Here is a 57,016-nt window from a genome sequence, read left to right as displayed (position 1 = left end):
CTGCGCCACCGTCGCCGCGCCGGCGTAGGTGAAGGACGACCGCACTCCCGAGGTGATCATGTCGAGCAGGTCCTCCAGGCCCGGGCGCAGCGGGTCCAGGTAGATGCGCGACGACGAGATGCCCTCCGCGAAGAGCTCCTTGCGGGCCAGCTCGTACGGGTCGAGGCGTCCGAAGCGCTCATGCACGGCCTTGGTCGAGGCCATGCCCCACGACTCCTTGAAGGCGCGGCCGGCCTCATCGACCTGAAGCTCGCCGGGCGCCTCGATGGTGCCCGCGAACCACGAGCCGATCATGACGGATGCCGCGCCCGCCGCGAGCGCCAGCGCGACGTCGCGGGGGTAGCGCACACCGCCGTCGGCCCACACGTGCGCGCCCAACATGCGGGCGGCCTCGGCCGTCTCGAGGACCGCCGAGAACTGCGGGCGGCCGACGGCGGTCATCATCCGCGTCGTGCACATGGCACCCGGGCCCACCCCGACCTTCAGGATCGTGGCGCCGGCGGTCACGAGGTCGTGGACGCCCTCGGCGGTGACGATGTTCCCCGCCGCGATCGGCAGGCCGAGGTCGAGGTCGGCGACGGTGCGCAGCGCCTGCAGCATCCCCTCCTGATGGCCGTGGGCGGTGTCGAGCACGAGGACGTCGACGCCGGCGCCGGCCAGGGCTCGCGCCTTGGCCGCGACGTCTCCGTTGATGCCGACCGCCGCAGCGACGATCAGGCGGCCGGAGGCGTCCACGGCCGGGCGGTAGAGCGTCGAGCGCAGGGCGCTGCGGCGCGAGAGCGTGCCGACGAGGTGTCCGTGGTGCAGGACCGCCACCAGCTCGGCGTCCGCGGCGACGATCACGTCGAACGCGTGGCGGGCGCTCTCGATGTCATCGGCGTCGACGGACGCGGCGCGCCCGCGCGCGAGGTCGCCGAGACGCGCATCGGGCAGCGCGGTGCCCAGGCGCGCCGCCGGCACGATGCCGAGGACGTCGTCGGCGTCGATCCGGCCGGCCGCGACCTCTGCCACCACGATGCCGTGCCCGTCGGTGGGCGGGAGCAGCCGCGCGGCGTCGGCGACGGTCGCGTCCGGCGGGAGGACCAGCGGCGTGTCCCAGGTGACGGGCTGCGCCTTGACCCAGCGGATCGCGGCGTCCAGCTCCTGCAGCGGCATGTCCTGCGGGAGCACGCCGAGTCCGCCCCGCCGCGCGAGCGTGGCGGCCAGGCGCGCGCCGGTGACGGAGTTCATGTTGGACGAGACGAGCGGGATCGTCGCGGTCGTCCCGTCGTGGGGGGCGAGGTCGACGTCGAGCCTGCTGGCGACGGCGGACCGGCGCGGGACGAGGAAGACGTCGGAATAGGTCAGGTCGACGTCGGGGGCTTCGCCGTAGAACTCCATGACCGCCAAGGGTAGTGACACTTCCTGTGCGGGTAATCGTGCGCATTCTTTCGGCTTCCGCACGGGCGGGGACCGGGACCGCCCCCGCGGACTGGGCTAGGCTTAACCCCACGCGTGCGCCGGCTCTGAGCCCCACGCGTATCCCAGAACTTCACCGATGAAAGCAGGCGATTCAGCGTGTCGAGCCAGGTGACGGGCGTCGGGGTTTCGAACGAGGGTGAGTTCGGAGCCAACGAGTGGCTCGTCGAGGAGCTGTACGAACAGTTCAAGATCGACCGGAACTCCGTCGACAAGGCATGGTGGCCCGTTCTCGAGGCCTACCACCCCGCCGACGGCGCGGCACCGACGGCCCCCGCTGCGGCGCCGGCCGCACCCGCGCAGGCCGCGGCGGCCACGGCACCCGCGGCCGCTGCTGCTCCGGCACCCGCGGCACCGGCGCCTGCCGCCGCTCCCGCGGCGCCGCAGCCGGCGGCGGAGCCCCGCCCGGTGACGGCGCCCATCCCCGTCATCGGCAACCAGCCGGTGGCGCGCACGACGGCGAGGCCCGCCGCCCCGCAGCCGATTCCGGCGCAGGCGCCCAAGGCGCAGCCGTCGTCGGCGGACGGCGAGGCCGAGGCCGACGTCGTCACGGCGCTGAAGGGCCTGCCCAAGACGCTTGCGGCGAACATGGACGAGTCGCTCACGGTGCCCACGGCCACCAGCGTGCGCACCGTCCCGGCGAAGCTGATGATCGACAACCGCATCGTCATCAACAACCACATGGCCCGCACGCGCGGCGGCAAGGTGAGCTTCACCCACCTCATCGGCTGGGCGATCATCCAGACGCTCAAGGAGTTCCCGAGCCAGAACGTCTTCTACGCCGAAGTCGACGGCAAGCCCTCCGTGGTGGCGCCGGCGCACATCAACCTCGGCATCGCGATCGACCTCCCCCGTCCCGACGGCAGCCGTGCCCTGCTCGTGCCCAGCATCAAGCGCGCCGAGCAGCTCTCGTTCAACGAGTACCTGACCACGTACGAGGACCTGGTCGGCCGTGCTCGCGGCAACAAGCTGACCGCGGCCGACTTCCAGGGGACGACGATCTCGCTGACCAACCCCGGCGGCATCGGCACGGTCCACTCCGTGCCGCGCCTGATGAAGGGTCAGGGCTGCATCGTGGGCGCCGGCGCCCTCGAGTACCCCGCCGAGTTCCAGGGCGCGAGCGACAAGACGCTCAACGAGCTCGCGATCGGCAAGACGATCACGCTCACGAGCACCTACGACCACCGCGTGATCCAGGGCGCCGGGTCGGGCGAGTTCCTCAAGAAGGTGCACGAGCTGCTCATCGGGCAGCGCGGCTTCTACGAGGACATCTTCTCGGCGCTGCGCATCCCCTATGCGCCGATCCACTGGGCGCCCGACATAAACGTCGACCTCGCCGAGCGCGTCGACAAGCAGGCGCGCGTCCAGGAGCTCATCAACTCCTTCCGCGTGCGCGGTCACCTGATGGCCGACATCGACCCGCTCGAGTACGTCCAGCGCACCCACCCCGACCTCGAGATCGAGAGCCACGGACTGACCTTCTGGGACCTCGACCGCGAGTTCGTCACGGGCGGCTTCGGCGGCAAGCGCCAGATGAAGCTGCGCGACATCCTGGGCGTGCTCCGCGACTCGTACTGCCGCACGATCGGCATCGAGTACATGCACATCCAGGACCCGGTGCAGCGCGCGTGGTTCCAGCAGAACGTCGAGGTCAAGTACCAGAAGCCGGGCCACGACGAGCAGCTGCGCATCCTCGACAAGCTCAACCAGGCCGAGGCGTTCGAGACGTTCCTGCAGACCAAGTACGTCGGGCAGAAGCGCTTCAGCCTCGAGGGCGGCGAGTCGCTGATCCCGCTCCTGGACGAGATCCTCCAGGGCGCCGCCGAGGCGGGCCTGGACGGCGCCGCGATCGGCATGGCGCACCGCGGCCGCCTGAACGTCCTGACCAACATCGCCGGCAAGACCTACGGGCAGGTGTTCCGCGAGTTCGAGGGCTCGGTCGCCATCGGGTCCAAGAGCGGCTCGGGCGACGTGAAGTACCACCTCGGCACCGAGGGCACCTTCGTCGCCGACAACCAGGCGGAGCTCCCCGTCTACCTCGCCGCCAACCCGTCGCACCTCGAGACCGTCGACGGCGTGCTGGAAGGCATCGTGCGGGCCAAGCAGGACCGCAAGCCCATCGGCAGCTTCACCTGGCTTCCGATCCTGGTCCACGGCGATGCGGCCTTCGCCGGCCAGGGCGTCGTGGTCGAGACCCTGCAGATGTCGCAGCTGCGCGCCTACCGCACCGGCGGCACCGTGCACGTCGTGGTGAACAACCAGGTCGGCTTCACCACCACCCCGGTCGACGCCCGCACCTCGGTCTACGCCACCGACGTCGCCAAGACGATCCAGGCGCCGATCTTCCACGTGAACGGCGACGACCCCGAGGGCGTCACCCGGGTCGCGCAGCTGGCCTTCGCCTACCGCGAGCGGTTCCACCGTGATGTCGTCATCGACCTCGTCTGCTACCGCCGCCGCGGTCACAACGAGGGCGACGACCCGTCGATGACGCAGCCGCTCATGACGAACCTCATCGAGGCGAAGCGCTCGGTCCGCCGGCTGTACACCGAGGCCCTCGTCGGCCGCGGCGACATCACCGAGGAGGAGTACGAGAAGGCCAAGCAGGACTTCCAGAGCCGCCTCGAGGTCGCCTTCGCCGAGACGCACGCCGCGGAGACCGGCTCCTCGCCCGTCGTCGTCCCCGACGAGGTCACCGTCGCCGTCGCCGGCGAGCCGGAGACGACCGGGGTCGCGCGCGAGATCGTGCACCTCATCGGCGACACGTTCGTCAACAAGCCGGAGGGCTTCACCGTCCACAACAAGCTCCAGCAGCTGCTCGACAAGCGGCTCGACATGAGCCGCAACGGCTCGATCGACTGGGGCTTCGGCGAGCTGCTGGCGTTCGGGTCGCTCCTGCTGGAGAAGACGAACGTGCGCCTGGCCGGCCAGGACTCCCGCCGCGGCACGTTCGTGCAGCGGCACGCCGTCCTGCACGACCGGGCCAACGGGCAGGAGTGGATCCCGCTCGCCAATCTTTCGGGCGACCAGGGCAAGTTCTACGTCTACGACTCGTTCCTCAGCGAGTACGCGGCGATGGCGTTCGAGTACGGGTACTCCGTGGAGCGCGCCGACTCGCTCGTGCTGTGGGAGGCCCAGTTCGGCGACTTCGCCAACGGGGCGCAGTCGGTGATCGACGAGTTCATCTCCTCGGCCGAGCAGAAGTGGGGCCAGCAGTCGAGCGTCGTGCTGCTGCTCCCCCACGGCTACGAGGGCCAGGGCCCCGACCACTCGTCCGCGCGCATCGAGCGCTACCTCCAGATGTGCGCGCAGGACAACATGACCGTTGCCCGCCCGTCGACCCCGGCCTCGTACTTCCACCTGCTGCGGCGCCAGGCGTACGCGCGCCCGCGTCGTCCGCTGGTCGTGTTCACGCCGAAGGCCATGCTGCGCCTGCGGGGTGCGACGAGCCCGGTCGACGACTTCCTGACCGGCCGCTTCGAGCCCGTGCTGGACGACGAGCGCGGGATCGACAAGTCGGCCGTGAAGCGGGTGCTGCTGCACGCCGGCAAGATCCACTGGGACCTGCGGGCGGAGCTCGAGAAGAACCCCAATCCCGAGATCGCGCTCGTGCGCCTCGAGCAGTTCTACCCCGCTCCCGTCACCGAGCTGAACGCCGTCATCGACTCCTACCCGGACGCCGAGCTGGTGTGGGTGCAGGACGAGCCCGAGAACCAGGGCGCGTGGCCGTTCATCGCGCTGGAGCTGGTGAAGCACCTCGGCGGTCGCACCATCAGCCGCGTCTCCCGCTCGTCCGCCGCCTCGACGGCGACCGGGTCGCCGAAGGTGCACGCCGCCGAGCAGGCGAAGATCATGCAGAAGGCGCTGACGCTCTAAGGCCGGCTGCGCCGACCGGCCCTGGACACGCCCCACTGTGGGAGTCCGGGGCCGGACTGCGTGCCGTCAGAGCGGGTCGACGCCGGCGCGGGCGAACGCGGCGGCTGCGGCATCCGTCGACTCGATCCGGTCAGACTCGACGAGCCCCAGGCGCGTGCGTCGGTCGAGCAGGTCGTCGACGCTCATCGCGCCCTCGACCACGACGCCCCATTGGAGTTCCTGGGCCGTCACCCCGCGCGCCGCGCCGGGGCCGTCCGGGAGCGCGGCCGCATACGGCGCCTCGGCGCCATACCGCCGCACGAGGCGCGCCGGCGCCGCGATCTCCGCCAGCCGATGCCGCGGCCACGCGCCGACGAGAGGGATCGCAGCGGTCCGCGAGGGCCGCGCGGGGAGGGACGGGTCACGCCGGATGACGGCGTCGACGGCGTCCTCGGCCATGCGCCGGTACGTGGTGAGCTTGCCGCCGACGATGCTCAGCACCCCCGTCGCGGACTCGATGATGGCGTGCCGGCGCGAGAGGTCGCTGGTGTCGCCGGGCTCGCCTGCCAGAAGCGGTCGCAGCCCCGCGAACGTCGCGAGGACGTCGGTGCGCTCGAGCGGGTCGGCCAGGACGGTGTTGACCGTGCCGAGGAGCATCTCGATCTCCGCGTCGGTGGCGTGTGCGATCTCGGGAACCGGCCCGTCCACCGGGACGTCGGTGAGACCGATGTAGGTGCGTCCGTGCGGTGCGGGCAGCGTGAACACGAAGCGGCTCGTCGAGCCCGGGATGGGCACCGTGAGCGAGACGTCCGAGCCGCCCAGGCGCTCGGTCGACACCACGAGGTGCGTGCCACGACTGGGTTGCAGGCGCACGTCGGGGTCGAGCCCGCCCGCCCACACGCCGGTCGCGCTCACCACGGCCCGCGCGCGCAGGGTCAGCTCCGTGCCGGTCACGAGGTCGCGGAGGCGGGCGTCGCCGCCGGTCGCCGAGGTCGCCTCGACGCGGGTGAGGACGGATGCGCCGTACCCGGCGGCCGTCCGCGCCACCGCCACGACCAGCCGCGCGTCATCGATGAGCTGGCCGTCCCAGCCGCGCACGCCGCCGCGAAGTCCATCGGCGCGGACCGCCGGCGCCAGTCGCCGCGTCGTCCCCGGCCCGATCGCTCCCGGCCCGGGCAGCAGGGCGCCCGGCGTGCCGACGGTCCGCCGCAGCCCGTTGCCGAGTTCGTAGCCGAGTCCGAGGTAGGCGCCGCGCGCAAGGTGCCCCGGCTCGTGCAGCGGCACCACCTGCGCGAGGGCGCGCGTGAGGTGGGGAGCGGTCCGCGTCATGAGGATGTGCCGCTCCAGCGCGCTCTCGCGCGCGATGCCGATCTGACCGGACGCGAGGTATCTGAGGCCACCGTGCACGAGCTTCGAGCTCCAGCGGCTGGTGCCGTGGGCGAGGTCACCGCGCTCGACCAGCACCGTGCGAAGCCCTCGGCTCGCGGCATCCAGGGCGATGCCGGCACCGGTGATGCCGCCGCCGATCACCAGGACGTCGATCTCGCGACTCCCGGAGAGCGCGTCGAGCTCCTTCGCGCGGCGCGATGCCGTGAGCGCCGAGGGGGAGGGCGTCCGGCCGAGGATGAGCGGCGTCATCGCGCACCCCGGGGCGAGAGGTAGCCGTGCACCGCGTGCGCGAGCTCGGTGCGCCACGCCTCGTCGGGAAGCCACTCGGCCACCAGCGGCGCCGACTGCACCGCGGACTGCGCGATGAGGAGCACCATCGCAGCCAGCCCATCCGGGTCTCCGTCGCGCACGAACCCGCGGCGCTGCCCGTCGGCGAGGCGCCGCGCGGTCTCGCCGTGGATGGCGCGCTGGCTCGTGCCGAGCCGGTCGAGGATGTAGCGCGCGAACAGCTCGGGATCGGTGTCGCGCAGGCGGTCCACCAGCGGCAGCCGGCGGACGCGGTCGGCGGTCCCGACGAGCAGGGCCACGAGAGCCTCGAGATCATCGGCCTGCTCCTGGCCGCCGGGCTGTGCGGCCAACAGCTCCCGGGTCACGAGCGCCGCGAACACCGCCTGGGCGTCGGGCCAGTACCGGTAGAGCGTCTGACGGGAGATCCCGCAGCGGCGGGCGATGTCGGATGCCCTCGTCCGCCGGATCCCGTGCTCCAGCACTTCCGCCAGCGCGGCGTCGAGGATCGCGCTCTCGGTGTCGGACACTCCGTCGGCCATGTGACAACCATACAGAATGTGTCATACTGTCGCCATGGCTGCGACGGCGCACATCGACTCCGCGACCCCCGCGAGCCCGATCGCCCGTCCGGCGCCCCGCCCCCGCGGCGACTGGGACGCGTGGGGTTCCCAACCCGCCCGGCTCCCCGCGGCGGCGAAGGCGATCGTGGCGACGCTGCTCCCCGGCAAGGCGCACCCCGTCCCCCGTCGGCAGGTCCCCGAGCTGACCCCGTCCCTCATCTCCGACGCCGACCTCGGCGCGCTCGCGGACGTGGTGGGGGCGCATCACGCGTCGCGCGCCGACGCCGTGCGGCTGCTGCACCTGGGCGGCAAGAGCACACCCGACCTCCTCCACCGCCGGATGGACGGACTGCAGAACGCGCCCGACGCCGTCGTATCCCCCGCCGATCACGACCAGATCGCCGCGGTGCTGAGAGTGTGCGACGACCGCGGCATCGCCGTCGTCCCGTTCGGCGGAGGCACGTCGGTCGTCGGAGGCGTCGAGCCGGAGCGCGGCGAGCACGCCGCCGTCATCGCGCTCGACCTCTCCCGCACCGCCGCCCTCCTCGCACTCGACGAGGTGTCGCTGCTGGCCTCCTTCGGCGCGGGCACCACGGGTCCGCAGGCGGAGGAGCTGCTCGGTGCCCGCGGCTTCACGCTCGGCCACTTCCCGCAGAGCTTCCCGTACGCCTCGCTGGGCGGGTTCGCGGCGACGCGGTCGAGCGGTCAGGCCTCGCGCGGCTACGGCCGCTTCGACGATCTCGTGCACGCCCTGCGGATCGCGACGCCGGCGGGCGACCTCGACCTGGGCCGCTCTCCGGCGAGCGCCGCCGGTCCCGATCTGCGGGAGCTCTTCCTCGGATCCGAGGGGGCCTTAGGGGTGCTCACCGAGGTCACCGTGCGCATCCGCCCGCTTCCGGGGGCCACGGCGTACCGGGCGTGGTCGTTCCCCGACTTCGCGACGGGGACGGCGGCGCTCCGCGAGGCCACGCAGCGCGGCATCCGACCCACCGTGCTGCGGCTGAGCGATGAGACCGAGACCCGCGTGAACGCGGCGATGGGCGGGCACCTCACCCGGATGCGCGGATGCCTCGCCATCGCCACCTTCGAGGGGGCGACCCTCGAAGAGGCGGAAGCCGCGCGCGATGCGCTGGACACGGTCTTCGCCGCTCACGGTGCGACCTCGCGCGGCGAGGATCCGGCCCGCTCATGGGAGCGCGGGCGCTTCTCCTCCCCCGCGCTGCGCGACACGCTCATGGACACCGGCGTGCTGGCCGAGACGCTCGAGACGGCGACGACGTGGGCGAACCTGCCAGCGCTCAAGCAGGCGGTGACCGATGCCCTGACCGCGAGCCTCACCGCCTCGGGCACCAAGCCGGTCGTGCTGTGCCACATCTCGCACGTGTACCCGGCGGGTGCGTCGCTCTACCTCACCGTCATCGCCGCGCTCGGCGAGGATCCCCAGGCGCAGTGGAAGACGGCGAAGGATGCCGCATCCCGGGCGATCGGCCACGCGAACGGCACCATCACGCACCATCACGCCGTCGGCCGGGACCATCGCCCCTACCTCGCGACGGAGATCGGCCCGCTCGGCGTCGAGCTGCTGCGCGCCGTCAAGGCCGTACTGGACCCCCGCGGCATCATGAACCCGGGCGCGCTCGTCGCCCCGCGCAGCGACGCCGGCGCATGAGGGTCGCGCTCCTGGTCAACCCGGCGGCCCGCGCCGGCGCGCACACCGGCGCGACGAGCACCGCCGCCGAGCGCCTCCGCACGCACGGGGTGCAGACGACGGTCCTGAGCGGCGGCAGCGCCGCCGAGTCATCCGGCCTGCTGCGGGCGGCCCTGGACGCCGGCGTCGACGCGGTCGCCGTCGTCGGGGGCGACGGGACCGTCAACCTCGCCATCCAGGAGGTGGCCGGCACCGGCGTCCCGCTCGGCATCGTGCCCTCGGGCACCGGCAACGACTTCGCGGCGATGCTCGGGCTGCGCGAGCTCGACGCGCGGGCGGCCGCCGACGCGATCGCCGGCGGCCTCACGCGGCGGGTGGATCTCGCGCGCGTGACCCGCGGCGACGGATCGACGCGGTACTTCGGGACAGTCCTGGCGAGCGGCTTCGACTCCAAGGTCAACGACCGCGCCAACGCGATGCGCTGGCCCAGAGGCGGCTCGCGCTACGACATCGCGATCCTCGTCGAGTTCCTCACCCTCGCCGGCATCCCGTACGAGGTCGACGTGGAACTCGCCGACGGCACCCGCGAGCAGATCCGCGGCGACCTCGTGATGGCGACCGTCGGCAACGGTCGCACCTACGGCAGCGGCATCCCGATCTGCCCGGACGCCGATCCCACCGACGGTCTGCTCGACGTCCTGCTGGTGCGCCCCGCCGGACGGCTGCGCCTGCTCCGGCTCCTGCCGCGCGTGTATCGCGGCACGCACACCACGGTGCCCGAGGTCTCGGTACGCCGCGCGAGGTCGGTGCGCCTGTCGTCGCCCGGCGTCACCGCGTACGCGGACGGCGACCCGATCGGCGCTCTTCCGCTGTCGGTGGATGTCGTGCCGGCGGCGCTCACGGTCTTCACGCCCGCACCAGCCTCCTGACCGGATCTCGGGCGATAACTGCTCGCGCCGTCCGTCAGTGCGCGGCCTGGACCGCCCGCAGCCGGGCCAGCACCTGGTCACGCAGCTCCTCGGGAGCCGTCTCCTTGCAGGCGCGTGCGACCACCTCGGTCAGCGTGCGCGCGACCAGCGCCTCGTCGCGGCATCCCGCGCAGTGCTCCAGGTGCTCGGCGATGTCGCTGTGCTCGGTCTTGCAGACCTCGTTGCGCAGGTACTCCTCGAGGTCGCGCCGCGCCTTCTCGCAGCCGCAGTCGGTCATTTCGTGCTCCTTGTGGCGGCGGTGGTGATGCCGCGCTCTGTTGCGTAGTCGGCCAGCAGCTCACGAAGCATGCGCCTGCCGCGGTGCAGGCGGCTCATGACCGTGCCGATCGGGGTCTTCATGATGTCGGCGATCTCCTGGTAGGCGAAGCCCTCGACGTCTGCGAGGTACACCGCCAGCCGGAAGTCCTCCGGGATGGACTGCAGCGCGTCCTTGACGACCGAGGCCGGCATGCGGTCGATCGCCTCCGCCTCGGCGGAGCGGGTGCTCGTCGCGGTGGTCGACTCGGCGCCGCCGAGCTGCCAGTCCTCGAGCTCGTCGATCGTGCCCTGGTAGGGCTCGCGCTGCTTCTTGCGATAGGTGTTGATGTACGTGTTGGTGAGGATGCGGTAGAGCCACGCCTTGAGGTTGGTGCCCTGCGTGAAGGTCTTCCACGACGCGAACGCCTTGACGAAGGTCTCCTGCACCAGGTCGGCGGCATCCGCGGGGTTGCGTGTCATGCGCATGGCCGCCGCGTACAGCTGGTCCATGAAGGGCAGCGCCTGCTCTTCGAACTGCGCGCGCGGGTCCTGCACCTGGTCGGTCTGACCGGCGTGGTCGATCGAGTCGCTCATCACGCGCCAGTCTACGGTGGCGGGTTGCGGACCGCCCGAGACGTCGGGTGAGGGTGCCTCGATGTCGAGGCGGTCGAGAGTGGCGAACATCCGGCTCCGCTCGGTGGGTGGACTCACGACGGCTGGCCCCGCATTACGCGGCGGATCAGAAGCCGTTCAGTAGGGTAGAACCCGATGACAGTCGACGGGTATTCCCCCACCTCCGCGCCGATCGAGCGCGGCCACTGGCGTGCCCCCGTCGCGGACGGTCCGCTGCACGCGACGGTGACGGTTCCCGGGTCCAAGTCGCTGACCAATCGCGAGCTCGTGCTGGCCTCGCTCGCGGACGCGCCGAGCCGGCTGATCGCACCGCTGCACTCCGACGACTCCGCCCGGATGATCGACGCGCTGCGCTCGCTCGGCGTCGGCATCGAGCGCGTCGAGGGCACGGGCATGTACGGCCCCGACATCGAGGTGACGCCCGTGTGGCCGCTCCGCGGCGACACGGAGGTGGATTGCGGGCAGGCGGGCACCGTCATGCGGTTCGTCGCCGGCCTCGCCGGCTTCGGGCGCGGCGACGTGACCCTCACCGCGCACGAGAGCGCGCTGCACCGGCCGATGGGGGCGATGATCACCGCACTGCGCGACGTCGGCGTCGACATCGACGACGGCGGACGCTGGGCCCTGCCCTTCATCGTGCGCGGGCACGGTCACGTGCGCGGCGGCGAGGTGACGATCGACGCCGGCGCGTCCAGTCAGTTCGTCTCGGGGCTGCTGCTGGCCGCGCCCCGGTTCGACGTCGGCCTCCAGCTCAAGCACTCCGGCAGCCGCCTGCCCAGCATCCCCCACATCGACATGACGGTCGAGGCGCTCGGGCATCGCGGCGTGCACGTCGAGCGCCCCGGCGTGGGCGAGTGGATCGTGCCCGCGGGCCCGATCCGCGGCAAGGACGTGGCGATCGAGCCCGACCTCTCCAACGCGGCGCCGTTCCTCGCGGCGGCGATGGTCGCGGGCGGCTCGGTGTCGGTCACCGGCTGGCCGGCGCACTCCACGCAGCCCGGCGCGATGCTCACCGAGATCCTCTCCCTCATGGGTGCCCGCGTCGTCCGCCGCGGCGGCGCGCTGACCGTCACCGCCGGCCCGGCCATCCAGGGCGTCGATCTGGACCTGTCGGCCGCGGGCGAGCTCACCCCGACGATCTTCGGCCTCGCCGCCTTCGCGGAGTCGCCGTCCACGCTGCACGGGATCGGCCACATCCGCGGCCATGAGACCGATCGCATCGCGGCCCTCGTGTCCGAGCTGCGGCGCCTCGGCGGAGAGGCGGAGGAGCTCGCCGACGGCATCCGCATCACACCGCGGCCGCTGCACGGCGGCACCTGGCACGCGTACCACGACCACCGCATGGCGACCACAGGAGCGCTCATCGGCCTCGCCGTCCCGGGCGTCGAGGTCGACGACATCGGCACGACGGCCAAGACGATGCCCGAGTTCCCCCACATCTGGCAGCGGATGCTCGAGGGCCGGCACGCCGACGGCGGCCGGCCGGAGGAGACGATGCGCGCGTCGTGAGACGGCGCGCGCATGGCCCGCACAGCGATCGGGATGACACGGTGAACCGACCCAGGACGACGGCATGAGCTGGCTCGACGACCTCGACGAGGACGACGAGCCGGAGTTCGACGAGGCCGACGTGCGGGTGCGCCCGAACCCGAAGGCGAACCGCCCGCGCACCAAGCGGCGCCCGGCGCACAGCGACGCGCGGATCGCGCGCGTGCTCGGCGTGGACCGCGGCAGGTACACCGTGCTCGTCGACGAGGACCTGCCCGACGAGCGCACGGTGCTCGCCACCCGTGCGCGCGAGCTGCGCAAGACCCCGATCGTCACGGGCGACCGCGCGCGCGTGGTGGGCGACGCATCGGGCGACGACGGCACCCTGGCGCGCATCGTGGGCATCGAAGAGCGCACGTCGCTGCTGCGGCGCAGCGCCGACGACACCGACCAGGTCGAGCGCGTCGTCGTCGCCAACGCCGACCAGATGCTCGTGGTCGTCGCCGCCGCCGACCCCGAACCCCGCCCGCGGCTCGTCGACCGCTACCTGGTGGCCGCGCTGGATGCCGGCATCCGCCCTCTCCTCGTCGTCACCAAGACCGACCTCGCCGACCCGGCCGCGTTCCTCGCGCACTTCGAGGGCCTCGACCTCGAGGTGTTCGCCAGCGGCAAGGAGGAGATGCCGCTGGACCGGATCGGCGCGGCCCTGGCCGGCCACTCGACCGTGTTCGTCGGGCATTCCGGCGTGGGCAAGTCCACGCTCGTGAACGCGCTCGTCCCCGATGCGCGGCGCGCCACCGGGCACGTCAACGTCGTGACCGGGCGCGGGCGCCACACCTCCAGCTCCACGGTGTCGCTGCGCTACCGCGGCGAGAGCGGCAGCGGCTGGGTCATCGACACGCCCGGGGTGCGCTCGTTCGGACTCGGGCACGTCGACCCGGCGAACATCCTCCGCGCCTTCACCGACCTCGCCGAGGTGGCCGAGGAGTGTCCTCGCGGCTGCACGCACCTCCGGGATGCCCCCGACTGCGCGATCGTCGAAGCGGTCGAGGAGGGGCGACTCGGTCCCGGCGGCCCGGCGCGGCTCGATTCGCTGCAGCGGCTGCTGGAGACGTTCGCGAAGAAGGCGCAGGAGCCCGGCGCCTGAGGCACGACGGGCCGCCGCCTAGAGTGGACAGGTGACCACGACGCGCCTCGAACCCGGCTCCCTCGCCCCCGCCTTCACCCTCGTCGACCAGGACGACCGTGCCGTGCACCTCGAGGACCTCCGCGGCGGCCGGGTCATCCTCTTCTTCTACCCCGAGGCGATGACGCCCGGCTGCACCAAGGAGGCGTGCGACTTCCGCGACAGCCTCGCACCGCTGCAGGCCGCCGGCTACACCGTCCTCGGCGTCTCGCGGGACCAGCCCGAGAAGCTCCGGCGGTTCCGCGAGCGCGACGGCCTCACCTACGACCTGCTGAGCGACCCGGACCACGCGGTGCACGAGAAGTACGCGGTGTGGGGCGAGAAGGTGAACTACGGCAAGACGTTCATGGGCGTCATCCGCTCGACGTTCGTCATCGACGAGGAGGGCCGGATCGCGCACGCGCTGTACAACGTACGCGCCACCGGGCACGTGTCGCGCCTGCGGACGACGCTCGGAGTCTGAGACCGGATCAGCGCGACGCGCATCGGCGCGATCGCGGATCAGCGCGAGGCCGCTCCCGGCGCGTCGCCGTCCGCTCCATCGGCGCCTCGCGCCTGGCGTCCGGCATCCCGCACGGCCAGCACGAGCAGCACCAGCACCACGACGGCCGGCACGGCGAGGGCCAGGGCGAGCCCGGGGACCGCGAACGCCCCGGTCGCGGCGCCGAGCGCGACGGCGAGGATCAGCAGCTGCGTGACGATGCCGCCGGAGCGCCCCCACGACTGCCCCCGCCAGATGGCGGCCGCGAACGCCAGCACCGCCACGGCGCCGACGAGGGTGAGCACGACGAGCGCGATCGCGCTCTCGATCGAGCCGGTGTCGCCGCCGACGATCGCCGCGATCTCCCCGACGGTCAGCGCCGCGATGCCGAGACCCTCCAGACCCACGAGCACCGCCGCGATCCTTCCGGACAGGTTTGTCCGCATTCTCCGTCGACTCCTCTTCCACACGTCAGGCGTTTGTGCGAAACCTCCAGGTCAGAGGGGGAACACTCAGCCGGTTCCACATAAACCCGCCGATCAACCCTTGATTCAGGTAAACCGCTATGGGACGATTGGTGAAGCCGTGTGCTCCCACAGCGACGTGGGGCGAGTGATCTCGCACATCCCACAGGGTATCCGACCCGAACGGATCCCAAGCCCCACCCCCTCTCACAAGGAGCACCACCATGGACTGGCGCGACAAGGCCGCCTGCCTGACCGTCGACCCCGAGCTGTTCTTCCCCGTCGGGAACACCGGACCTGCCGTCGATCAGATCGAGAAGGCCAAGTCGGTGTGCGCACGCTGCACCGTCACCGAGATCTGCCTGCAGTACGCCCTCGAGACCGGACAGGACTCGGGCGTGTGGGGCGGTCTCTCCGAGGACGAGCGCCGCGCCCTGAAGCGCCGGGCCGCCCGCGCGCGCCGCGCCAGCTGACACAGCGCCCGAATCGAGCGGATGCCGCAGCCGCGGCATCCGCTCTCCTTTGCGCGCTCGGTTACCCAAGCCCGGCGGTCCGGCTCCTACCTCGCTGCCCCCGTCGCGACCGGAGCCGCGTCAGCGCTCGCCGGCGCCCGTACTGCTCCGGCCCGCGTCGACGATGTACCGCAGCGGGATCTCGATCGTCACCTCGGTGCCGCTGCCCATGATGGTGTGCCAGTCGATGGTGCCGCCGAGCTCGCCCTGGATGAGGGTGCGGACGATCTGGGTGCCCAGGCCCCGTCCGACCTGCCCTTCGGGCAGCCCCGACCCGGTGTCGCGCACCCGCACCTCGAGCCGCTCCTCGTCGCGCTCGGCGACGATCTCGACGTCGCCCTCCTGACCTGCCAGGCCGTGCTCGACCGCGTTGGTCACCAGCTCGGTCAGCGCCAGCGCGAGCGGCGTCGCGTACTCGCTCGGCAGCGTTCCGAACCGGCCGGACGAGTGGGTCTTGGCACGGGTGTTGGGAGCGGCGGCCACCTCGGCGACGAGCTTGAGCACCCGCGCGAACACCTCGTCGAAGTCGACGTTCTGCGCCAGTCCCTCCGAGAGGGTGTCGTGCACGACCGCGATCGCCGACACGCGGCGCATCGCCTGGGTGAGCGCCTCGCGCGCCTCCTCGGAGTGCGAGCGGCGCGCCTGGATGCGCAGCAGCGAGGCGACGGTCTGCAGGTTGTTCTTGACGCGGTGGTGGATCTCGCGGATCGTCGCGTCCTTGGTGATGAGCTCCTGCTCCTGGTGGCGGATCTCGGTCACGTCGCGGCAGAGCACGATGGCGCCGATGCGCGTGCCGTGATCGCGAAGCGGGATCGTGCGCAGCGACACGGTGACGCCGCGCGCCTCGAGGTCGGTGCGCCAGGGCGCGCGCCCGGTCACCACGACCGGGAGCGACTCGTCGAACTGACGCTTGCCGGGGAGGATCTGCGTCACGACCTCCACGAGCGACTCGCCTTCGAGCTCGTCCTCGAAGCCCAGCCGGTTGAACGCCGACAGGGCGTTCGGGCTCGCGAAAGTCGTGACCCCGTCGACGTCGAGACGGATCAGACCGTCGGAGGCGCGCGGAGCGCCGCGGCGCGGCGACGTCGGCGCCGACAGGTCCGGGAAGTCACCCGAGGCGATCATGCCGAACAGGTCGTCGGCGCATTCGTTGAACGTGATCTGCTGGCGGGAGGGCGTGCGCGCCTCGCCCAGGTTGGTGTGACGGGTCAGCACTCCCACCACGCTCAGCTGACCGCCCTGCTGGCGGGCCACCGGCACGGCGCGCACGCGGGTGGGGGTCTCCTCGAACCAGTCCGGCGAGGCGGAGTCGACGATGCGGCCGCTGTGGAACGCCTCCCGCACCTGCGTGCGCCACTGCGGGCGCACGCGGTCGCCCACGATGTCGCGGTAGAAGAGGGTCGCCGCGCCGCTCGGGCGGGTGTGGGCGACGGCGACGAACGAGTCGTCCGACGTGGGCACCCACAGCACGATGTCGGCCGACGCCAGGTCGGCGAGGAGCTGGCCGTCCCCCGCGAGACGATGAAGCCACTCCACGTCGTCCTCGCTGGAGCGGCCCTGGGCGTAGACGAGATCGCTGAGGGTCGACACGGACCTAGCCTAGAGCGCGCGCGTCGGAGCGTCGGTGCGCCGCGGCAGCTCGCGCCGAGCCGGCGCCGCGGGAGCGACGGATGCCGCGCCCCGGCGTCCTCTCGGGCGCTCCTGCCGCGGGAGTGGGTACGACGGCCTCTCCGGCGAATCGCCGCAGGCCCAGGACCAGCGGCGACTTCGGTGCGACCTCGGCGATCGGCCGGCCCGCGAGGATCGCCGCGTCCGCCGAGCGCGGATCCTGGGGCAGGAACCAGACGTCGCGGATTCCGGCGAAGCGGTCGAGCGTGCGGCGGACCTGGCCGCGCGCGTCGATCCCGAGCGTGCCCGGGCGCAGCCGGTTCGCGACGACGGCGATCGGGGTGGCGACGACGGTCGCGCGCAGGTCGGAGTGACCGCGGAGGAAGCGCGCGATCCCGACCGGGTCGGCCGCGGCGACCGCGACGACGAGATCGGCCGCGCGCAGCGCGGCGAGCGCTGCGGCGTTGCGGCGCGGGCCGTCGAGGTCGCTCACGATCTCCTCGTCGCGCTCGAGCGATGAGGCGACGTCGACCACCGTGTAGTCCGCCCACTCTCGGCAGGCGGCCAGCGCCGCCGCCACGCGACGCTCGCTCAGCTCGGGCCAGCGGGACGGGCGGTTGATGCCGGTGAGCACGTCGACGCCCGAGCGTCCGAGCGGTGTCGCGATGCGCTCGAGCTCGCTCGCGTCGAGCCCGCCGAGCTCCGCCTGGCGGCACGCGGCCGCGAAGCCGGGCCCCTCGTCGGCCAGCCCGAGCGTGAGAGCCAGCGACGGCGCGTGCGTGTCGGCGTCGACGAGCGCGACGTGGCGGCCGCCCCGCGCCAGCTCGACGGCGAGCTCGGTGGCGACGGTGGACCGTCCGGGTGCGCCCGCGGCGCCCCAGACCACGATCACCCGCGGCCGCTCCGGCGCCTCCGGCGCAGCGCCCACGGGCGCGGCCGACAGCGCGTCGGCGATGCGCCACGGCTCGATGTGCCGCTCCAGCGGCGCTTCGAGCCCGCACGCCGCGGCCAGACGCTCACCGGCGGCGTCGACGACGAGCGGCACGACGCGCGTGCCCGCGCGGTCGCAGAGCGCCACGACCGTGGGTGACATGGTGCGACGTGAGACCGCCAGGATCAGCGCGTCGGCCTCCGCGAGCGCGCGCAGCACGCCCTCCGCCTCGGCTCCCCGCAAGCCGTCGGCGGCGGCCAGCAGCGGCGCGTCCTCGTGAAGCTCCGCGATCACGTCGACGCCCTCGCGACGCAGTCCTGCGACGAGCGCGGCGGCGTCCTCGACGGCCACGACGACCTTCACGAGCCCGCCCCCGTAGCCGGGACGATGGAGAGCGCGGACTCGTCGGCCATCGCGGCGAGCGTCGCCGGCACGTCGGCACGCGGGATGACGAGCTCGAGCGCGGCCGCTCCCCCGCCGATCATGGAGTCGTCCCGCGTCACCGAGACGACCGTGGCGTCGGCCACGAGCACCCGTGGCTCGTCGTACCCGCCGTCCTCGCGGATCGGTGCGGCCCAGACCTCGACGACGGCGCCGGCCCCGACGGAGGCGGGCACGTCCACGGCGCTGCGGACGACGACGTTGGTGGTGCGGGCCGACCGGGCCTCGCCGACGGATGCCGCCGGCACGAGCTCGCCGGCCTCGACGGTGCGTGTCGCCACGAGGGCGCCGGCGGAGTGCTCGGCCGGGAGGTACGCGCCGGCGAGCGCGCCGAGGGCGACATCGACGACCTCGAGGTCGCCGGGCTCGATGACCTGCCCGGGGACGAGGGTGTGGGCGGCGGCGTAGACGGGGACGGTCTGCCGCGCCGCCGTCACGACGAGCCAGACGCCGGCGACGGAGGCGGCCACCAGCAGCACGCCGAGGAAGAACCGGGCATCTCCCCAGAAGGCTCGACGCGGTGTGCGGACGGGATCGCTTGCGGCGGTCATGCGTCCATCGTCGCCGAGCCGGCGAAACGGCGTCGATCGTTATCCACAGGGCCTTCCCGCTCCGGCCCTCCCGGACACCGCGGGGCGATAATGGGGGCATGCCCGATGACCCGACGTCCGCCGTGCGTCTTCTCGCCCCCGCACAGGTGGGCGAGGTGCTCGGCGTCTCCGTCGACGAGGTCATGGCGCTCGTGCTCGAGGGACGGCTGCGGGGCGTGCGGGTGGGCGCGCCGGCCCGCTGGCGGATCGAGGCTGCGAGCGTGGGAGACTACCTGGACGACCAGGCCGAAGAAGCGCGCCGCATCGCCCTGTGGCACCAATCCCAGACAGCCAGCTTCCCCGAGCTGTGGGGCGGCGGGATCGTCCGCAACCCCGACTGATCCCGGGAGGATCAGGGCAGCGCCGGAGCCGTGTCCGCCCGGATCCACGCCACGGCGGCGAAGGGGATCAGGCGGTAGCCCGAGACCTCGTCGGCACGCCGTGGCGTCCCCGGCTCGTGCAGGGCCAGGTCGAGGTGATCGGCGCCTGCTCTGTCGATGGTGCCCGTCAGGACGCGCCCGCTCGTCAGGTGCACCGCGACCCCGGCACGCCGGCGCACGAGGTCGCGCAGGACGAAGCCGAAGGTCAGCCGGTCGGCCAGCGCCGAGCGGGCGGGGCCCGGCCGCGCGGAGCGGAGCAGGTCGGCGTGCGGCGCCCCGATCGCGAGGAAGGATGCGAACGGCACGATGACGGCTCCGCCGCCCTCGGCGGGCCGCAGTGCGGCCCAGCCGGCGCCGACGCCGGTGACAGCCGCCCGCAGGGTCGTCCCGTCGACGAGGTCGAACCCGTACGCCGAGGCGGCATCCGCGGCCAGCAGTGTCAGCCGTTCGGCGAGCGCCACACGGGACAGACGCAGCCGCTCCGCCTCGGTGTCCAGGGCATGGCGCTCGGCCTCCCATTCGGAGGCGAGCTGATCCTCGAGGTCGTCGAAGAACCGGTCCCAGCGCACTCCGCGAGAGTAGGGCAGATCCGCCCGCACGAGGGATGAGTTATCCACAACCTGGGCTTTCCGGGTTTTCCTGGGAGTTCGCCGTATGTTCTAATCGCAAAGACACATCCCCCATGTCAGATAGGCACCGATGGCAATGTCGCCCGCGGGTCGTGCCCGCCTCCCCCTCGCATCCCGCACCACCGAGCTCGCGGAGTTCTTCGCTCCGCAGCGCACGCCCTCCACCGCACTGCCCTCCCCCGAGCCGTTCCTGCGCAACCTGACGGTCGGCGTCCTGGAGGTCTTCGCCGGCGTGCGCGAGGTGGACCAGCTCGCCCGCTGGCTCACCGAGGACGCCTACCGCAAGCTGGTGACCCGCGCGAACCTGGCCGCGCGTGCGCGCAGCGCGCGCGGCGTCCCCGCGCGTCGGCCCGTCCACACGATCATGTCGGTGCACGAGTCCTCTCCCGCCGACGGGATCGTCGAGGCGGTCCTCGTCGTGCGCGGCCCGGCGCGCACCCGTGCCCTCGCCGTGCGCCTGGAGGGCATGGACGGCCGCTGGCGCGCGACGTCCCTCGCCCTGCTGTGAGACCGGACGCCCCCGCAGAGCGCGGGCGGCCGGTCGCTGCTCAGTCCTCGGCGTCCTTGTCGATGAGGTCGAGGAGCGACTTCAGCGCATCGCGGATCTCGTCGTGGTCGTACTGGCCCGCGCGGCTCTCCGCGGAGATCACACCGGAGCGGTGCACCTTGGCGAAGTCGCCGAACGGGAACGAGTAGGCCTTCTTGGTGTCGTGGTTCTCGCTCCGATCGACCCCGAGGTGCCAGTGCGAGTACTCGGTCCACCCCTCCTTCTCGATGAAGGCGTTCTCCTCCTCGGCGCTGGGGGCCGCCTCGGACCAGTCGTCCCGCTCGTCGCGCACGACCTTGCCGTCCCGGATCAGCGCACGCGCGTGGCGCAGCGCCGGCTGGTTCAGTTCGATGGACATGCCCAGGACGCTACGACACGAGCGGGCCACGGGTCAGGGGGTTGACGGATGCCGCGGGCCGCGGCATCCGTCTCCCGCTCACTGCTTGTACGACGCGAGGAAGTTGCCCAGCCGCTCGACGGCCTCGGTGAGCACGCGCGCCTCCGGGAGCGTGACGATGCGCAGGTGGTCGGGCGTGGGCCAGTTGAACCCGGTCCCCTGCACCAGCAGCACGTGCTCGGCGACGAGGAAGTCGTAGACCAGGCGTGCGTCGTCGTGGATCTCGTGCACGTTCGGGTCCAGCCTCGGGAACGCATAGAGGGCACCCTTGGGCTTGAGGCAGGTGACGCCGGGGATCCGCTCCAGCCCCTCCCACGCGGCGTCGCGCTGCTCGTGGAGGCGTCCCTCCGGCGCGATGAGGGCGTCGATGGACTGCACACCCGACAGCGCCGCCTGCACGGCGTGCTGCGCGGGGACGTTCGGGCACAGGCGGGTCGACGCGAGCAGCTGGATGCCCTCGAGGAATCCGGCCGCGTGCTTCTTGGGACCGGTGATCACGAGCCAGCCCGAGCGGTAGCCGGCGACGCGGTAGGTCTTGGAGAGACCGTTGAACGTCAGGCACAGCAGGTCGGGCGCCAGCGTCGCGAGCGGGATGTGCTGCGCGTCGTCGAACAGGATCCGGTCGTAGATCTCGTCGGAGAGCAGCAGCAGCGAGTTCTCGCGCGCGATCTCGACGATGCCCTCGAGCACCTCGCGGGAGTAGACGGCGCCCGTGGGATTGTTCGGGTTGATCACGACGATCGCCTTGGTGCGGGGCGTCACCTTCGCCCGGATGTCGTCGAGGTCCGGCTGCCACTCGTCGTCGGGATCGCACCGGTAGTGCACCGGTGTGCCGTCGGCCAGACTCGTCATCGCCGTCCACAGCGGATAGTCGGGAGCGGGGATCAGGACCTCGTCGCCCTCGTCGAGGAGCGCCTGCATCGTCATGGTGATGAGCTCGGACACGCCGTTGCCGAGGTACACGTCGTCGGGGTCGAACTGCGGGAAGCCCGGCACCTGCTCGTAGCGCGACACCACGGCGCGGCGCGCGGACATGATGCCCTTCGAGTCGCTGTAGCCGTGCGCGTGGGGCACCGCCTCGATCATGTCGCGGACGATCTGGAACGGCGCCTCGAAGCCGAACACCGCGGGGTTGCCCGTGTTGAGCTTCAGGATCGTGTGACCCTCGTTCTCGAGCCGGTCGGCCTCTGCCAGTGCCTGTCCCCGGATCTCGTAGAGGACGTTCTGGAGCTTGCTCGACTGGTCGAGGCGACGGAGGGGACTCATCGCCCCAGGATATCCGCGGCCGACGAGGGCCAATCGACGCCGCGTGGCCCGGGGTCCACGGGCCACGCGGCGGTCGCGACGGGTCTTACTTCTTGCGCTGCTCGGCGGCGCGGCGCTGCGCGCGGTTCTGCGGCGCCTGCTGCGGCGCGGCGGCCGCGGCATCCGTGCGCTGGCCGAACGCCCCGCGCGGGGCCTCCGCGGGAGCCTCCTGCTGACCGGGCGCACCGGCGGCCGCGGCCGCCTGACGCAGGCGGCTGGTCGCGGCCTGCTGCACTTGTCCGCGGTCGTTGCGCACCTCGACCTCGCCGGCGTCGTTGGATGCCGAGTACTGCAGGCGCTGGTTGTCGACCGGCTGCGCACCGAGGCCCTTGGCCTCGACCTGCGTGACCTGCTCGGCGCCGGCCTCGCCCTGACGCCGCACCTCGACCTCGAGGTTGTAGAGGTAGCCGACCGACTCCTCCTTGATCTGGCCCATCATCGCCTGGAACATCTGGTAGCCCTCGCGCTGGTACTCGATCAGCGGGTCGCGCTGGGCCATGGCCCGCAGGCCGATGCCGTCCTTGAGGTAGTCCATCTCGTACAGGTGGTCGCGCCAGCGGCGGTCGAGCACCTGCAGCACCACGCGGCGCTCGAGCTCGCGCGTCGCGGCCTCGCCGAGGGTCTGCTCGCGCTTGTCGTACGCGATGCGGGCGTCGGAGAGGATCTCGCGCTTGAGCCCCTCCGCGGTGATGCCGCCCTTGCGCCCGGCGGCCTCGGCGACGACCTCGTCGATCGTCACCCCCACCGGGTACAGCGTCTTCAGCTCGGTCCACAGCGCGTCGAAGTCCCAGTTCTCGCTGTGACCGGACCCGGTGTGGTCCTCGATGACGGCGTTGATCGCGTCCTCGATGAAGTGCTGCACGCGGTCGGCGATGTCGTCGCCCTGCAGGATGTGCCGGCGGTCGGAGTAGATGGCCTCGCGCTGACGGTTCAGCACGTCGTCGTACTTGAGGACGTTCTTGCGGATCTCGGCGTTGCGCGCCTCGACCTGGCTCTGGGCGGACTTGATCGCGCGCGTGACCATGCCCGACTCGATCGCCACGTCGTCGGGGAAGTTCGTGCGCGCGATGATCGCCTCGGCGGCGCCGGACTGGAACAGGCGCATCAGGTCGTCGGTCAGCGACAGGTAGAAGCGGCTCTCGCCGGGGTCGCCCTGACGCCCGGAGCGGCCGCGCAGCTGGTTGTCGATGCGGCGCGACTCGTGACGCTCGGTGCCGAGGACATACAGGCCGCCGGCCTCGACGACCTTCGTGCCCTCCTCCGCGACGCGGTCGCGGGTGGCCTCGTACACGGCGTCCCACTCGGCCTCGTAGTCGTCCGGCGTCTCGACCGGGTCCAGGCCCTTCGCCCTCATCTCCTGCACCGCCAGGAACTCGGCGTTGCCGCCGAGCATGATGTCGGTGCCGCGGCCGGCCATGTTCGTCGCCACCGTCACGGCGCCCAGGCGCCCGGCGCGGGCGACGATCTCGGCCTCGCGTGCGTGGTTCTTGGCGTTGAGGACCTCGTGCTTGATCCCCTTCTTGGCCAGCAGGCGCGAGAGGTACTCGCTCTTCTCGACACTCACCGTGCCCACGAGCACGGGCTGTCCGAGCTCGTGGCGTGCGGCGATGTCCTCGACGACCTGGGCGAACTTGGCCGTCTCGTTCTTGTAGACGAGGTCGGGCTGGTCCTTGCGGATCATCGGCTTGTTCGTGGGGATCTGCACGACGCCGAGCTGGTAGGTCGACATGAACTCGGCCGCTTCGGTCTCGGCCGTGCCGGTCATGCCGGCGAGCTTGTCGTAGAGGCGGAAGTAGTTCTGCAGCGTGACGGTCGCGAGCGTCTGGTTCTCGGCCTTGACCGGCACGCCCTCCTTCGCCTCGATGGCCTGGTGGATGCCCTCGTTGTAGCGACGGCCCACCAGGATGCGCCCGGTGTGCTCGTCGACGATCATGACCTCGTCGTTCATCACGACGTAGTCGGTGTCGCGCTTGAAGAGCGCCAGCGCCTTGATCGAGTTGTTCAGGAACGAGATGAGCGGGGTGTTCGCGGACTCGTAGAGGTTGTCGATGCCGAGGTAGTCCTCGACCTTCTCGATGCCGGGCTCGAGCACGCCGATCGTGCGCTTCTTCTCGTCGACCTCGTAGTCCACGCCCGGGTCGAGGGTCTTGGCGATCTTCGCGAACTCGACGAACCAGCGGTTCGCCTCGCCCGACGAGGGGCCGGAGATGATGAGCGGCGTGCGGGCCTCGTCGATGAGGATCGAGTCGACCTCGTCGACGATGGCGAAGAAGTGGCCCCGCTGCACGAGGTCCTCTTTGCGCCACGCCATGTTGTCGCGGAGGTAGTCGAAGCCGAACTCGTTGTTCGTGCCGTAGGTGATGTCGCAGCCGTACTGCTGGCGGCGCACCTCGGGGGTCTGCCCGGCGACGATCGTGCCCGTGGTCATGCCGAGCGCGCGGTAGATGCGGCCCATGAGCTCCGACTGGTACGAGGCGAGGAAGTCGTTGACGGTGACCACGTGCACGCCCTTGCCGGCGATGGCGTTGAGGTACACCGGGAAGGCGGCGGTGAGCGTCTTGCCCTCACCGGTCTTCATCTCGGCGATGTTGCCGAGGTGGAGGGCGGCACCGCCCATGATCTGGACGTCGTAGGCGCGCTGGCCCAGCGTGCGCTTGGCGGCCTCGCGCACCGCGGCGAACGCCTCGGGCATGAGCTGGTCCAGCGTCTCGCCGGCCTCGTGGCGAGCGCGCAGCTCGGCCGTCTCTCCCCGCAGCTCTTCGTCGGTGAGGTGCTCGTAGTCCTCTTCGAGGGCGCCGACGGCCTTCACGACCTGCTGGAGCCGCCGGAGGATGCGACCCTCACCGGCGCGAAGCAGTTTCTCGAGGGGGTTGGCCACGGAGTGTCTCCATCTTCAGGCTTCGGGGTGCGGCGCACAGGCGCCGTTGCCGCCCGGGTGCATGGCCCCAGGCATACCTGCCTATGTTATCCACCCGTGACCTTGGTGTGCGCTGGGTGGCGCGGCATCCGGCGTGGCGCATGCCGAGTATGCATATACTCAGCATGTACATACTCGGTATGCAGATTGGAGACGATGGTGTCGGTGCGACAGAGCCTGTTGGCGATCCTCGACCAGGGGCCGTGCTACGGCTACCAGCTGCGGGCGGAGTTCGACCGCCGCACCGGCTCGACCTGGCCGCTGAACGTCGGCCAGATCTACAACACGCTCGACCGCCTCGAGCGTGACGGGCTCGTCGAGAAGGACGACGTCGACGAGCAGGGGCACGTCTACTGGCAGATCACGGATGCCGGATCCGCCGAGGTCTCCGACTGGCTCGCCTCGCCGGTCGAGCGCGGGCAGGGCACGCGGGACGAGCTCGCGATCAAGCTCGCCGTCGCCGCCACCCTGCCGGGGGTCGACGTGGGCGCGATCATCCAGACGCAGCGACGCGCGTCGCTGCGTCAGCTGCAGGAGCTCAACCGCGCGAAGTACGCCGGGGCATCCGCCGACGGCGCATCCCCGTTCACGCCGGAGGAGCTCGCCTGGTCGCTCGTGGTGGACTCGATGATCTTCGCCGCCGAGGCCGAGGTGCGCTGGCTCGACCACACCGAGCAGCGGCTGGCGCTGCATCCGGATCACGCGATGGCCCTCGCGCTGTCCACCGATCGACCTAAGCGCGGGCGGCCCGCGAAAGACCGGGTCGTCGACCGGGCCGAGGGCGAGCCGACACGCGGAGCCGGGTCGCCCGCCGTTGCGGCCGAGGTCAACCGATGACCGCGGTGCTGCGCCTCATCGGCGTCACGCAGCAGTACGGCGCGGGTGAGACGGCCGTATCGGCGGTCTCCGGGGTGGATCTCGAGGTCGCCGCGGGCGAGCTCGTCGCGATCATGGGAGCGTCCGGATCGGGCAAGTCGACGCTGCTGTCCATCGCCGGAGGCCTTGCCACTCCCACCACGGGCGAGGTCGTCGTGGACGGGGCCTACCTCAGCCGGCAGTCGCCCCGCAGCCTCGCCGCGCTCCGCCGCCGCTCGCTCGGCTTCGTGTTCCAGGACTTCAATCTCATCCCGACCCTCACGGCGCTCGAGAACGTGACGCTGCCGCTCGAGCTCGACGGCTTCCGGGCCAGGGCGGCGCGCCGTGCGGGTCGGGATGCTCTCGCCTCGGTCGGCCTCGACGACAAGCTGCACTCCTACCCCGACGATCTGTCGGGCGGTCAGCAGCAGCGCGTCGCGATCGCGCGCGCCGTCGTCGGCGGGCGACGGCTGATCCTCGCCGACGAGCCGACGGGTGCGCTCGACTCGGTGACGGGCGAGATGGTGCTGCGGATGCTGCGGGCGCGGGTGGATGCCGGCGCGGCCGGCATCCTCGTCACGCACGAGGCCCGGCACGCCGCGTGGGCGGACCGCATCGTGTTCCTCCGCGACGGGCGGATCGTCGACGAATCCCGCCGCGACGGCGCCGAGACCCTGCTGGCCGCGCGGTGACGCTGCTCGAGGCCCCGCCCCAGGCCGCACCACGTCAGGGGCCCGATGCCGCTCCCCCGCGGCGCCGCGGATGGTCGAGCCTTCGCGCCGACCTGCGTCTCGCGCGGCGCCAGGTGCGCCGGACGAAGGGGTCGAGCACGCTCGTCCTGCTGCTCGTCGCGCTTCCGGTGGCCGGGCTCACCGGCGGCGCGGTCTTCTGGCAGAGTCACGTCCCCAGTCCCGCTCAGAGCGCGGAGCTCGAGCTCGGCGGCAACGACGCCTGGATCGAAGCGGTCGGCGGGCCCGACCCGACGCGGTCGCAGGCGGTGGACGTCCCCTGGGACCACTCCGTCGAGACCGATCCCGAGACCGGGATGCCGGTGAACGAGGTGCTGCCGAACGCCACCGACCCCGGCGCCTTCATCCCCGCGGTTTCGACGGTGCGAGAAGTCGTCCCGTCGTCGTCCGTCGCCGTCGAGACCGCGGGAGGCGTCGGATGGCTCGAGACGGTCGTCGGCGACGTGTGGGATCCGGTGTTCGAGGGCGTGTACATCCCGCTCGAGGGCCGGGCACCGGCATCCGCCGACCAGATCATGGTGAGCCCGGGAGCGCTGGAGAGACTCGGAGCGCGGATCGGCGATGACGTCGTCTTCGTCGACGCGGAGCGCACGATGGAGATCACCGGCACGATGCGTCCGGCGAGCGCGCAGGCGTCGGTGGAGGTGCTCTTCCTCCCGGCCGCCGCGGCGGCGGTCGCCGGCGACGATCCGTTCGTGCGCTGGTACGTCGAGGGGTGGCAGCCGGATGTCGCCGAGCTGGAGGAGCTGAACCACGCGGGCTTCGTCGCCTATGCCCGCGACCTGGTGATGGACCCGCCCGCCGACGCACGCCGCAGCGACTGGCGCCCGGGTGGGGCCGAGCTGTGGAGCATCATCCTCGTCGGCGGCATCGGTGCCGTCCTCAGCGGCTACATCGTGGTGCTGCTCGCGGGAGCGGCGTTCTCGGTCGCCGCGCGCCGGCAGCAGCGGGCGCTCGCCATGGCCTCGAGCGTCGGCGCGTCGCGCGCCGACGTGTTCCGCATCGTGGTGTTCCAGGGCACCGTGCTCGGCGTGATCGGGGGCGCGGTCGGCGTCGCAGTGGGTGTGGCGGGCGCCGCCGCGGCCCTCGCCCTCACCGACCGGGGCGCGCGTGGCACGTCCTGGGGCAACTTCGGCCTGCAGGTGCCGTGGCTGCTCATCGTCCCGATCGCCCTCTTCGCCGTGCTGGTCGGCACGCTCGCCGCGGTCGCACCCGCGCGAGCGGCGACGAAGGGCGACGCCCTGTCGGCATTGCGCGGGGCGCGGCGACCGGCGCTCCTGCGCCCCCGGCGACCGTTGTGGGGAATCCTCGTGATGGCGACGGGACTGGCCGGGCTCGTCTTCGGTGCGGTGTACGTGGCGGCGACCGTCGCCCTCGGCGAGGACGGCGACCAGCAGAGCCCGCTCTTCTTCGCGGCGCTGTACGCGGTCGTCCTGGGTCCGCTGGTCTTCCAGATCGGCGTCCTCATCCCGTCGCACTGGATCCTCGTGCAGATCTCGCGGGCGCTGTCGCGCCTGGGCCTGGCCCCTCGGCTCGCCAGCCGCGACGCGGCCGCCACTCCCTCCCGCGTCGTCCCGGCGTTCGCGGTGATCGGCGCGTGCGTGTTCGCGGCATCCTTCGTCCTCTCCATGACCGCGCTCACCGCCGCCTCCAACGCGCGGTGGCACTGGTACATGGCGCCCGAGGGGGCCGTCGTCGTGCACACCTGGCAGAACGGCACCGACGATTCCGACCGCCTCGTCGATGCGGCGGAGGAGCTCGTGGCGCCGACGGACCCGTCGTCCGTCGCGTGGGCCTTCAGCACCGTCTGGCCCGAGGTCGATCCCTCGACCGGCGAGACCGTCGATCCCGATGCCCGGCAGTTCGCGGTCGCCCGGCAGGGGTACGACGGGTGCACCGGCGACTGCCTGCAGCCGTACGATGCGGCATCGGGATCACTGTGGATCGTGGCGGCGGACGATCTGGGCACCATTCTCGGGACGAGCGTCGACGCCGAGGCGCTCGAGGTCGTGCGAGACGGCGGGATTCTCGTCACCGAGCCCGACTACGTCGACGGCTCGGGCGAGGTCGTCGTCACCGAATGGACACCCGAGGGGTATCAGGCACTCATGGCGTGGAACGGGTCGGAGCCCGGCTCGCCGCCGAGCGCAGCGGCTCCGTCGGCCCAGCACCGGCTCGATGCCGCAGTGGTGGACCTGGGGTGGCAGCAGGCCTTCGAGCTCATCGTCACGCCCGAGACGGCCGCTGCTCTGGGGATCGTCACCGTGCCCGGACAGCTCGTCGCGGTCTACGACGAGCCCCTCGACCAGGTCACGGTGGACGAGCTCACGGGCGAGAGCCGCGACCTGCGCGTGTCGGCGAGTGCCGGCCTGTCGGTCTCCGTCGAGGACGGGCCGGACCCGGTCGAGCCGTGGCTCTGGCTCATCGTCGGCGTGACGGTCGTGCTCGTGCTCGGAGCCTCGGCGGTGACGCTCGGGCTCGCTCGCTTCGAGCGCCGCCCCGACGACGCCACCCTCACCGCGATCGGCGGGGGACGGATGCTGCGCCGCAATGTCAACGCATGGCAGGCGGCCGTGATCGTGGGGATCGGCTCGGCGGTGGGCACAGCGACGGGCTACCTGTCGGTGTGGGGACTCGCGACCGCGAACGCCTCGGCGTTCGATGTGGCAGACACACCCTGGCTGTGGCTCGCCGTGCTCGGCATCGGACTGCCGGTGGGCATCACCCTCGCGGCGTGGCTCGTGCCGCCGCGGCAGCCGGATCTCACCCGCCGCACGGCGATCGCGTGAGATGACGCAGCGGATGCCGCGCCCTGCCGCCGTCGTGTGGGCCGAGGCGGCCGGCGAGCCGCGGGCGCGGCATCCCTCTCGCTGGCCCCTCCCAGGAGCGCCCCGGTACGCTGAACTGTGCACACCGACGCCGATCAGATCGAAGACGAGGCTCAGACCGAGCCCGCCGCGATGACGTTCTCCGACCTCGGGCTGAGTCAGCCCGTCCTCAAGGCGCTGCGCGGGATCGGCTACGAGACCCCCTCGGCGATCCAGGCGGCGACCATCCCGACCCTGCTGGCGGGCCGTGACGTCGTCGGCATGGCGCAGACCGGAACCGGCAAGACCGCCGCGTTCGCGCTGCCGATCGTCGACCGGCTCGACCTCTCGCAGAAGAGTCCCCAGGCACTCGTGCTCGCCCCCACGCGCGAGCTCGCGCTGCAGGTGTGCGAGGCGTTCGAGAAGTACGCGGGCCACCTGAAGGACGTGCACGTGCTTCCCGTCTACGGCGGCCAGGGGTACGGCGTGCAGCTCTCGGCACTCCGACGCGGCGTGCACATCGTCGTCGGAACGCCCGGCCGCATCATCGACCACCTCGAGAAGGGGACGCTCGACCTCTCGGCTCTGCAGTATCTCGTGCTCGACGAGGCCGACGAGATGCTCAAGATGGGCTTCGCCGAGGATGTCGAGACGATCCTCGCCGAGACGCCCAAGACCAAGCAGGTCGCCCTCTTCTCGGCGACCATGCCGCCGCAGATCCGCCGGATGTCGAAGCAGTACCTGAACGACCCCGAAGAGATCACGGTCAAGTCCAAGACCCAGACGTCGGCGAACATCTCGCAGCGCTACCTGATCACCGCCTGGCAGCAGAAGATGGACGCGCTCACCCGCATCCTCGAGGTCGAGAACTTCGACGGCATGATCGTCTTCGGCCGCACCCGGAGCGTCACCGAGGAGATCGCCGAGAAGCTGCGCGCCCGCGGCTACTCCGCCGCCGCGATCAACGGCGACATCGCGCAGCCGCAGCGCGAGAAGACGGTCAACCAGCTGAAGTCGGGCAAGCTCGACATCCTCGTGGCGACGGACGTGGCGGCCCGCGGCCTCGACGTCGAGCGCGTCTCGCACGTCGTGAACTACGACATCCCGACGGACGCCGAGTCCTACGTCCACCGCATCGGCCGCACCGGCCGCGCCGGGCGCACCGGCGACGCGATCAGCTTCGTCACCCCGCGCGAGCGCGGCCTGGTCAAGATGATCGAGCGCGCGACCCGCCAGGAGCTCACCGAGATGCCGCTCCCCAGCGTCGACGAGGTGAACGTCACCCGGCTGTCGCGCTTCGACGACCGCATCACCGCCGCGCTTGACGAGGCCGACCGCATCGAGCGCTTCCGCGACATCGTCGCCCACTACGTCCGCAACCACGACGTGCCCGAGGTCGACGTGGCCGCCGCGCTCGCGGTGGTCGCGCAGGGCGAGACCCCGCTCCTGCTCGAGCCCGACCCCGAGCCGGCGCCGCGCCGCGAACGCGCCGACCGCCCGGATCGCGGCGATCGGCCCGCCTTCGGCGACCGTCCCGAGCGCGGCGAGCGCCGGACTCCCCGCGAGGGCCTCTCGACCTACCGCATCGCCGTCGGCAAGCGCCACCGTGTGGAGCCGCGCCAGATCGTCGGCGCCCTGGCGAACGAGGGCGGCCTGCGCCGCGACGACTTCGGCGCGATCAAGATCATGCCCGACTTCTCGCTGGTCGAGCTGCCGGCGAACCTCTCACGCGAGACCCTCGACCGTCTCGCCGACACCCGCATCTCGGGTCAGCTCATCGAGCTGCGCCCCGACGCCGGGCGCCCTCAGCGGCGGACGGATGCCGCGTCCCGGCCCCGTCGCGACGACCGGGGTGCGGGCGACCGCGGCTTCGGCGAGCGCGGCGCCGGCCGCGGGTACGGCGACCGCCCGGAGCGCAAGCCGCGCCACAAGCGCAGCGACGGCTGATCTTCGACGCGCCGTCCCCCGGGGTGGGAGCGGCATCCGGCACGTGACGGCGGGCGGGGCGATTGCGCCCCGCCCGCCGTCGTCGTCGTCGCAGCGACTCAGCCGCCGGCCTGCACCGTGAAGAAGATCTCGACGAGGTCCGCCTCGTAGGCGTGGAAGTAGTGGTCGATGCCCTTCCCGTCGGTCGAGTGCCCCTCAGGCGCCTTGCCCTTGGGCAGCGTGTCGCGGGTGAATGTCGTCAGCGTGGTCGGGATGCCCCGCTCGGCCGTCATCGCGACGGCCTGCTGCACCTGCTCGGGCGTGAGCGGGTCGCCGCCGAGGAACTCGTGCGCGCTCATGTACAGCTCGGAGATGTCGAGGGTCACCCAGTTCTGCGAATGGGTCGCCCCGGCGTCGCCCTGCGCGGACCTGTCCGGGATGTAGCACTCGTGTGCGGACGCGACGCCCGCACCGGTGAAGACGAGTGCTGCGGTCAGGGCGGTGGCCCCGAAGATCTTGCGGATCATGCTGTTTCTTCCTTCCCCGGGGGCGCAGGGACGCACCCCTCCGCAGTGCTGGAGCCGGGCACCGCGACGGTGATACAAGAATGTGAGCGGATGCCCCTCCGCGGCGGGCCCCGTTCGGCACGCTGTGCGCGAACATGCCTCCGCGTGCGCCTCTCGCCTCGGCCCGCTCTCAGCCGCCCCCGTAGGATCGTTGCATGGCCGGATTCTGGGGCAGACGCAAGCGCGAGCAGGAAGAACTGAGCACGCAGGACGCCGATCTGGCGCGGCGCGCCCAGCAGGCCCTCGTGGCCGCCGACGAGCGCATCCGCCTGACGACGGACGAGCTGGCCTTCGCCGATGCCGAGCTCGGCCCCGGCCCCACCAAGGAGCTCCGCGACGCGCTGGAGTCGGTGCGCACGCACCTGCAGGAGGCCTTCCATCTGCACCAGCTGAACCACGACGAGATCCCCGACACCCCGGAGGAGCTCCGCACGCGCAATGCGCGCATCGTGCAGCTCTGCGAGTGGGCCGAAGACCTGCTCGACGACCGCACCGAAGCCCTCGCCGGGTCCATCGAGCGCGCCCGCCGCGCACCCGAGATCATCGCGCGGGTGCGCGCGGATGCCGCGCGCCTGCGGCTGCGACTCCCCGACGCCCGGTCGACGGTCGAGCGCCTCGCCGTGCGGTACTCCTCGCACGCACTCGCCCAGATCGAGGCGAATCCGGCGGAGGCCGAGCAGCTGCTGGGGTTCGCGGAGCACAGCGCGAGCGTCGCCGAGCGGCGCCGCGAGGCGGGTCAGCGCGAGCAGGCCAACATGGCCCTGGAGGCGTCGACCGAGTCGGTGCGTCGCGCTGAGACGCTGCTGGACGCGGTGGAGACGTTCGAGGTGGAGGCGCTGCGCGCCGAGTCCACTCTCGCCGCGATCGTCGAGGACTCGCGGGGCGACATCGTCGCCGCGCTCAAGGAGCCGCACTCGCCTGCCGTGGAGGCCGCGATCGCCCAGCTGCAGGCCGCCCTGGCCGCACTGCCGGCGGCAGGCGTCAACACCGATCCGTTCGAGCAGCTGTCTCGACTGCGGGAGGCGAACGCCGGGCTCGACGCCGCGATCGCCGCAGCGCGGGAGCGCGCCGCGCGCCCGATCCCGCCGCTCGAGCACGTGCGGCACGCCATCGATGACGCGGACCGCCAGATCGCCGTCTCCCGCGACGTCATCGCCGGGCACCGCGGATGGATCGGCGCCGACGCGCGCACCCGGTTCGCCGAGGCGGAGCGCATCCGCCTCGATCTCGATCGCCTCCTGGGCGCATCCGCGTCGGCGGTGACGACCATCGACGAGGACCACCGGGAGCAGGCGTTCGCGATGGCGCGCCGTGCGGCGTTCCTGGCCAGCGAGGCACTGCAGCTCGCTCAGCGCGACATCGATTCCGCGAGGCCCCAGCCCGAGCAGTGGGGTGCGCCGGGGTACGGCCAGCAGGGCTGGGGCGGCGGCCGCCGCAGCGGCGGAGGCGACCTCATGGGCGGCATCCTGGGCGGCCTCGTCATCGGCAGCATCCTGGACGGCTTCATCGACTGACGCCGCCCCGTGGCGACGGCCCGCGGATTCTCAGGCGGTGAGCTCGAGCCCGTCCGCGACGACGCGACCGTCGTGGATCACCGTGCGGTCCGCTCCGCGGTCCATCACGGCGCTCGTCGGCGTCTCGCCGTCGACCAGCACGAGGTCGGCCCGGTCGCCGGGCGCGACGCCCGGCCGGTCGCCGGCGCCGGCCACGCGGGGTGAGGAGCCGCGCATGATCGACGCGCCGCCCATCGTGGCCACGGCGAGCGCCAGCTCGATGAGATCGTCGCGCCGGAAGCCGTTGACGAACGCGAGCTGCCACGTGCGGTCCAGCATGTCGCAGTTCCCGTACGGGCTCCAGTAGTCGCGCTGGCCGTCCTCGCCGAGCCCCACGCGCACGCCCGCCTCAACGAGGTCCACGAGCGACAGGTGCCCCGTGGTCGACGGTGCGACCGTCGCCATCGCGACGTCGAGCTCGGCGAACTCGTCGATGAGGCGCCGGCTCACCGCCTCCGAGACCGAGCCGAGACCGTAGGCGTGCGAGAGCGTGACCTTGCCCTGCATGCCCAGCGCGCGCGTGCGCTCGAGGACCAGCTCGGTGCTGAACACGCCGAGCTCGCCGGGCTCATGCAGGTGGATGTCGACCTCGACCTGGTACCTCTCGGCCAGGCCGAACACGATGTCGAGGTGCCGGACCGGGTCGCGGTCCAGCTGGCACGGATCGATCCCGCCCATCACGTCGGCACCCTGCCGGAGCGACTCCTCGAGGTACTCCACGGTGCCGGCCTCACGCAGGATCCCCGCCTGGGGGAAGGTCATGATCTGGACGTCGGCGTGGTCGCGGAACCTCTCCTTCGCCGCGAGCACCGAGTCGAACTTCTCGAGCCTGCAGTCCACGTCGACCTGCGCGTACGTGCGCACCCGCGTGGTGCCCCTGGCGATCATCCGCTCGAGGGTTCCCGCGACGATCGCCGCGTGCGGCACGTCGGTGTTCCGCCAGTTCCGCCGATCGTTGAGCATCATGCCCCACACCCCTGGCGCGCCCGTGTGCGGACGGAACGGCAGCCCGATGCGCGACGAGTCGAGGTGCACGTGCACGTCGCTGAACGACGGCAGCAGCAGTCGGCCGCGCCCGGCGACGTCCTGCGGACCGGGCGCGGCGGCGTCGTCGTGCGGTCGGATGGCGGCGATGCGGGCGCCTTCGATGACGACGTCGGCGGCGTCGGCGCCCCACGGACGGGCGTTGCGGATGATCACGGTGGTCCTTCCGGAGGAACGGCTGCGGACGCGCCGGGTCGAGTGCGTCCGACACGGGACAGCAGAAGGGGTGCGGCCGAGAAGGCCGCACCCCATTGTCCGTCAGCCGGTCAGGAGGCGAGCTCCTCCGGCTGCGCCTGCGTTGTCAGCGAGATCACGCCGTAGTCCCAGCCCTTGCGCCGATACACCACGCTCGGGTGGTCCGTGCGCGCGTCGATGAAGAGGAAGAAGTCGTGGCCGACCAGCTCCATGCGGTCGACGGCCTCCTCGACCGACATCCATTCGGGGTGGAACTCCTTGGTGCGGATGACGACGGGCGTGTAGCCCTCCTCCTCCTCGTTGCCCGTGACGATCGGGATCTCGCCGGTTGCGACGGCGCGGAGCACGTCGACGGATGCCGGCTGCACATCGATTCCCTGGATGGCGCCGCTCCCCTTCTCGAACTTGGCGCCGCGGGGGTGGTTGCGTGCGTCGACGCGCTTGTCCTTCGCCCGCCGGAGCTGCTCGCACAGCTTGTCGACAGCGAGGTCGAGAGCGGTGAACTTGTCGCCGTCCGTCGCCTCGGCCCGGATCACCGGTCCTTTGCCGTTGACGGTGAGCTCGACGGTCTCGTCTTCCATGCGCCCGTTGTGGTAGGCGCGGTGGGTGACCTTGACGTCCACGCGCTGTGCGCGCGGCGCGAGGTTCTGGATACGGGCCGCCTTCTCTTCGACGACACTGCGGAAGCGATCGGTGATACCCACTCCCACGCCGACGATGCTGGTTTCCATCCCTGACCTCCTTGTTCCGGTCCACCCGGCCAAGGGCGGACCATCAGTCGCCTTGTGCCCCCCACGGTATCCCGGTGTCGGGGGTCTGTCACCTGTGAGTTTCGAATGCGTCCACGCCGCGTTCATCCGCCCGTGCGGTGGCGCCGCGGGGTCGCCGCGATGGTCACCGCACCGACCACGTCGGCGCCCGCCGCGCGCAGTGCGCGCACGGCTTCGGCCACGCTCGCACCCGTCGTCACGACGTCGTCGACCACGATCACCCGCAGCCCGGCGGCGTCGTGCGCGGCCAGACTGTGCGCGACGTTGCGGCGTCGCAGGTCGCGATCGAGCCCGCGCTGATCGGCCGTCCGGCGCACCGCCCGGAGCACCCTGCGCACGCGCCGCCCGGTGCGGCGGACCACGACGTCGGGCATCCGGAATCCGCGGCGGCGGTACGCCGCCCGCGACGTCGGCATGGGGACGAGCACGGCGTCGGGAGCGCCGGTGCGCACCAGCGCCGCCTGCAGCGCGGGGACCAGCGCCCGGGCGAGGCCGGTGCGGCCGTCCTCCTTGATCGCGCGCAGCACGCGCGCCGCGACGCCCTCGAAGGCCAATCCGCTCCAGACGAGCACGTCGCCCCCGTCCGCCTCGACGACGCGCCGGCGGGGGTCTGGGGTCAGGGCGAGGAGGCAGCGCTCGCACAGCGCGACGTCGGGCTCATCGCACCCGGCGCACGACAGCGGCAGCACGAGGGCGAGCGCGTCGGCGCATGCCGCCCGCACCGGCACCCAGAGCTCTCGCATCACCGCATCAGCCTCGCGGGTCGGCGCCGGGCCCGACCGGCCCATCCCGGGGCCGGTGGAGGGCGCGCACGAGCGGCGCCCTGGGGAGGAGCCCTACTGGGGGGCGCCCTGCTGGGTCGCGAGCACGCGGATGCCGGTCGCCGTCGGCTGCCAGGTCGTGCCGCGCTTGACGAACAGCGTGCCGTCCAGTGCGAGCAGGCGCAGGCTGGAGATCCCGCTGCCGCCGGCGATCGACTTCATCCCCGCAGCCGCCGTGGAGGTCGTGGTCGGCGCACCGACGACCTGCTCCACCACCACGGACTCCGTCTCGCCGCCGCCCAGCACGCCGACCGTGACGTCGTCGATCCAGGTGACTCCGAGCCCCGTGCCGCCCACGCTGACGAGCCGCACCGGGGTTCCGAGCGCTTCCGGCACGCCGTCCGCGTTGCGCAGGACCCCGGCCACCCACAGCATGGAGCGGCCGCCCGAGGTCACCGTGGCAGCGATCCGCGTGCCGTCGCGGGACAGGGCCATGCCGGCGATCGAGGTCGCCTCGGCCCAGGCGTCGGCGACCTCGACGACGTCGCCGCCGGGCAGGTGGGCGCGCACCGCACCCGGCGCGCTGCGCGGCACGCTCCACACGATCCCCAGCCGGTCGATGGTCGGGTCGACGAGGTCGGCGCGCGTGTCGAGCACCTCCGGCTCGGGCACTGCAGCGCTGAGCCGCACCACGGCGCCCGAGGACAGCTTCGCCGCCGCGAGGCTGCGCTCGGGGCCCACCTGGACGCTCGTCGGCGCCGCGTTCTCGACGGCTGCCGACAGGCCCGGGATCTTGTCGAGCTCGTCGCCGGTGAGGAAGCCGAAGCCGTCCTCGGTGAGCACCAGCGGTGCGGCCGGGACGCGCGTCGAGCGCACCGCGACGGGCTGCGCGTCGACAGGGGTCGAATCGACGCTCATGACGACATCGGATGCCCCGGCCGCGCTCAGGCTCGCCTCGAGCTGCGTCAGCATGCGGTCAAGGGCCGTGGTGCTCGCGCCGACGATTCCCTCGCTGAGCTCGACCTCGGCCACGCCGTTCTCGTCGATCGGCACCGACGGCACCGCCGTGACGTCGTCGGGGAACGCCGTCGCCACCGAAGCGGCGAGCCACTCGCTCGGGGGCCCGTTCACGAGCGCCCCGGCGATGCTGCTGGCGGCCGTCGTGACGGGGAACCAGCGCACGTCGGGCACGAGGTACTCCCAGGCCGGATCGAAGTACATCAGCGGATAGCGGTGGAACACGGTGGGGAACTGCGCCTCGTCGAGCCAGATGCCGTCCGGCGCCTCGGTGATGCGCCACTCGCCGTCGCTGCGCTGCGCGAGACGGAAGACCTGCTCGCCCGGGGCGAGCTCCGCCCGCTCGTAGGCGCCGATGTTGTCGACGGTGGCCACGACGTCGAAGGCGAAGCCCACGACGCCCTCGCCCGTCTCGACGTAGTCGCGCTCCGCGCGCTCGTCGACGATGACGCCCGCCTCGGGCTGCCAGGTGTCCCGGAGCGCCGGCGCGAGGAACTCGCGGGCGACCGCCCAGTTGCCCCCCACGCCGGGACCGGAGCCGGCGTCGATGAAGCCCTCCACGATCTGCGCCGGGGACGCACCGGGCTGCGGCCGGTTGGGGATGAAGGTCACGTTCTGCGACCCGGCGCCGGTGTCGCCGGTCTCCAGCCCGTACTCGACCGGCCCGCTCATCGGGAAGCCCGCGCAGCCGGTGACGACGAGCGCGCAGGCGGCGAGGAGCAGCGACAGGATGCCGCGTGCCCGGGTCATGCCGGTCCTCCCGTCGTCGCGGCATCCGCTTCGCTGCCGGCGCGCCGCGGCGACGCCGCCCGCGGCAGGTCGATCGGCTCGGTCAGGCCGAGGTCCTCGAAGGGCGCCGCAGCGTCGTCGCCGGGCTCCACGGGGATGGGCGAAGACCCGTCGAGCACCGCGTCCTTCCGTGGCAGCGTCAGCACGAAGTGGGTGCCCTTGCCGGGCTCGGACCACACCGCCAGCTCGCCGCCGTGCAGCTTCGCGTCACCGAGCGCGATCGACAGCCCGAGGCCCGTTCCGCCGATCGTCCGCTTGCGCGACGGGTCTGCGCGCCAGAACCGGTCGAACACCCGCTCGGCATCCTGGGGGTTCATGCCCATCCCGTAGTCGCGCACGCCGATGGCCACCGCCTGCTGGTTGCTGTCGACGGTCACGACGATGGGGCGGCCCTCGCCGTGCTCGATGGCGTTGCCCAGCAGGTTGCGCACCACGCGCCGCACCCGGCGCGGATCCATGTCGACCGGTGAGTAGCCGCCCGGCGCGACCAGTCGGACGTCGCTGCCGTGCTGCTCGGCCAGCTGGTGCATCGAGCCGATGACGTCCTCGGCGAGGTGCGCCAGGCTCGTCGGCTCGAGCTCGAGCTGCACCGAGCCGGCGTCGTAGCGGCTGATCTCGAGGAGATCGGTCAGGAGCGTCTCGAAGCGCTGCACCTGCGCGTTCAGCAGCTCGGCCGCGCGGGCCGTGGCGGGGTCGAACTCGTCACGCTGGTCGTTGATCATGTCGGCCGCGAGCCGGATGGTGGTCATCGGCGTCCGCAGCTCGTGCGACACGTCCGAGACGAACCGCTGCTGCACGAGGGACAGCTCGGCGAGCTCCTTGATCTGCGACTCGAGGCTGTCGGCCATCGCGTTGAACGACCGGCCGAGCGTGGCCAGCTCATCCTCGCCGTGCACCTCGAGCCTCACGTCCAGCTGACCGGCGGCCAGCTTGGCGCTGGTGTCGGCCGCCTCGCTGATCGGGGTCGTGACCGAGCGCAGGACGAACCAGGCGATGCCGCTGATGAGCAGCACGAGGCCGATCCCGACGATCCACAGCGTGCGCTGCACGAACGAGAGCGTCTGCGGGGCGTTGGCGAGGTCGTAGGCGAGGTAGAGCTCGTACGAGGCGACGCCCTCGATGTTCAGCTGCTGCCCCACGACGATGCCGGGCGCACTCGTCTCGCCGCCGTCGGGCAGCGAGACCGGCTGCCAGATCTGCCGGTCCGGGGTGGTGCGCACGAGGGTGCGCATCGGCACCGTCAGCAGCTCGTCGATCACGCCTTCGGCGGTGGAGAAGTCCTGCGGGGCGTTGGGCACGGGCGGGCCGATGCGATAGGCGGCGACCATGTCCGCGGAGGACTGGTCGCGCAGCGCGGTGAACGCCAGCGTCATGACGTTCTGCATCTGCACCGCGTCGCTCTGCACCGCGGCGTCCAGGGTCCGCTGCGCGGCCGCGCGGGCCTGCTCCGCGTCGATGAGCACCTGATCCCTGCGGGAGGCGAAGAGGTCGTTCTGGATGGCCAGTGCCATCCAGACGCACGCCACGACCACCGCCAGCGCGGTGAGGCCGATGGTGACCAGGATCGTCCGGAAGCGCAGCGAGCGCCGCCACAGCGCCGCGATGTTCCCCGGCCATGCGCGCCACAGGCGCCACCCTGTCAGGGGGGCCATCGTGGCCGTCACGCCCGTCGTCGGCGCTGTCACGGGAACCTCAGACGACGGCACCGGCGCGGTAGCCGACGCCGCGCACCGTCGTGACGATCTTGGGGTTGTCGGGGTCCTTCTCGACCTTCGCGCGCAGTCGCTGCACGTGCACGTTCACCAGGCGCGTGTCGGCCTTGTAGTGATAGCCCCACACCTGCTCCAGCAGCATCTCGCGCGAGAACACCTGCTGCGGCTTCGAGGCGAGCGCGACCAGCAGCTCGAACTCGAGCGGAGTCAGCGCGATGGGCCCGTCGCCGCGGCGCACCTCGTGCGCGGCCACGTCGACGGTGAGGTCGCCGATGCGCAGCGTGTCGTTCGCGGGCTGGGACGCGGGACGCAGGCGCGTGCGGATGCGCGCGACGAGCTCCTTGGGGTTGAAGGGCTTGACGATGTAGTCGTCCGCGCCCGACTCGAGCCCCTTCACGACGTCGGCGGTGTCGGTCCGCGCGGTCAGCATGATGATCGGGATGCCGGACTCGGCACGGATGCGCGTGCAGATCTCGATGCCGTCCATGCCCGGGAGCATGAGGTCGAGCAGGATGAGCTCGGGACGCTCGGTCCGCCAGGCCTCGACGGCCTGGGCGCCGTCTGCGCAGAAGACCGTCTCGAATCCTTCCGTGCGCAGCACGATGCCGATCATCTCGGCGAGGGCGGTGTCATCGTCGACCACCAGGATGCGTGAAGTCATCGCGCGGGTTCGTTCCTTCTGTCCAGGCACGGGCCACGGCGAGCGCCGACCCCATGCGCTCCCCACAGAGTAGTCGACAGCGACCGCGGACCGCCCGAACCTCGCCTGAGCGCCCGCCGAGAGCCGCTGCGGGACCCCGCGCCGCGCCGGCCGTGGGAGCGGATGCGGCGTCCGGGTGATGTGGAACGATAGGGGCAACGGCGACCCGCACCGCCCTCGGCGCGGCGCCCACGCCAGAGAGGACCACCGTGACCGCGTACCCGGCTTGGACGCCGGCGTCCCGCCCCGGCATCATCCCGCTGCACCCGCTGACGTTCGGGACGATCCTGGGCCGCTCGTTCGCCGCGCTGCGCCAGAATCCCCGGGTCCTGCTCGGGTTCGCGCTGGTCGTGCAGACCCTCGCGTACCTCGTGGTGCTCGGCGGGGTCCTGCTGGTGATGTGGGCGTCGTTCTCGCGCCTGGACACCCTGCAGGAGGGCACCGACGAGTACGACACCGTGATGGCCGGCTCGATCGCGCTCACCGCGGTCGCGGGCATCGTCCTCTCGCTGGCGGCCGGGGCGCTGAGCGTGATCGTGCAGGGCATCGTCGTGGTGGAGGTCACGCACGCGGCGGTGGCCGAGAAGCTCACCCTCGGTGCGCTGTGGCGGCAGGTGAAGCCGATCGCGTGGCGCCTCATCGGCTACTCGCTGCTCGTGGTCCTGGCCGTCGCCGCACTCGTCGCCGCCGTGGTGCTGGCGGTCGTCGGCGTCGCGATCGTGGCCCCGCCTGCGGCCATCGCGCTCACGATCGTCGTGATCGTCGCCGCGATCCCCCTCACGTGGTGGCTCATGATCAAGCTGCTGCTCGTGCCCGCCGCCATCATCGTCGAGCACGCCACGATCCCGCAGGCGCTGTCGCGCTCGTGGACGCTGACGCGCGGCCGGTTCTGGCCGGCGCTGGGGATCATCCTCGTCATCAGCGTCATCTTCGCCACGGTCGCGCAGGTGGTGAGCATCCCGATGAGCTTCCTCTCGCTGGGGCTCACGACGATCATCGCGCCGACCGGCGACCCCGAGCCGACCGCCATCGTCGGCTTCCTCGCGGCGACGCTGCTGACCCAGGTGCTGACCCTGCTGCTGCAGTCCGTCGCCGTGGTGGTGCAGTCCACCGCGACGGCGCTCATCTACATCGACTGCCGCATGCGCCGCGAGGGCCTCGACCTCGATCTGCTGGCGTACGTGGAGCGACGGGATGCCGGGGCCGCCGGTCTGCCGGATCCCTACCGCGAGAACGTCGGGCGCGCCGTCGCCCCGCGCATCGCGCCCGGACCGTACGGCGCGCCCGGCTACGCCGCATACCCGCCCGGCTACGCGCAGCCGGTGTTCGGACCACGCGGGGCCGGGGCGCCCGGCTACGGCCCGCCCGCCGGCTACGGTCCCCCACCGGCGCACCCGGTATACGGGCCGCCTGCGGGCTACGGGCAGCCCGCGGGGTACGCCGCGGCTCCCGTGCAGCCGGCGCCGCCCGTGGCGCTCTCCGACGCTCCCGCGAGCCCCGCCGACGCGGACGCCGACGGTGCGGGCGGGCAGGATCCCGCACGACCCGGGACGCCCGCCGAGCCGGAGGCCTCGCCGACCACCTGGACCGCCCCCGGCGCCGCCCCGGACGGCGCCGACCGCGGGTCGCCGTGGTCCTGAACGCCGGGATGCTCCGCGTGTCCGCACGCCTCGCCGACGCCGTGCCGCCGCTGACCCCCGACGGCGACGAGGCGCGGCGCTGGGCCGAGGACGAGCTCGCCGACCCCGCCTACGACATCGCGGAACCCACGCCGATCGACCGCATCGCGCGGGCCGTCGGGGACTTCATCGCCTCACTGCTGAACCCGGACCTCACGGGGGGTCTGGGCACGACCTTCGCGCTCGTGGCAGCGGTGATCGTCGTGATCGTCATCGTCGCCGCCTTCCTGGTGTGGGGCATGCCCCGCGTCTCCCGCCGCGCAGCGCCGCGCGCGCCGATGCTGTTCGGCGAGCGCGAGCAGCGCAGCGCCGCGCAGCTGCGGGCCGCCGCCGAGGAGCGCGCCCGCGCGTCGGATTGGGACGCCGCGATCGTGCTGCGCTTCCGCGCGCTGGCACGGGGCTGCCTCGAGCGCGGCGTCGTCGACCCGCCGCCCGGTGCGACCGTCCACGCGTTCGCGCGGGCGGCGGCGAAAGCGTTCCCCTCGCTCGCCGATCGCCTCGAGGACGCCGCGACGGCGTTCGACGACGTCCGCTATCTCCGGCGGCCGGGGACCGGTGACCTCTACCGTCTCGTCGCGTCCGTCGACGACGCCGTGACCGCGGCACGTCCCGCGCTGCGCGAGGAGGTCCCCGCGTGAGTGCGACCCTCACCGCCCGCGCCGCGGACGGCCCGGGGACGACGGATGCCGCTCCCCCGGCGGACGCCGAGAGCCCGGGCGGGCAGCGGCCCGGCCGTCGCGTGGGCGCGTGGGTCGCCATCGCCCTGGCGCTGCTCGTCGTCGGCGGGGTGGGCGCGGCCGTCTCGGCCGCGAACGGGTGGGCCCAGCGCGGCGCGCTCGACCCCTCCTCGGCCGGCCCGACCGGCGCGCGCGCACTCGTGCAGATCCTGCGCACCCACGGCGTCGAGGTCGAGGTCGCGCGCGACCGCGAGGCGGCCCTCCAGGCGCTCGAGCGGTCCGCCGGGACGCTCGTGCTCCCCGACACGCCGGCGCTCTCGGACGAAGCGGTGAACACCCTCGTGGGCGCCGCCGGCGACGTGGTGCTGATCGAGCCGCGCGCCCGCACGCTGGATCTGCTGCTGCCGGGGTCGGCTCCCGCCGGCGTCGCGTCCGACGAGACCGCGCGCCCGGACTGCGACGTCGAGGACGCCGTCCGTGCCGGCGCCGTGCGGCCCTGGGGCGTGTACACGCCGGGCGCGGACACGGCGTCCTGCTACCCGTCCGCCGGCGGCTACGGCCTGCTCGTGCACGAGACCGACCGCGGCCGCGTCGCCGCCGTCGACGGCCGCGCGCTCTTCACCAACGAGCGGCTCGCCGACGACGGCAACGCCGCCCTCGCCGTGAACCTGATGGGGCGGCATGCGCTCGTCGTCTGGTACGTTCCGGGACTCGGCGACACCGACATCGCGGATGCCGATCCGTCGCTCGGCGAGCTCACGCCCCCCTGGGTCAGTCCCGTCATCGTGCTGCTGCTGGTGGCAGGGATCGCGGCCGGCGTCTGGCGGGGCCGGCGCTTCGGCCCGCTCGTGGCCGAGCGGCTGCCCGTGACGGTGCGCGCCTCCGAGACCACCGAGGGCCGCGCCCGCCTGTACGCGCGGGCCCGGGACCCGCTGCACGCCGCGGACCGGCTCCGGATCGGGGCGCTGCGGCGCCTCGCCGGGCTGCTGGGCCTCGCGGCGAACGCGGCCGCGCCCGAGATCGCCGACGCGGCCGCGGGCCGCGTGGGGCTGGACCGTGCGGCGGTGCGCGGCATCCTGATCGACGACATCCCCCGCAGCGACGCCGAGCTCGTCGCGCTGAGCTCACGACTGCGACAACTCGAGGACGCCGTCCGCGCGGCCGTCCGCCCTGAAAGGAGCCCCCGATGACGGACACCCCCGCAGGCCCCCGGCCGCCGGCCGCCGACGCCGCTGCCGAGGCGCGGCCCACGTCGCCCGAGCCGGCCGGCTTCGACGACGCCGCACTGCGGGAGGCGATGAACCGCGTGCGCCTCGAGGTCGGCAAGGCGGTGGTCGGCCAGGACGGCACCGTCACCGGTCTGCTCATCGCGCTCCTCGCGCGCGGGCACGTGCTGCTGGAGGGGGTGCCCGGCGTCGCGAAGACGCTCCTCGTGCGGGCGTTCTCGACCGCGCTGGGCCTGGACACCAAGCGCATCCAGTTCACTCCCGACCTCATGCCCGGAGACGTGTCGGGCTCGCTGGTGTACGACGCGCGGACGGGAGAGTTCGAGTTCCGCGAGGGGCCGGTGTTCACTCACGTCGTGCTCGCCGACGAGATCAACCGGACGCCGCCGAAGACGCAGGCCGCGCTGCTGGAGGCGATGGAGGAGCGTCAGGTCTCGACCGACGGAGTGACGCGCCGCCTCCCCGATCCGTTCCTCGTCGCCGCGACGCAGAACCCGATCGAGCACGAGGGCACGTACACGCTGCCCGAGGCGCAGCTGGACCGGTTCCTGCTCAAGCTCGTCGTGGACGTGCCGGCGCGTGAGGCCGAGCTGGCAGTCCTCCGTCGGCACGCCGGCGGCTTCGATCCGCGCGATCTCGCCGCCGCCGGCCTGCGACGGGCCGCCACGGCCGACGAGCTCCGCGCAGCGCAGCGGGCCGCGGCATCCGTCACCGTCTCGGACGACGTCCTCGGCTACGTCGTCGACCTCGCCCAGGCCACGCGGAGCAGCCCGTCGGTGCAGCTGGGCGTGAGCCCGCGTGCCGCCACCGCGCTGCTCGCGGCGGCCAAGGCGTGGGCGTGGCTCGGCGGCTACCCCGCGATCACGCCCGATCACGTGCAGACGATGCTCCTGCCGACGTGGCGCCACCGCATCCGCCTGCGCCCCGACGCCGAGCTCGAGGGCGTCTCGGTCGACGCGGTGCTGGGCTCGGTGGTCCAGCAGACGCGCGTGCCGATCTGACGCCGATGTACGTCACCGGTCGCCTTCCGCTGCTCGTGGCCCTCGGAGCCGTGCCCGTCGTGCTGCTCTCGGCGGCGGGGATGGACGCGTGGCTCGCGGCGGCGGGCTGGGTGGTGCTGTGCCTGGCCGCGGCCCTCGGCGACGCCGCCGCCGCGCCCGATCCGCGCCGGATCGCCGTGACCAGGCGGCTGCCGCGACGCGTGCTGCTCGGGCAGCCGGTGCTCTCGGAGCTGGTGCTGCGCAACACCGGCGATCGAGCCGTGCGGGGCCGCGTGCGTGACGCGTGGCAGCCGACCGCGGGGGCACCGCCCGAGCGACCGACGATCGCCATCCCTCCCGGCGAGGCCCGCACCGTCCGCATCCCGCTCCTCCCCCGTCGGCGCGGCGAACTGAGGTCGCGCTTCGTCGTCGTGCGCTCGGACGGTCCGCTGCGGCTCGCAGGGCGTCAGGCGCGGCTGGACTCCGCGGGCACGGTGCGCGTGCTGCCGCCGTTCACCGCGAGGCGCCACCTGCCGTCACGGCTCGCGCGGCTGCGCGAGCTCGACGGCAACACCAGCGTGCAGGTGCGCGGACAGGGCACGGAGTTCGACAGCCTGAGGGAGTACGTCCGCGGCGACGACGTGCGATCGATCGACTGGCGGGCGACCGCGAGGTCCAGCACCACGATGCTGCGCACGTGGCGACCCGAGCGCGATCGCCACGTCGTCATCGTGATCGACACCGGACGCACCGCTGCCGCACGTGTCGGGGACGGCGTGCGGATGGACGCCGCGATGGAGTCCGCTCTCCTGCTGGCCGCCCTCGCCACGCGGGCGGGCGACCACGTGCATCTGCTCATGTTCGACCGCACCGTCCGCGCCCGCGTCACGCGGGTCGACGGCCCCTCCCTCCTGCCCGCGATGGTCGACGCGATGGCGCCGGTCGAGCCGCAGCTGATCGACACCGACTGGGATGCGGCGTTCGCACACGTGCGCGCGCTCACCTCGCGCCCGTCGCTCGTCGTGCTCCTGACCGCGCAGGACGCCCCCGAGGCCGCCCGCGGCTTCCTCGGGTCGCTGCCCGCACTCTCGCGAGCAGCCCACGTGCTGGTCGGCACCGTGACGGACGAGCCCGACGAGCTTCCCGAGCGGCCGGACGCCGCCGACGTGTACCGCGCCGCCGCGGTCGAGCGGAGCGCGCACGACGCCGCCGTCGTCGCGGCCGCCGTCGCGCGCGCCGGCGGCGAGGCCATCGCCGCGACGCCCGAGGACCTGCCGCCGCGGATCGCCGACCGCTACCTCGCCCTCAAGGCGGCGGGGCGCCTCTGAGCGGAAACTCCGCACCGATCCTGGGAATCCGCTGAGGATGCCGATACCCTCGCGGCGAGGAAAGGAGTCCGCAGATGTCGGATACCACCATCCCGCCGACCACGGTGAACAGGCTCGTCGCGGAGGCTCTGGGAACGTTTCTGCTCGTCTTCGGCGGCGTCGGCGCGGCGCTGTTCGCGGCGAGCTTCCCGGCCGGGTCGGAGAGCAACCCGCTGGGCATCGCCTTCGTCGGCGTCTCCCTCGCGTTCGGACTCACCGTCGTGGCGGGCGCCTACGCGTGGGGCCCGATCTCGGGCGGCCACTTCAACCCGGCCATCACGCTCGGCCTCGCGGCGGCCGGGCGGTTCGAATGGAACAAGACGATCGGCTACATCGTCGCGCAGCTGATCGGAGGCGCGCTGGGCACCACCGTCATCGTGCTGATCGGCCTGTTCGGCACCGACGACTGGCTGGCGAACGCACAGGACGGCGGCTTCGCCGCCAACGGGTTCGGCACCGGTGAGTTCGGCTCGCCCGGCGGGTTCGGCATGGGGGCGGCGATCGTCGCGGAGATCGTGCTGACGGCGATCTTCGTGCTCATCATCCTCGGGGTCACCAATCCCACGCGCGGAACGGCGCCGCTCGCACCCCTCGCCATCGGCCTCACGCTCACCCTGATCCACCTCATCTCGATCCCCATCGACAACACGTCGGTGAACCCGGCCCGCTCGATCGCCTCGGCGATCTACGGCGGCCCGGATGCGCTGCTCCAGCTGTGGGTGTTCATCGTCTTCCCGATCGTCGGAGGTCTCCTCGCCGGCGTCCTGCACCGCGCGCTCTTCGAGCCCAAGGGCACGCTGCCGCCCGTGCAGGCGGAGGCGCGCGTCAAGTAGGCGCCGACACGACGGAGCGGCCCCCCCCCCATGGGGGGCGGGCCGCTCTGTCGTGGCCGTCGTTCAGACGAGGTCGAAGCGGTCGAGCTCGGTGACCTTGCCCCACGCCTTGACGAAGTCGCGCACGAACTTCTCGGTGGCGTCGTCGGAGGCGTACACCTCGGCGACGGCACGCAGCTCCGAGTTCGACGCGAACAGCAGGTCGACCCGGGTGCCGATGCCGACCGGCTCGCCCGAGCCGTCCTTGGCGCCCGAGAAGGCGTGCGAGCCCGGGTCGAGCGGCTTCCAGGTGGTGCCGAGGTCCAGCAGGTTCACGAAGAAGTCGTTCGTGAGAACGCCCTTGCGATCGGTGAACACGCCGTAGTCCGAGTCGTCCCAGTTCGCGCCGAGCACGCGAAGCCCGCCGACGAGCACGGTCATCTCCGGCGCGCTGAGCGTCAGCAGGTTCGCGCGGTCGATGAGGTGGTGCTCCTCGGGCATGAACGCCTGCGGCCCGTAGTAGTTGCGGAATCCGTCCGCCGCCGGCTCGAGGAACGCGAACGACGCGGCATCCGTCTGCTCCTGCGTGGCGTCGGTGCGACCGGGGTGGAAGACCACCTCGGCCTCGACGCCCGCGTCCTCGGCAGCCTTCTCGACCGCCGCGTTGCCGGCGAGCACGATGAGGTCGGCCAGCGACACCTTCTTGCCGTCGGTGCGGCCGTCGTTGAACGCGGCCTGGATCTGCTCGAGCTGCGCGAGCACCGTCGCCAGCTGGGCGGGCTTGTTGACCTCCCAGTCCTTCTGCGGCGCGAGGCGGATGCGGGCGCCGTTGACGCCGCCGCGCTTGTCGCTGCCGCGGAACGAGGATGCCGCGGCCCACGTCGTCTCGACGAGCTGCGTGACGGTGAGACCGGAGTCGAGGATCCGTGCCTTGAGCGCCGCCGCGTCCGCCGCGTCGATGAGCTCGTGGTCGACGGCCGGGACGCGGTCCTGCCACAGGAGCTCCTCCGCCGGGACCTCGGGGCCGAGGTAGCGGTCGATCGGGCCCATGTCGCGATGGGTGAGCTTGAACCACGCCCGCGCGAACGCGTCGGCGAACGCCTCGGGGTCGTCCTTGAAGCGGCGCGAGATCCTGTCGTACTCGGGGTCGGTGCGCAGCGCGAGGTCGCTCGTCAGCATGCGGGGCTCGCGCCGGCCGTTCGAGTGGGCCATCGGCACCATGTCGGCGCCGCCGCCGTTGACCGGGCGCCACTGGTGGCCGCCGCCGGGGCTGCGCATGAGCTCCCAGTCGTACGCGTAGAGGATGTGGAAGAACTCGTTGTCCCAGCGCGTGGGGTGGTAGGTCCAGGTGACCTCGAGACCCGAGGTGATGGTGTCGTCGCCGTGCCCGGTGCCGTGGTTGTTCTTCCAGCCCAGGCCCTGCTGCTCGAGGCCGGCGGCCTCGGGGTTGTCCTCGACGTTCGTGTCGGGCGCGGCGCCGTGGGTCTTGCCGAACGTGTGGCCGCCGGCGATCAGCGCGACGGTCTCCTCGTCGTCCATCGCCATGCGACCGAAGGTCTCGCGGATGTCGCGGGCCGACGCGAGCGGATCGGGGTTGCCGTTGGGCCCCTCCGGGTTGACGTAGATGAGTCCCATCTGCACGGCGGCGAGGGGCTTCTCGAGGTCGCGCTCGCCCGAGTAGCGCTCGTCGGCGAGCCAGGTGGTCTCGGGGCCCCAGTACACGTCGGCGTCGGGCTCCCACACGTCGGCACGACCGCCGGCGAACCCGAAGGTGCGGAAGCCCATCGACTCGAGCGCCACGTTGCCGGCGAGGATCATCAGGTCGGCCCACGAGATCGACTGGCCGTACTTCTTCTTCACCGGCCACAGCAGGCGGCGGGCCTTGTCGAGGTTGACGTTGTCGGGCCAGCTGTTCAGCGGCGCGAAGCGCTGCTGGCCGGCCCCGCCGCCACCGCGGCCGTCGGTCACGCGGTACGTTCCCGCGCTGTGCCAGGCCATGCGGATCATCAGCGGACCGTAGTTGCCGAAGTCGGCCGGCCACCAGTCCTGCGAGGTGGTGAGGGTCTGGGCGATGTCGGCCTTGACCGCCGCGAGGTCGAGCGCCTCGAAGGCGGCCTTGTAGTCGAAGTCGTCGCCGAGCGGGTTCGCCACGGCCGGGTTCTTGGCGAGGATCTTGAGGTTCAGCTGGTTCGGCCACCACACGCTGTTCGCGTTGCCCGTCGTCGGGTGCGGCTGACCGCCGCCGTGGATGACCGGGCACGACTCGTCGAGATTCGGGCGCGGACGCGTCTCGCCGTCCTCGCGCTCGTCGACGGGGGTGTCGATCGGCGTGACCGCCTGGTCGGTGTTGGGCAGGTCCTCACCGATCTCGGGGATGATCTCGTTGCTGTCGGTCATGGCTTCCTTCCAATCGGGATGGGCTGTCGGGTCGGAGTGAGTCAGGATGCGGCGGGCACGGCGCGCCCGGGGGCGGCGCCGCCGGCGTCCTCCGCCGCGCACGCGGGGCACACGCCCCAGAAGGTCACCTCGGCGACCTGCAGCGCGTAGCCGTGGGTGTCGGCGGGCGTGAGACACGGCGCCTCGCCCACCACGCAGTCGACGTCCTGCACGGCGCCGCAGCGCGAGCAGATGAGGTGGTGGTGGTTGTCGTCGACCCGCAGCTCGAACAGGCCGGGTCGACCCGCCGGCTCGATACGGCGCGCGAGTCCGGCGTCGACGAAGTCGCCCAGTGCGTTGTAGACGGACTGCAGGCTCGTGCCGGGCACCGTGCGAGCCACGACGCCGTAGAGCTCGTCCGCGCTGGCGTGCGGACGCTCGACGAGAGCGGCGACGACCGCGCGCCGGGACTCGGTCACCCGCAGGCCGGCCGCGCGCAGCCGCGCGATCGGGTCGACGTGCGCAGCGTCGAGGTGGGGGGCCGGAGTCACCCCTTCATCGTAGCTTTGTTTTGAGTCATTCAAAACAGTGGTAATGGCTCAGCCGGCGACGAGCGTCGGGGTGCCCGTCTCGTACTCGGTGAGGTCGCCCGTCTCCCCCAGCCGGTGCGCGCGGCGTCCCACGACCAGCATGTAGACGAGGAACAGCGCGAGCGCGGCCGCGCCGATGCCGATCTTGACCGGCCACGGCCAGGGCTGCGCCGTGACGAAGCCCTCGATGAGCCCGGAGACGCCGAGGGCGATGACGAGCCCGATCGCGATCGTGGCCAGCGAGCGGCCCGTCGCCGCGAGCGCCTCGCCGCGCGAGCGGGCGCCGGGCGCCACCCAGGCCCAGAAGATGTGCAGCCCGGCCGCGCCGGCGACGAAGATGCAGGTCAGCTCGAGGAGGCCGTGCGGGAGGATGAAGAGGACGAAGACGTCGGCACGGTCGAACGCCGTCATCACGGCGGCGGCGGTGCCGACGCCGACGGCGTTCTGGACCAGCACCATGACCGGCCACACGCCCGTGATGCCGAACAGCACGCACTGCGCCGCGATCCAGGCGTTGTTGGTCCATACGGTGCCGGCGAACACGGCTGCCGGGTTCTCGCTGTAGTACTCGGTGAAGTCGTTCTCGGCGTACTGCTCGAGCTGCGCACGGCTGCCCAGACTCGCCACGAGCGCGGCGTCCTGCGAGACCCACAGGGCCACGATCGTGACGACCATCAGGAACGCCGCCGCGATGACGAGCGTCGTCCAGCGCACGCGGTACAGCGCCGCCGGCAGCTGGAGCGCGAAGAACCGCGGGATCTGCCGCATGACGTTCTCGGGGGCGCCGGTGAGCCGCAGCCGCGCCCTGCCGAGCATGGTCGACACGTGGTCGCTCTGGATGCTCCGCCCGGCCGACGTCTTCGCGTCGGCGAGATCGGCGGATGCCGCCCGGTACCGCGTCACCAGCTCGTCGACCTCCGCGCCCGACAGGCGCCGCGCGCGGCTGAGCTCGTCCAGCCGGGCCCACTCCTGGCGACGGGCGGCCGTGAGCGCGTCGAGGTCCATGCGCTTTACTGTAGCCATGAGCGCTCCGCCGTCCGTCCCGCCGCCGAGCGTCTCCCGCGGCGCCGTCGTCGACATCCACCAGGACGAGGTCCTCACCGGCGAGGCGGTCGCGCTGGACGTCCAGCCGCTGGGCTTCTTCCTCCGGGCGCTCGGCGTACTGATCGACATGCTGATCGGCGTCGCGATCCTGCTGCTGTTCGCGTGGGGGATGCTCTGGCTCGTGGGCGTAGGGGCCGTGGACAGCACGGTGGTGCCGATCCTGACGATCGTCGTGCTCGTTCTCGTGATGGTCGTGATCCCGACGGTCGTCGAGACGACCACGCACGGCCGCAGCCTCGGCCGCCTCGCCGTGGGCGGGCGCATCGTCCGCACGGACGGCGGAGCGGCGGGCTTCCGGCACGCGTTCATCCGCGCCCTCGTCGGCGTCTTCGAGCTGTGGTTCACGCTCGGCGCCGTCGCCGCCCTCGTCGGCGCGTTCACGCCGCGGTCGCAGCGACTCGGCGACCTCGTCGCGGGCACCTACTCCGAGCGCACGCGCACGCCCCGCCTGCCCGACGCGTGGATCGGCGTTCCGCCGGCCCTCACCGGGTGGGCGGCGGTCGCCGATGTCGCCCGGCTGCCCGAGCCGCTCTCGCGCCGCATCTCGCAGTTCTCGCGGTCGGCGACGAGCATGCAGCCGGCCGCGCGCACGCGGGTGGCGGCATCCCTCGCACGAGAGGCGGCTGAGCACGTCTCGCCGGTGCCGCCCGTCGATCCCGAGACGTTCCTCATCGGCGTGATGGCGCTGCGTCGCGATCGCGAGCTGCGGGCGCTGCAGCTGGAGACCGCCCGCGCGGACGCCCTGTCAGGACCGGCGGCGTCCCCGCCGCGCGGCTTCCCGGAGCGCTGATCCGCGCCGCTGCGGCGCGATGCCTCAGTAGCGGTAGTGGTCGAGCTTGTACGGCCCCTGGACGGGAACGCCGATGTAGTCGGCCTGCTCCTCGGTCAGCGTGGTCAGCTTCACCCCGAGGGCGTCGAGGTGAAGGCGAGCGACCTTCTCGTCGAGGTGCTTGGGAAGCGTGTACACCGCGGTCGGATACTCGTCGCGCCGGGTGAACAGCTCGATCTGGGCGAGCACCTGGTTGGTGAAGGAGGCGCTCATGACGAATGACGGATGCCCCGTCGCATTGCCCAGGTTGAGCAGCCGGCCCTCGCTCAGCACGAGCACGCTGCGTCCGTTGGGCAGGCGCCATTCGTGCACCTGCGGCTTGATCTCGACCTTTTCGGCGCCGGGGAGCGACTCGAGCCCGGCCATGTCGATCTCGTTGTCGAAGTGCCCGACGTTGCCGACGATCGCCAGATGCTTGAGGGAGAGCAGATCGTCGACGGTGACGACGTCCTTGTTGCCCGTGCCCGTGATGAGGATGTCGACCTGGCCGGCGACATCGGCGAGCGGCGCCACCTGGTAGCCGTCCATCGCGGCCTGCAGCGCGCAGATCGGATCGACCTCGCTCACGATCACGCGGGCGCCCTGCCCGCGCAGCGCCTCGGCCGCGCCCTTGCCCACGTCGCCGTAGCCGCACACGAAGGCGACCTTGCCGCCCATCAGCACGTCGGTCGCACGGTTGATGCCGTCGGGGAGCGAGTGGCGGATGCCGTACTTGTTGTCGAACTTGGACTTCGTGACCGAGTCGTTGACGTTGATCGCCGGGAAGAGCAGATCGCCGGATGCCGCCAACTCGTACAGGCGGTGGACGCCTGTCGTGGTCTCCTCCGTGACGCCCAGCAGGTCCGCTGCCATACGCGTGAACCGCTGCGGATCGCGCGCGATGCTCGCGCGGATCGTGTCGAGGATGATCCGGTACTCGGCCGGGTCGCCGGGCGCGGCATCCGGCACCGCCCCGTCCTTCTCGAACTCGACGCCCTTGTGCACGAGGAGGGTCGCGTCACCGCCGTCGTCGAGGATCATGTTCGGGCCGTCGAAGCCCTCGGCCGACCAGTCGAAGATGCGGTCGGCGAGGCGCCAGTACTCCTCGAGGGTCTCGCCCTTCCACGCGAACACCGGCACGCCGGCCGGCGCGTCGACGGTGCCGGCCGGACCGACGACGACGGCCGCGGCCGCCTCGTCCTGGGTGGAGAAGATGTTGCAGCTGGCCCAGCGCACCTGCGCGCCGAGGGCGACCAGGGTCTCGATGAGCACGGCCGTCTGCACCGTCATGTGCAACGACCCGGCGATGCGGGCGCCCTTCAGCGGCTGCGACGCACCGAACTCCTCGCGCAGCGCCATGAGGCCCGGCATCTCGTTCTCGGCCAGGCGCAGCTGGTGGCGTCCCGCCTCGGCCAGCGAGAGGTCGGCGACCTCGAACTCGAAAGCGGAGGCTGCTGCCTCAGCAGCGGGGGCGCCGGCGGGCGCGACAGAGGTGTGGGTCGGCATCCGCCCATTCTCCCATGCGGATCCGGCGCACGAACGGGCTCAGGCGCGCAGGGTCTCGTGGCGCACCACCACCCAGCCCTTGGGAACCGAGAGCCGGTCGGTGTGGATCGCGCACAGGTCGTGCGCGTGCGGGTCGCCCACCGCGCCGAGGGGGCCGAGAGCCGCCATCTGGTCGCCGTAGTCGTAGGTGAGCGTCGACACCGCCTCACGGGCGCAGCCGACTTTGGAGCAGACTCTCTCGCGCATCGGCTCGACGCTACTGCCCCATCGACGGGAGCGACGGATGCCGCGCCGCGGCGACCTGCGCGAGACCTAGGATGGGGGCATGGCGTGGCGTCGGACCCGGACCAGCGACCGCGTGGCGCGGCGGGCGTCGCGACACGGACGCCACGGGCGCGAGGGGCGGAGCTCCGTCGTCCGACCGCCGCTGCCCCCGCTGGACACCCGCGTGGACCGCTTCGACCTGTCCGTGGGAACGGCGGCGGAGTTCCTGCGCTCGGCCTGGTCGGAGCTGCGCGACGTGCGGTTCGAGGTCGCCGACATGCCTGCCGCGACCGGCGCCGACGGCATCCCCCGCTGGACGGTCCTGCCCGCCGAGCGACGCATCATCCTGTACCGGCTCCCCATCGAGCGGCTGAGCCACCTGCACCGCGACGACGAGCTGCATCGACGCATGCTCGTGGAGGGCGCCGTGTTCCGGGCCGCGGCGGAGTACCTCGACCGCGACCCGTGGGATCTCGGGCCGGAGCGCTTCCGGTACTTTTGACGCGACTCGGATCAATGCGACGAAGGAGCGTTGATGCGAGTCGGTGCTCACGGGTAGACGACGATCTCCGGCGTGGCGACGTCGGCCGGCCAGATCGGGAAGCCGGCGAGCGCGCCGTCGCCGGCGAACGTCAGCCCCGCCCGCACCGGCGCGTCGGGCTCGAACAGGTACAGCGTGCGGGGAGCGAGACGCACGGACACCGATCCGAGGGCGGGAACCGTGAGGTCCATCGTCGAGCCGCCGTCGGCGGCGACCACGCCGACGGTGACGGCCTCCGCGGCGGGATTCACGATCGAGAGCGTCGGCGTCGGGCCGCCGGGCGTCGCGAACAGCGACGGCACCGCGACCTCGGGCGACGGCGTGTACCACGCGAAGTCGTCGCCCTCTTCGACGCCCGTGGTCTGCCAGACCGCCGAGACGACGGGGGCGTCCGCCTCCACCGTCACCGTGTAGGTTCCGGTGCTGAGGCCGTCCAGCGCGAACGCCAGCGGGCGTCCCTCTTCGAGCGCCACCTCCTGCGGCTCGCGCACCGACTCCGCACGTCCCACCGCATTGACGGTGACCCGGGCGGTGGCCGCGGCAGAGGGCGACAGCATCCGCAGCACGGTGGCCTCCGCCGGGGCCTCTGCCGCGCCGTCGTCCTCGCCGGTGTCGGGCTCGACGGTGACGCCGGTGATCACGGTGCGGGTCTCCGCCTGCGGCACGGGGCCGACCTGGTCGACCCCGCCCGGCGTGAGGGTGCGGATGATGCTCGCCTGCAGCGAGGCGTGGATGGGGGCGCCGACCGCGGAGACCCGTACGACGGGCGTCTCCTCGCCGAGCGCGAGGCCCGCCAGCGGAATGACCCGCTGCGTGCCGGGGGCGATCACGAGGTCCGAGCCGCCGGGGGGAACCTGCGGCCCGTCGACGCCGTACACGGTGAGCTGCACGGTCGCCGCCACCGTCCCCGGATTCGACAGCAGCACCAGATCCGCCGCACCCGTCGTCGCCGACCCGCCCACCAGCCACGAGTCCAGCAGCGGGGGGCGACACGCCGACGCGGCGAATCCGGCGAGGTCGGGCTCCGCCGCGGTGGCGGAGCCGGTGGCGGCGATGTCCACCGCCTCGTCGCCGACCGGCTGGGCGACGAACGCGACGGGGCCCTCGCCCACGTCCACCGTCTCGAGCCGCTCCTCGTCGGCGGGCTCACCCTCGGCCACGCCGCCGACGACGGACTGCGGCACGGCCACCTGAACGGCGTCGGCGTCGGTCGGGTCCCGCCCGATCGTCAGGAGCGCACCGTCGCACACGATCATCGACGCCGCGGGCGCCGGCGTGGCCGTCACCTCCAGCGGCGAGCGCGCGAGGGTCGGCCACGGCAGCCAGACCGCCGTCACCACCGCGATCGCGGCACAGATCGACACCGCCGTGCCGATGAGGAGGCGGGCGCTCGAGGTCGCCCACCGGAACACGCGTCGGTCGCTCATCGTCCCTCCTGCCAGTGCGGTCCCACGATCCGCGGCGTGCGCCGCGCCTGGCGCAGCGACGCGCCCGTCGGCACGGCCAGGAGCAGCGCGATGCCGAAGACGACGAGCTGCGCGGCGGCGATCCACCACGCGATCATCGACACGGATGCCGGCTCCCCAGGCCGCTCGGCCACCTCGTCGACGACGCGCCACAGCTCGCCCTTCGCGGTGTCGCCCACGACCACGAGCGTCTCGCGCTGACCGAGCGCCGTCATCGCCGACAGGCGCACCGTGCGGGCGGCGTCGGTCTCGGGCGGTGTGGCCGGCGCCAGCAGGATGAAGCCGATGCCGCTCTCGCCCAGCTGCGCGACGACGTCCTCGGAGGACGGCGTCACGAGGTCCGCGGCGAGCCTGGCCAGCTCGGCGTCCTGCGCCGTGGGCTCTGTGCGGGCGGACAGCAGGGTGGTCTGGCCGCCGATCGTCTCACTCGCGCCCCACACCACCTGGGCGGCGACACCGGAGTCGGCCTGCGGGGTCAGCACGATCGTCCCGACGTCCGGATCCTCGCGGCCCTCCGCGGCGACGAACGCCGGGAGGGTGCTGGCCGGGCCGTTGGCGAGCGTCGCCGCACCGCGGGTGAACGCGGTGAGGGAGGGCAGCGCGAGCACCACGGCGCACCCGAAGACGAGCGCGGCGGCGACGCCCCGCACGAGGGCGACCCGCGGCGCGAGCCCGGCATCCAGTGCCACGAGCGCGCCGCCGAGCGCTCCCAGCCAGGCGAGGCTCAGCGCGGTTCCCGGCCACAGCGGCACGGTGAGCGACTGGATGAACTGGACCGACACGCCCGCGGCCGCGAAGGCCGTCGCCAGTCCGAGCGCCGTCACGACGAGGAGGCCGGTGCCCACGGCCCAGCGCTGCGTGAGCGGGGCCGCCAGGGCGAGGAGCGCGAGCGGGACGCTCAGCAGCGGCACCCACCACGTCGGGCCCTCCGGGAGGAGCGCTGCCCATCCGGCGAGGTCGGGAGTCGGGATGCCCGCCGCGAGCAGGGCCCGACCAGCGGCGTCCGCCGCGACCTGGGGTCCCGGCCACGGGACGCCGGGGTCGGCCACGAGGCTCCAGGCGCTGCCGCCCGCGAGGCTGTGCCAGACGAGGGGCAGCGCGAGGGCGATGGTGGGCACGAGCGCCCAGATCAGCCGCGCCACGCCGTGCCCCGCCCGGCCGAAGACGGCCAGCAGCACCGCGCCGATCCAGATCAGCGCCATCGCGGGGGCGAGGGACGGCGCGGTCGCGAGCACGGCGGCCA

Annotated in this window: 49 protein-coding genes (2 of these 49 cut by a window edge); 22 read left to right on the top strand and 27 right to left on the bottom strand. The window is 72.5% G+C overall.

Features of this window, described 5'->3' with window-relative positions; translation table 11 throughout:
- A protein-coding gene (locus tag V6R91_RS30915; RefSeq protein WP_336398521.1) for a GuaB1 family IMP dehydrogenase-related protein crosses the window boundary here: on the bottom strand, window positions 1–1,380 show its 5' portion. Its footprint begins 78 nt before the window's first position; the window shows 1,380 of its 1,458 coding nt (coding positions 1–1,380); the start codon lies at window positions 1,378–1,380; its stop codon lies off the left edge, out of view.
- A gap of 177 nt (window positions 1,381–1,557) precedes the next feature.
- Between V6R91_RS30915 and V6R91_RS30910 the strand changes: the two genes are divergently transcribed.
- On the top strand, window positions 1,558–5,334 hold the full coding sequence (locus tag V6R91_RS30910) for a multifunctional oxoglutarate decarboxylase/oxoglutarate dehydrogenase thiamine pyrophosphate-binding subunit/dihydrolipoyllysine-residue succinyltransferase subunit (RefSeq protein WP_336398520.1): 3,777 nt from the start codon (window positions 1,558–1,560) through the stop codon (window positions 5,332–5,334).
- A gap of 66 nt (window positions 5,335–5,400) precedes the next feature.
- Here V6R91_RS30910 and V6R91_RS30905 read toward each other — a convergent pair whose 3' ends face one another.
- Window positions 5,401–6,951, bottom strand: coding sequence for a glycerol-3-phosphate dehydrogenase/oxidase (locus V6R91_RS30905; protein ID WP_336398519.1), 1,551 nt, complete (start codon window positions 6,949–6,951; stop codon window positions 5,401–5,403).
- Entirely contained in the window at window positions 6,948–7,529 is a 582-nt protein-coding gene (locus tag V6R91_RS30900; RefSeq protein WP_336398518.1) for a TetR/AcrR family transcriptional regulator, read from the bottom strand. Before V6R91_RS30900 ends, V6R91_RS30905 begins: the two co-directional genes overlap by 4 nt.
- A gap of 34 nt (window positions 7,530–7,563) precedes the next feature.
- On the opposite strand from V6R91_RS30900, the gene V6R91_RS30895 reads away from it, so the two are divergent.
- Both V6R91_RS30895 and V6R91_RS30890 read left to right on the top strand, forming a co-directional pair.
- Window positions 7,564–9,219: an FAD-binding oxidoreductase gene (locus tag V6R91_RS30895; protein WP_336398517.1), complete on the top strand. Its 1,656-nt coding sequence runs from the start codon at window positions 7,564–7,566 to the stop codon at window positions 9,217–9,219.
- The gene (locus tag V6R91_RS30890) at window positions 9,216–10,127 is read left to right on the top strand and encodes a diacylglycerol kinase (protein ID WP_336398516.1); all 912 of its coding nucleotides are present in this window, start codon (window positions 9,216–9,218) and stop codon (window positions 10,125–10,127) included. The genes V6R91_RS30895 and V6R91_RS30890 overlap by 4 nt, the downstream gene beginning before the upstream one ends.
- 34 nt (window positions 10,128–10,161) lie before the next feature.
- On the opposite strand, the gene V6R91_RS30885 is transcribed toward V6R91_RS30890, so the two are convergent.
- Both V6R91_RS30885 and V6R91_RS30880 read right to left on the bottom strand, forming a co-directional pair.
- Window positions 10,162–10,404 (bottom strand): zf-HC2 domain-containing protein, encoded by a 243-nt coding sequence (locus V6R91_RS30885; RefSeq protein ID WP_194397840.1) that lies wholly within the window; start codon window positions 10,402–10,404, stop codon window positions 10,162–10,164.
- The gene (locus V6R91_RS30880) at window positions 10,401–11,108 is read right to left on the bottom strand and encodes a sigma-70 family RNA polymerase sigma factor (protein ID WP_378882618.1); all 708 of its coding nucleotides are present in this window, start codon (window positions 11,106–11,108) and stop codon (window positions 10,401–10,403) included. The genes V6R91_RS30885 and V6R91_RS30880 overlap by 4 nt, the downstream gene beginning before the upstream one ends.
- 84 nt (window positions 11,109–11,192) lie before the next feature.
- Here V6R91_RS30880 and aroA point away from each other — a divergent pair, with 84 nt between their 5' ends.
- The 3 genes from aroA to bcp all read left to right on the top strand — a co-directional run bounded on the left by aroA (window position 11,193) and on the right by bcp (window position 14,194).
- Complete coding sequence (gene aroA / locus V6R91_RS30875) at window positions 11,193–12,566, top strand: 3-phosphoshikimate 1-carboxyvinyltransferase (RefSeq protein ID WP_336398514.1); 1,374 nt, start codon at window positions 11,193–11,195, stop codon at window positions 12,564–12,566.
- A gap of 64 nt (window positions 12,567–12,630) precedes the next feature.
- The gene (gene rsgA, locus V6R91_RS30870) at window positions 12,631–13,692 is read left to right on the top strand and encodes a ribosome small subunit-dependent GTPase A (protein ID WP_336398513.1); all 1,062 of its coding nucleotides are present in this window, start codon (window positions 12,631–12,633) and stop codon (window positions 13,690–13,692) included.
- A 31-nt stretch (window positions 13,693–13,723) separates the two neighbouring features.
- Window positions 13,724–14,194 (top strand): thioredoxin-dependent thiol peroxidase, encoded by a 471-nt coding sequence (gene bcp / locus V6R91_RS30865; RefSeq protein ID WP_336398512.1) that lies wholly within the window; start codon window positions 13,724–13,726, stop codon window positions 14,192–14,194.
- Between the two features lie 38 nt (window positions 14,195–14,232).
- Here the strand turns inward: bcp and V6R91_RS30860 are convergent, their stop codons facing one another.
- Window positions 14,233–14,625: a histidine kinase gene (locus tag V6R91_RS30860; RefSeq protein ID WP_336398511.1), complete on the bottom strand. Its 393-nt coding sequence runs from the start codon at window positions 14,623–14,625 to the stop codon at window positions 14,233–14,235.
- A gap of 275 nt (window positions 14,626–14,900) precedes the next feature.
- Between V6R91_RS30860 and V6R91_RS30855 the strand changes: the two genes are divergently transcribed.
- Window positions 14,901–15,149, top strand: coding sequence for a WhiB family transcriptional regulator (locus tag V6R91_RS30855; RefSeq protein ID WP_018171995.1), 249 nt, complete (start codon window positions 14,901–14,903; stop codon window positions 15,147–15,149).
- 120 nt (window positions 15,150–15,269) lie between these two features.
- Here V6R91_RS30855 and V6R91_RS30850 read toward each other — a convergent pair whose 3' ends face one another.
- Genes V6R91_RS30850 through V6R91_RS30840 form a run of 3 tightly spaced genes read right to left on the bottom strand, consistent with a single transcriptional unit; the run spans window position 15,270 to window position 18,719 of the window.
- The gene (locus tag V6R91_RS30850) at window positions 15,270–16,778 is read right to left on the bottom strand and encodes a sensor histidine kinase (protein ID WP_336398510.1); all 1,509 of its coding nucleotides are present in this window, start codon (window positions 16,776–16,778) and stop codon (window positions 15,270–15,272) included.
- 4 nt (window positions 16,779–16,782) lie between these two features.
- Entirely contained in the window at window positions 16,783–18,090 is a 1,308-nt protein-coding gene (locus V6R91_RS30845) for an AAA family ATPase (RefSeq protein WP_336398509.1), read from the bottom strand.
- Window positions 18,087–18,719: an SAF domain-containing protein gene (locus V6R91_RS30840; RefSeq protein WP_336398508.1), complete on the bottom strand. Its 633-nt coding sequence runs from the start codon at window positions 18,717–18,719 to the stop codon at window positions 18,087–18,089. Before V6R91_RS30840 ends, V6R91_RS30845 begins: the two co-directional genes overlap by 4 nt.
- A 98-nt stretch (window positions 18,720–18,817) precedes the next feature.
- Here V6R91_RS30840 and V6R91_RS30835 point away from each other — a divergent pair, with 98 nt between their 5' ends.
- Window positions 18,818–19,099: a helix-turn-helix domain-containing protein gene (locus V6R91_RS30835; protein ID WP_336398507.1), complete on the top strand. Its 282-nt coding sequence runs from the start codon at window positions 18,818–18,820 to the stop codon at window positions 19,097–19,099.
- Between the two features lie 11 nt (window positions 19,100–19,110).
- Here the strand turns inward: V6R91_RS30835 and V6R91_RS30830 are convergent, their stop codons facing one another.
- The gene (locus V6R91_RS30830; RefSeq protein WP_336398506.1) at window positions 19,111–19,707 is read right to left on the bottom strand and encodes a hypothetical protein; all 597 of its coding nucleotides are present in this window, start codon (window positions 19,705–19,707) and stop codon (window positions 19,111–19,113) included.
- A gap of 130 nt (window positions 19,708–19,837) precedes the next feature.
- On the opposite strand from V6R91_RS30830, the gene V6R91_RS30825 reads away from it, so the two are divergent.
- Window positions 19,838–20,275 carry an Rv3235 family protein gene (locus V6R91_RS30825; protein WP_336398505.1) on the top strand — a complete coding sequence of 146 codons (438 nt, stop codon included), beginning with the start codon at window positions 19,838–19,840 and terminating at the stop codon, window positions 20,273–20,275.
- A gap of 40 nt (window positions 20,276–20,315) precedes the next feature.
- Here V6R91_RS30825 and V6R91_RS30820 read toward each other — a convergent pair whose 3' ends face one another.
- From V6R91_RS30820 to secA, 3 genes are all read right to left on the bottom strand, one after another.
- Complete coding sequence (locus V6R91_RS30820) at window positions 20,316–20,672, bottom strand: hypothetical protein (protein ID WP_336398504.1); 357 nt, start codon at window positions 20,670–20,672, stop codon at window positions 20,316–20,318.
- 78 nt (window positions 20,673–20,750) lie between these two features.
- Window positions 20,751–21,977 carry a pyridoxal phosphate-dependent aminotransferase gene (locus V6R91_RS30815; protein ID WP_336398503.1) on the bottom strand — a complete coding sequence of 409 codons (1,227 nt, stop codon included), beginning with the start codon at window positions 21,975–21,977 and terminating at the stop codon, window positions 20,751–20,753.
- Window positions 21,978–22,062: 85 nt separating this feature from the next.
- The gene (gene secA, locus V6R91_RS30810; protein ID WP_336398502.1) at window positions 22,063–24,894 is read right to left on the bottom strand and encodes a preprotein translocase subunit SecA; all 2,832 of its coding nucleotides are present in this window, start codon (window positions 24,892–24,894) and stop codon (window positions 22,063–22,065) included.
- Window positions 24,895–25,092: 198 nt separating this feature from the next.
- Here secA and V6R91_RS30805 point away from each other — a divergent pair, with 198 nt between their 5' ends.
- The 4 genes from V6R91_RS30805 to V6R91_RS30790 all read left to right on the top strand — a co-directional run bounded on the left by V6R91_RS30805 (window position 25,093) and on the right by V6R91_RS30790 (window position 31,291).
- Complete coding sequence (locus tag V6R91_RS30805; protein WP_336398620.1) at window positions 25,093–25,770, top strand: PadR family transcriptional regulator; 678 nt, start codon at window positions 25,093–25,095, stop codon at window positions 25,768–25,770.
- A complete protein-coding gene (locus V6R91_RS30800; RefSeq protein ID WP_336398501.1) occupies window positions 25,767–26,480 on the top strand; it encodes an ABC transporter ATP-binding protein in 714 nt (237 codons plus the stop codon). The genes V6R91_RS30805 and V6R91_RS30800 overlap by 4 nt, the downstream gene beginning before the upstream one ends.
- The gene (locus V6R91_RS30795) at window positions 26,477–29,326 is read left to right on the top strand and encodes an FtsX-like permease family protein (RefSeq protein WP_336398500.1); all 2,850 of its coding nucleotides are present in this window, start codon (window positions 26,477–26,479) and stop codon (window positions 29,324–29,326) included. Before V6R91_RS30800 ends, V6R91_RS30795 begins: the two co-directional genes overlap by 4 nt.
- A 171-nt stretch (window positions 29,327–29,497) precedes the next feature.
- Window positions 29,498–31,291 (top strand): DEAD/DEAH box helicase, encoded by a 1,794-nt coding sequence (locus tag V6R91_RS30790; RefSeq protein WP_336398619.1) that lies wholly within the window; start codon window positions 29,498–29,500, stop codon window positions 31,289–31,291.
- A gap of 98 nt (window positions 31,292–31,389) precedes the next feature.
- Here V6R91_RS30790 and V6R91_RS30785 read toward each other — a convergent pair whose 3' ends face one another.
- The gene (locus tag V6R91_RS30785) at window positions 31,390–31,797 is read right to left on the bottom strand and encodes a hypothetical protein (protein WP_336398499.1); all 408 of its coding nucleotides are present in this window, start codon (window positions 31,795–31,797) and stop codon (window positions 31,390–31,392) included.
- A 194-nt stretch (window positions 31,798–31,991) separates the two neighbouring features.
- Between V6R91_RS30785 and V6R91_RS30780 the strand changes: the two genes are divergently transcribed.
- Window positions 31,992–33,350 carry a hypothetical protein gene (locus V6R91_RS30780; protein ID WP_336398498.1) on the top strand — a complete coding sequence of 453 codons (1,359 nt, stop codon included), beginning with the start codon at window positions 31,992–31,994 and terminating at the stop codon, window positions 33,348–33,350.
- A 30-nt stretch (window positions 33,351–33,380) separates the two neighbouring features.
- Here V6R91_RS30780 and V6R91_RS30775 read toward each other — a convergent pair whose 3' ends face one another.
- From V6R91_RS30775 to mtrA, 6 genes are all read right to left on the bottom strand, one after another.
- Window positions 33,381–34,589: an amidohydrolase family protein gene (locus tag V6R91_RS30775; protein WP_336398497.1), complete on the bottom strand. Its 1,209-nt coding sequence runs from the start codon at window positions 34,587–34,589 to the stop codon at window positions 33,381–33,383.
- Between the two features lie 110 nt (window positions 34,590–34,699).
- A complete protein-coding gene (gene hpf / locus V6R91_RS30770) occupies window positions 34,700–35,359 on the bottom strand; it encodes a ribosome hibernation-promoting factor, HPF/YfiA family (RefSeq protein ID WP_336398496.1) in 660 nt (219 codons plus the stop codon).
- 122 nt (window positions 35,360–35,481) lie between these two features.
- Entirely contained in the window at window positions 35,482–36,141 is a 660-nt protein-coding gene (locus V6R91_RS30765; protein WP_336398618.1) for a ComF family protein, read from the bottom strand.
- A 93-nt stretch (window positions 36,142–36,234) separates the two neighbouring features.
- On the bottom strand, window positions 36,235–37,926 hold the full coding sequence (locus V6R91_RS30760; protein ID WP_336398495.1) for an LpqB family beta-propeller domain-containing protein: 1,692 nt from the start codon (window positions 37,924–37,926) through the stop codon (window positions 36,235–36,237).
- Window positions 37,923–39,617, bottom strand: coding sequence for an MtrAB system histidine kinase MtrB (gene mtrB, locus V6R91_RS30755; protein ID WP_336398494.1), 1,695 nt, complete (start codon window positions 39,615–39,617; stop codon window positions 37,923–37,925). Before mtrB ends, V6R91_RS30760 begins: the two co-directional genes overlap by 4 nt.
- A gap of 40 nt (window positions 39,618–39,657) precedes the next feature.
- On the bottom strand, window positions 39,658–40,338 hold the full coding sequence (gene mtrA / locus V6R91_RS30750) for an MtrAB system response regulator MtrA (protein WP_336398493.1): 681 nt from the start codon (window positions 40,336–40,338) through the stop codon (window positions 39,658–39,660).
- 248 nt (window positions 40,339–40,586) lie between these two features.
- On the opposite strand from mtrA, the gene V6R91_RS30745 reads away from it, so the two are divergent.
- The 6 genes from V6R91_RS30745 (at window position 40,587) to aqpZ (ending at window position 47,139) form a co-directional block, all read left to right on the top strand.
- Entirely contained in the window at window positions 40,587–42,017 is a 1,431-nt protein-coding gene (locus V6R91_RS30745; protein WP_336398492.1) for a glycerophosphoryl diester phosphodiesterase membrane domain-containing protein, read from the top strand.
- Complete coding sequence (locus V6R91_RS30740) at window positions 42,008–42,694, top strand: DUF4129 domain-containing protein (RefSeq protein ID WP_336398627.1); 687 nt, start codon at window positions 42,008–42,010, stop codon at window positions 42,692–42,694. The genes V6R91_RS30745 and V6R91_RS30740 overlap by 10 nt, the downstream gene beginning before the upstream one ends.
- On the top strand, window positions 42,691–43,923 hold the full coding sequence (locus V6R91_RS30735) for a DUF4350 domain-containing protein (protein ID WP_336398491.1): 1,233 nt from the start codon (window positions 42,691–42,693) through the stop codon (window positions 43,921–43,923). The genes V6R91_RS30740 and V6R91_RS30735 overlap by 4 nt, the downstream gene beginning before the upstream one ends.
- On the top strand, window positions 43,920–44,960 hold the full coding sequence (locus V6R91_RS30730; RefSeq protein WP_442928202.1) for an AAA family ATPase: 1,041 nt from the start codon (window positions 43,920–43,922) through the stop codon (window positions 44,958–44,960). The genes V6R91_RS30735 and V6R91_RS30730 overlap by 4 nt, the downstream gene beginning before the upstream one ends.
- Before the next feature lie 5 nt (window positions 44,961–44,965).
- Entirely contained in the window at window positions 44,966–46,267 is a 1,302-nt protein-coding gene (locus V6R91_RS30725) for a DUF58 domain-containing protein (RefSeq protein ID WP_336398490.1), read from the top strand.
- 74 nt (window positions 46,268–46,341) lie between these two features.
- Window positions 46,342–47,139 (top strand): aquaporin Z, encoded by a 798-nt coding sequence (gene aqpZ / locus V6R91_RS30720; RefSeq protein WP_336398489.1) that lies wholly within the window; start codon window positions 46,342–46,344, stop codon window positions 47,137–47,139.
- A gap of 63 nt (window positions 47,140–47,202) precedes the next feature.
- Here the strand turns inward: aqpZ and katG are convergent, their stop codons facing one another.
- Genes katG through V6R91_RS30705 form a run of 3 tightly spaced genes read right to left on the bottom strand, consistent with a single transcriptional unit; the run spans window position 47,203 to window position 51,089 of the window.
- A complete protein-coding gene (katG, locus tag V6R91_RS30715) occupies window positions 47,203–49,515 on the bottom strand; it encodes a catalase/peroxidase HPI (RefSeq protein WP_336398488.1) in 2,313 nt (770 codons plus the stop codon).
- 41 nt (window positions 49,516–49,556) lie between these two features.
- A complete protein-coding gene (locus tag V6R91_RS30710; protein ID WP_336398487.1) occupies window positions 49,557–50,045 on the bottom strand; it encodes a Fur family transcriptional regulator in 489 nt (162 codons plus the stop codon).
- 48 nt (window positions 50,046–50,093) lie between these two features.
- Entirely contained in the window at window positions 50,094–51,089 is a 996-nt protein-coding gene (locus tag V6R91_RS30705) for a stage II sporulation protein M (protein ID WP_336398486.1), read from the bottom strand.
- Between the two features lie 16 nt (window positions 51,090–51,105).
- Here V6R91_RS30705 and V6R91_RS30700 point away from each other — a divergent pair, with 16 nt between their 5' ends.
- Window positions 51,106–51,978, top strand: a complete 873-nt coding sequence (locus tag V6R91_RS30700) for an RDD family protein (protein WP_336398485.1) — start codon at window positions 51,106–51,108, stop codon at window positions 51,976–51,978.
- 24 nt (window positions 51,979–52,002) lie between these two features.
- Here V6R91_RS30700 and ahcY read toward each other — a convergent pair whose 3' ends face one another.
- Both ahcY and V6R91_RS30690 read right to left on the bottom strand, forming a co-directional pair.
- Complete coding sequence (gene ahcY / locus V6R91_RS30695) at window positions 52,003–53,502, bottom strand: adenosylhomocysteinase (RefSeq protein ID WP_336398484.1); 1,500 nt, start codon at window positions 53,500–53,502, stop codon at window positions 52,003–52,005.
- Window positions 53,503–53,541: 39 nt separating this feature from the next.
- Complete coding sequence (locus V6R91_RS30690; RefSeq protein ID WP_109210080.1) at window positions 53,542–53,748, bottom strand: DUF3499 family protein; 207 nt, start codon at window positions 53,746–53,748, stop codon at window positions 53,542–53,544.
- A gap of 79 nt (window positions 53,749–53,827) precedes the next feature.
- Here V6R91_RS30690 and V6R91_RS30685 point away from each other — a divergent pair, with 79 nt between their 5' ends.
- Window positions 53,828–54,268: a metallopeptidase family protein gene (locus V6R91_RS30685; protein WP_336398483.1), complete on the top strand. Its 441-nt coding sequence runs from the start codon at window positions 53,828–53,830 to the stop codon at window positions 54,266–54,268.
- 47 nt (window positions 54,269–54,315) lie between these two features.
- On the opposite strand, the gene V6R91_RS30680 is transcribed toward V6R91_RS30685, so the two are convergent.
- Together V6R91_RS30680 and V6R91_RS30675 are read right to left on the bottom strand one after the other, a co-directional pair.
- Complete coding sequence (locus V6R91_RS30680; protein ID WP_336398482.1) at window positions 54,316–55,734, bottom strand: DUF5719 family protein; 1,419 nt, start codon at window positions 55,732–55,734, stop codon at window positions 54,316–54,318.
- Window positions 55,731–57,016, bottom strand: partial view of a glycosyltransferase family 2 protein gene (locus V6R91_RS30675; protein WP_336398481.1) — the 3' portion only. Its footprint extends 1,576 nt past the window's final position; 1,286 of the gene's 2,862 nt are visible here — the last part of the coding sequence; its start codon lies off the right edge, out of view; it ends in the stop codon at window positions 55,731–55,733. The genes V6R91_RS30680 and V6R91_RS30675 overlap by 4 nt, the downstream gene beginning before the upstream one ends.

The sequence above is a fragment of the Microbacterium sp. CCNWLW41 genome, from assembly GCF_037083505.1.
The sequence above is the reverse complement of the archived record's forward strand: the minus strand, read 5'-3'. Positions and strand labels throughout refer to the sequence as shown.

Coding starts and splice junctions, on each gene's coding strand:
- rsgA (WP_336398513.1), top strand. CDS start 12,631: ATGAGCTGGCTCGACGACCTCGACGAGGACGACGAGCCGGAGTTCGAC.
- V6R91_RS30700 (WP_336398485.1), top strand. CDS start 51,106: ATGAGCGCTCCGCCGTCCGTCCCGCCGCCGAGCGTCTCCCGCGGCGCC.
- V6R91_RS30705 (WP_336398486.1), bottom strand. CDS start 51,089: ATGGACCTCGACGCGCTCACGGCCGCCCGTCGCCAGGAGTGGGCCCGG.
- V6R91_RS30855 (WP_018171995.1), top strand. CDS start 14,901: ATGGACTGGCGCGACAAGGCCGCCTGCCTGACCGTCGACCCCGAGCTG.
- V6R91_RS30725 (WP_336398490.1), top strand. CDS start 44,966: ATGTACGTCACCGGTCGCCTTCCGCTGCTCGTGGCCCTCGGAGCCGTG.
- V6R91_RS30685 (WP_336398483.1), top strand. CDS start 53,828: ATGGCGTGGCGTCGGACCCGGACCAGCGACCGCGTGGCGCGGCGGGCG.
- V6R91_RS30760 (WP_336398495.1), bottom strand. CDS start 37,926: ATGACCCGGGCACGCGGCATCCTGTCGCTGCTCCTCGCCGCCTGCGCG.
- V6R91_RS30780 (WP_336398498.1), top strand. CDS start 31,992: ATGGCCGGATTCTGGGGCAGACGCAAGCGCGAGCAGGAAGAACTGAGC.
- V6R91_RS30825 (WP_336398505.1), top strand. CDS start 19,838: ATGGCAATGTCGCCCGCGGGTCGTGCCCGCCTCCCCCTCGCATCCCGC.
- V6R91_RS30905 (WP_336398519.1), bottom strand. CDS start 6,951: ATGACGCCGCTCATCCTCGGCCGGACGCCCTCCCCCTCGGCGCTCACG.
- katG (WP_336398488.1), bottom strand. CDS start 49,515: ATGACCGACAGCAACGAGATCATCCCCGAGATCGGTGAGGACCTGCCC.
- V6R91_RS30840 (WP_336398508.1), bottom strand. CDS start 18,719: ATGACCGCCGCAAGCGATCCCGTCCGCACACCGCGTCGAGCCTTCTGG.
- aroA (WP_336398514.1), top strand. CDS start 11,193: ATGACAGTCGACGGGTATTCCCCCACCTCCGCGCCGATCGAGCGCGGC.
- aqpZ (WP_336398489.1), top strand. CDS start 46,342: ATGTCGGATACCACCATCCCGCCGACCACGGTGAACAGGCTCGTCGCG.
- V6R91_RS30785 (WP_336398499.1), bottom strand. CDS start 31,797: ATGATCCGCAAGATCTTCGGGGCCACCGCCCTGACCGCAGCACTCGTC.
- V6R91_RS30820 (WP_336398504.1), bottom strand. CDS start 20,672: ATGTCCATCGAACTGAACCAGCCGGCGCTGCGCCACGCGCGTGCGCTG.
- V6R91_RS30680 (WP_336398482.1), bottom strand. CDS start 55,734: ATGAGCGACCGACGCGTGTTCCGGTGGGCGACCTCGAGCGCCCGCCTC.
- mtrB (WP_336398494.1), bottom strand. CDS start 39,617: ATGGCCCCCCTGACAGGGTGGCGCCTGTGGCGCGCATGGCCGGGGAAC.
- V6R91_RS30790 (WP_336398619.1), top strand. CDS start 29,498: ATGACGTTCTCCGACCTCGGGCTGAGTCAGCCCGTCCTCAAGGCGCTG.
- V6R91_RS30895 (WP_336398517.1), top strand. CDS start 7,564: ATGGCTGCGACGGCGCACATCGACTCCGCGACCCCCGCGAGCCCGATC.
- V6R91_RS30765 (WP_336398618.1), bottom strand. CDS start 36,141: ATGCGAGAGCTCTGGGTGCCGGTGCGGGCGGCATGCGCCGACGCGCTC.
- V6R91_RS30815 (WP_336398503.1), bottom strand. CDS start 21,977: ATGAGTCCCCTCCGTCGCCTCGACCAGTCGAGCAAGCTCCAGAACGTC.
- ahcY (WP_336398484.1), bottom strand. CDS start 53,502: ATGCCGACCCACACCTCTGTCGCGCCCGCCGGCGCCCCCGCTGCTGAG.
- V6R91_RS30800 (WP_336398501.1), top strand. CDS start 25,767: ATGACCGCGGTGCTGCGCCTCATCGGCGTCACGCAGCAGTACGGCGCG.
- hpf (WP_336398496.1), bottom strand. CDS start 35,359: ATGGAAACCAGCATCGTCGGCGTGGGAGTGGGTATCACCGATCGCTTC.
- V6R91_RS30880 (WP_378882618.1), bottom strand. CDS start 11,108: ATGTTCGCCACTCTCGACCGCCTCGACATCGAGGCACCCTCACCCGAC.
- V6R91_RS30890 (WP_336398516.1), top strand. CDS start 9,216: ATGAGGGTCGCGCTCCTGGTCAACCCGGCGGCCCGCGCCGGCGCGCAC.
- V6R91_RS30900 (WP_336398518.1), bottom strand. CDS start 7,529: ATGGCCGACGGAGTGTCCGACACCGAGAGCGCGATCCTCGACGCCGCG.
- V6R91_RS30690 (WP_109210080.1), bottom strand. CDS start 53,748: ATGCGCGAGAGAGTCTGCTCCAAAGTCGGCTGCGCCCGTGAGGCGGTG.
- V6R91_RS30885 (WP_194397840.1), bottom strand. CDS start 10,404: ATGACCGACTGCGGCTGCGAGAAGGCGCGGCGCGACCTCGAGGAGTAC.
- V6R91_RS30730 (WP_442928202.1), top strand. CDS start 43,920: ATGACGGACACCCCCGCAGGCCCCCGGCCGCCGGCCGCCGACGCCGCT.
- mtrA (WP_336398493.1), bottom strand. CDS start 40,338: ATGACTTCACGCATCCTGGTGGTCGACGATGACACCGCCCTCGCCGAG.
- V6R91_RS30835 (WP_336398507.1), top strand. CDS start 18,818: ATGCCCGATGACCCGACGTCCGCCGTGCGTCTTCTCGCCCCCGCACAG.